Annotated in this window: 52 protein-coding genes and 1 tRNA gene (2 of these 53 cut by a window edge); 27 read left to right on the top strand and 26 right to left on the bottom strand. The window is 63.3% G+C overall.

Annotated elements, in window-relative coordinates; genetic code table 11:
* On the bottom strand, positions 1–589 hold the 5' portion of the coding sequence (locus tag AC1DSJ_RS21880; RefSeq protein ID WP_342067545.1) for an aldo/keto reductase. The gene continues 458 nt to the left of window position 1, outside the view; the window shows 589 of its 1,047 coding nt (coding positions 1–589); its start codon is at positions 587–589; the stop codon falls past the left edge of the window.
* Positions 590–908: 319 nt separating this feature from the next.
* Between AC1DSJ_RS21880 and AC1DSJ_RS21875 the strand changes: the two genes are divergently transcribed.
* The 6 genes from AC1DSJ_RS21875 to AC1DSJ_RS21850 all read left to right on the top strand — a co-directional run bounded on the left by AC1DSJ_RS21875 (position 909) and on the right by AC1DSJ_RS21850 (position 5,834).
* A complete protein-coding gene (locus tag AC1DSJ_RS21875) occupies positions 909–1,874 on the top strand; it encodes an AraC family transcriptional regulator (RefSeq protein ID WP_175171488.1) in 966 nt (321 codons plus the stop codon).
* A 97-nt stretch (positions 1,875–1,971) separates the two neighbouring features.
* Positions 1,972–2,943, top strand: coding sequence for a LysR substrate-binding domain-containing protein (locus tag AC1DSJ_RS21870; RefSeq protein ID WP_441372133.1), 972 nt, complete (start codon positions 1,972–1,974; stop codon positions 2,941–2,943).
* A gap of 117 nt (positions 2,944–3,060) precedes the next feature.
* Positions 3,061–3,684, top strand: a complete 624-nt coding sequence (gene ycaC, locus AC1DSJ_RS21865) for an isochorismate family cysteine hydrolase YcaC (protein WP_054427918.1) — start codon at positions 3,061–3,063, stop codon at positions 3,682–3,684.
* 140 nt (positions 3,685–3,824) lie between these two features.
* On the top strand, positions 3,825–4,388 hold the full coding sequence (locus tag AC1DSJ_RS21860) for a DUF3455 domain-containing protein (protein ID WP_054427919.1): 564 nt from the start codon (positions 3,825–3,827) through the stop codon (positions 4,386–4,388).
* 154 nt (positions 4,389–4,542) lie between these two features.
* Entirely contained in the window at positions 4,543–5,112 is a 570-nt protein-coding gene (locus AC1DSJ_RS21855; protein ID WP_054427920.1) for a sigma-70 family RNA polymerase sigma factor, read from the top strand.
* Positions 5,109–5,834: an anti-sigma factor gene (locus tag AC1DSJ_RS21850; protein WP_175171486.1), complete on the top strand. Its 726-nt coding sequence runs from the start codon at positions 5,109–5,111 to the stop codon at positions 5,832–5,834. The genes AC1DSJ_RS21855 and AC1DSJ_RS21850 overlap by 4 nt, the downstream gene beginning before the upstream one ends.
* Before the next feature lie 18 nt (positions 5,835–5,852).
* Here AC1DSJ_RS21850 and AC1DSJ_RS21845 read toward each other — a convergent pair whose 3' ends face one another.
* Entirely contained in the window at positions 5,853–7,001 is a 1,149-nt protein-coding gene (locus AC1DSJ_RS21845) for a sterol desaturase family protein (RefSeq protein ID WP_476760392.1), read from the bottom strand.
* Between the two features lie 254 nt (positions 7,002–7,255).
* On the opposite strand from AC1DSJ_RS21845, the gene AC1DSJ_RS21840 reads away from it, so the two are divergent.
* Positions 7,256–7,480, top strand: a complete 225-nt coding sequence (locus AC1DSJ_RS21840; RefSeq protein ID WP_054427923.1) for an HP1242/YdcH family protein — start codon at positions 7,256–7,258, stop codon at positions 7,478–7,480.
* A gap of 15 nt (positions 7,481–7,495) precedes the next feature.
* Here the strand turns inward: AC1DSJ_RS21840 and AC1DSJ_RS21835 are convergent, their stop codons facing one another.
* From AC1DSJ_RS21835 to AC1DSJ_RS21825, 3 genes are all read right to left on the bottom strand, one after another.
* Positions 7,496–8,482 carry a tripartite tricarboxylate transporter substrate binding protein gene (locus AC1DSJ_RS21835; RefSeq protein WP_175171485.1) on the bottom strand — a complete coding sequence of 329 codons (987 nt, stop codon included), beginning with the start codon at positions 8,480–8,482 and terminating at the stop codon, positions 7,496–7,498.
* Between the two features lie 112 nt (positions 8,483–8,594).
* Positions 8,595–9,821, bottom strand: coding sequence for a CaiB/BaiF CoA transferase family protein (locus tag AC1DSJ_RS21830; protein ID WP_441372132.1), 1,227 nt, complete (start codon positions 9,819–9,821; stop codon positions 8,595–8,597).
* A 26-nt stretch (positions 9,822–9,847) separates the two neighbouring features.
* Entirely contained in the window at positions 9,848–10,804 is a 957-nt protein-coding gene (locus AC1DSJ_RS21825; protein WP_441372131.1) for a hydroxymethylglutaryl-CoA lyase, read from the bottom strand.
* 112 nt (positions 10,805–10,916) lie between these two features.
* Between AC1DSJ_RS21825 and AC1DSJ_RS21820 the strand changes: the two genes are divergently transcribed.
* From AC1DSJ_RS21820 to AC1DSJ_RS21805, 4 genes are all read left to right on the top strand, one after another.
* Positions 10,917–11,825, top strand: coding sequence for a LysR family transcriptional regulator (locus AC1DSJ_RS21820; RefSeq protein WP_441372130.1), 909 nt, complete (start codon positions 10,917–10,919; stop codon positions 11,823–11,825).
* A gap of 189 nt (positions 11,826–12,014) precedes the next feature.
* Entirely contained in the window at positions 12,015–12,266 is a 252-nt protein-coding gene (locus tag AC1DSJ_RS21815; protein ID WP_054427928.1) for a hypothetical protein, read from the top strand.
* A gap of 118 nt (positions 12,267–12,384) precedes the next feature.
* Complete coding sequence (locus tag AC1DSJ_RS21810; RefSeq protein WP_054427929.1) at positions 12,385–12,987, top strand: LysE/ArgO family amino acid transporter; 603 nt, start codon at positions 12,385–12,387, stop codon at positions 12,985–12,987.
* A 105-nt stretch (positions 12,988–13,092) separates the two neighbouring features.
* A complete protein-coding gene (locus AC1DSJ_RS21805) occupies positions 13,093–14,001 on the top strand; it encodes a DNA/RNA non-specific endonuclease (RefSeq protein WP_441372129.1) in 909 nt (302 codons plus the stop codon).
* 167 nt (positions 14,002–14,168) lie between these two features.
* Here the strand turns inward: AC1DSJ_RS21805 and AC1DSJ_RS21800 are convergent, their stop codons facing one another.
* Together AC1DSJ_RS21800 and AC1DSJ_RS21795 are read right to left on the bottom strand one after the other, a co-directional pair.
* Positions 14,169–15,131, bottom strand: a complete 963-nt coding sequence (locus AC1DSJ_RS21800; protein ID WP_441372128.1) for a tripartite tricarboxylate transporter substrate binding protein — start codon at positions 15,129–15,131, stop codon at positions 14,169–14,171.
* A gap of 303 nt (positions 15,132–15,434) precedes the next feature.
* On the bottom strand, positions 15,435–16,406 hold the full coding sequence (locus tag AC1DSJ_RS21795; RefSeq protein WP_441372127.1) for a LysR family transcriptional regulator: 972 nt from the start codon (positions 16,404–16,406) through the stop codon (positions 15,435–15,437).
* Between the two features lie 77 nt (positions 16,407–16,483).
* Here AC1DSJ_RS21795 and AC1DSJ_RS21790 point away from each other — a divergent pair, with 77 nt between their 5' ends.
* Both AC1DSJ_RS21790 and AC1DSJ_RS21785 read left to right on the top strand, forming a co-directional pair.
* Positions 16,484–17,020 carry a phosphonopyruvate decarboxylase gene (locus AC1DSJ_RS21790; protein WP_441372126.1) on the top strand — a complete coding sequence of 179 codons (537 nt, stop codon included), beginning with the start codon at positions 16,484–16,486 and terminating at the stop codon, positions 17,018–17,020.
* Positions 17,020–17,619 (top strand): thiamine pyrophosphate-dependent enzyme, encoded by a 600-nt coding sequence (locus AC1DSJ_RS21785; protein WP_441372125.1) that lies wholly within the window; start codon positions 17,020–17,022, stop codon positions 17,617–17,619. The genes AC1DSJ_RS21790 and AC1DSJ_RS21785 overlap by 1 nt, the downstream gene beginning before the upstream one ends.
* A gap of 98 nt (positions 17,620–17,717) precedes the next feature.
* Here AC1DSJ_RS21785 and AC1DSJ_RS21780 read toward each other — a convergent pair.
* The 6 genes from AC1DSJ_RS21780 to ppk1 all read right to left on the bottom strand — a co-directional run bounded on the left by AC1DSJ_RS21780 (position 17,718) and on the right by ppk1 (position 24,166).
* Positions 17,718–17,794 (bottom strand) — tRNA-Pro (locus AC1DSJ_RS21780).
* Between the two features lie 131 nt (positions 17,795–17,925).
* Positions 17,926–18,702, bottom strand: coding sequence for a phosphate ABC transporter ATP-binding protein PstB (gene pstB / locus AC1DSJ_RS21775; RefSeq protein WP_006221056.1), 777 nt, complete (start codon positions 18,700–18,702; stop codon positions 17,926–17,928).
* 48 nt (positions 18,703–18,750) lie between these two features.
* A complete protein-coding gene (gene pstA, locus AC1DSJ_RS21770) occupies positions 18,751–19,605 on the bottom strand; it encodes a phosphate ABC transporter permease PstA (protein ID WP_082387318.1) in 855 nt (284 codons plus the stop codon).
* 26 nt (positions 19,606–19,631) lie between these two features.
* Positions 19,632–20,648, bottom strand: a complete 1,017-nt coding sequence (gene pstC / locus AC1DSJ_RS21765; RefSeq protein ID WP_035212374.1) for a phosphate ABC transporter permease subunit PstC — start codon at positions 20,646–20,648, stop codon at positions 19,632–19,634.
* Positions 20,649–20,805: 157 nt separating this feature from the next.
* Positions 20,806–21,846, bottom strand: coding sequence for a phosphate ABC transporter substrate-binding protein PstS (gene pstS / locus AC1DSJ_RS21760; RefSeq protein ID WP_054427934.1), 1,041 nt, complete (start codon positions 21,844–21,846; stop codon positions 20,806–20,808).
* A 244-nt stretch (positions 21,847–22,090) separates the two neighbouring features.
* Positions 22,091–24,166 (bottom strand): polyphosphate kinase 1, encoded by a 2,076-nt coding sequence (gene ppk1 / locus AC1DSJ_RS21755; protein ID WP_054427935.1) that lies wholly within the window; start codon positions 24,164–24,166, stop codon positions 22,091–22,093.
* 222 nt (positions 24,167–24,388) lie between these two features.
* Between ppk1 and ppx the strand changes: the two genes are divergently transcribed.
* Positions 24,389–25,876, top strand: coding sequence for an exopolyphosphatase (gene ppx / locus AC1DSJ_RS21750; RefSeq protein WP_441372124.1), 1,488 nt, complete (start codon positions 24,389–24,391; stop codon positions 25,874–25,876).
* Positions 25,877–26,080: 204 nt separating this feature from the next.
* Here ppx and AC1DSJ_RS21745 read toward each other — a convergent pair whose 3' ends face one another.
* The 5 genes from AC1DSJ_RS21745 to AC1DSJ_RS21725 all read right to left on the bottom strand — a co-directional run bounded on the left by AC1DSJ_RS21745 (position 26,081) and on the right by AC1DSJ_RS21725 (position 32,046).
* On the bottom strand, positions 26,081–26,887 hold the full coding sequence (locus tag AC1DSJ_RS21745; protein WP_054427937.1) for a GNAT family N-acetyltransferase: 807 nt from the start codon (positions 26,885–26,887) through the stop codon (positions 26,081–26,083).
* 215 nt (positions 26,888–27,102) lie between these two features.
* On the bottom strand, positions 27,103–28,446 hold the full coding sequence (gene glmM, locus AC1DSJ_RS21740; RefSeq protein WP_054427938.1) for a phosphoglucosamine mutase: 1,344 nt from the start codon (positions 28,444–28,446) through the stop codon (positions 27,103–27,105).
* Positions 28,443–29,288: a dihydropteroate synthase gene (gene folP, locus AC1DSJ_RS21735; protein ID WP_441372123.1), complete on the bottom strand. Its 846-nt coding sequence runs from the start codon at positions 29,286–29,288 to the stop codon at positions 28,443–28,445. The genes glmM and folP overlap by 4 nt, the downstream gene beginning before the upstream one ends.
* Before the next feature lie 18 nt (positions 29,289–29,306).
* On the bottom strand, positions 29,307–31,196 hold the full coding sequence (ftsH, locus tag AC1DSJ_RS21730; protein WP_054427940.1) for an ATP-dependent zinc metalloprotease FtsH: 1,890 nt from the start codon (positions 31,194–31,196) through the stop codon (positions 29,307–29,309).
* A 217-nt stretch (positions 31,197–31,413) separates the two neighbouring features.
* Positions 31,414–32,046 (bottom strand): RlmE family RNA methyltransferase, encoded by a 633-nt coding sequence (locus tag AC1DSJ_RS21725; protein ID WP_006222881.1) that lies wholly within the window; start codon positions 32,044–32,046, stop codon positions 31,414–31,416.
* Between the two features lie 18 nt (positions 32,047–32,064).
* On the opposite strand from AC1DSJ_RS21725, the gene AC1DSJ_RS21720 reads away from it, so the two are divergent.
* Positions 32,065–32,667 carry a YhbY family RNA-binding protein gene (locus AC1DSJ_RS21720; RefSeq protein ID WP_054427941.1) on the top strand — a complete coding sequence of 201 codons (603 nt, stop codon included), beginning with the start codon at positions 32,065–32,067 and terminating at the stop codon, positions 32,665–32,667.
* Positions 32,668–32,796: 129 nt separating this feature from the next.
* Here AC1DSJ_RS21720 and greA read toward each other — a convergent pair whose 3' ends face one another.
* Positions 32,797–33,273, bottom strand: a complete 477-nt coding sequence (greA, locus tag AC1DSJ_RS21715) for a transcription elongation factor GreA (protein WP_054427942.1) — start codon at positions 33,271–33,273, stop codon at positions 32,797–32,799.
* Between the two features lie 636 nt (positions 33,274–33,909).
* Between greA and AC1DSJ_RS21710 the strand changes: the two genes are divergently transcribed.
* Entirely contained in the window at positions 33,910–35,538 is a 1,629-nt protein-coding gene (locus AC1DSJ_RS21710) for a methyl-accepting chemotaxis protein (RefSeq protein WP_441372122.1), read from the top strand.
* A 49-nt stretch (positions 35,539–35,587) separates the two neighbouring features.
* Here AC1DSJ_RS21710 and AC1DSJ_RS21705 read toward each other — a convergent pair whose 3' ends face one another.
* Entirely contained in the window at positions 35,588–36,910 is a 1,323-nt protein-coding gene (locus AC1DSJ_RS21705) for a solute carrier family 23 protein (RefSeq protein ID WP_054427944.1), read from the bottom strand.
* A 136-nt stretch (positions 36,911–37,046) separates the two neighbouring features.
* On the opposite strand from AC1DSJ_RS21705, the gene AC1DSJ_RS21700 reads away from it, so the two are divergent.
* The 6 genes from AC1DSJ_RS21700 (at position 37,047) to AC1DSJ_RS21675 (ending at position 43,454) form a co-directional block, all read left to right on the top strand.
* Entirely contained in the window at positions 37,047–37,457 is a 411-nt protein-coding gene (locus AC1DSJ_RS21700) for a FlxA-like family protein (RefSeq protein WP_175171477.1), read from the top strand.
* Between the two features lie 202 nt (positions 37,458–37,659).
* On the top strand, positions 37,660–38,985 hold the full coding sequence (locus AC1DSJ_RS21695) for an ABC transporter substrate-binding protein (RefSeq protein ID WP_054427946.1): 1,326 nt from the start codon (positions 37,660–37,662) through the stop codon (positions 38,983–38,985).
* A gap of 88 nt (positions 38,986–39,073) precedes the next feature.
* On the top strand, positions 39,074–40,786 hold the full coding sequence (locus AC1DSJ_RS21690) for an ABC transporter permease (RefSeq protein ID WP_346553389.1): 1,713 nt from the start codon (positions 39,074–39,076) through the stop codon (positions 40,784–40,786).
* Positions 40,783–41,868 (top strand): ABC transporter ATP-binding protein, encoded by a 1,086-nt coding sequence (locus tag AC1DSJ_RS21685; RefSeq protein ID WP_054427948.1) that lies wholly within the window; start codon positions 40,783–40,785, stop codon positions 41,866–41,868. Before AC1DSJ_RS21690 ends, AC1DSJ_RS21685 begins: the two co-directional genes overlap by 4 nt.
* A 10-nt stretch (positions 41,869–41,878) precedes the next feature.
* Complete coding sequence (locus tag AC1DSJ_RS21680) at positions 41,879–42,787, top strand: LysR family transcriptional regulator (protein ID WP_054427949.1); 909 nt, start codon at positions 41,879–41,881, stop codon at positions 42,785–42,787.
* 22 nt (positions 42,788–42,809) lie between these two features.
* Entirely contained in the window at positions 42,810–43,454 is a 645-nt protein-coding gene (locus tag AC1DSJ_RS21675) for a histidine phosphatase family protein (RefSeq protein ID WP_054427950.1), read from the top strand.
* 110 nt (positions 43,455–43,564) lie between these two features.
* On the opposite strand, the gene AC1DSJ_RS21670 is transcribed toward AC1DSJ_RS21675, so the two are convergent.
* The 3 genes from AC1DSJ_RS21670 to carA form a co-directional block, all read right to left on the bottom strand.
* A complete protein-coding gene (locus AC1DSJ_RS21670) occupies positions 43,565–44,329 on the bottom strand; it encodes an SDR family oxidoreductase (RefSeq protein ID WP_441372121.1) in 765 nt (254 codons plus the stop codon).
* Positions 44,330–44,435: 106 nt separating this feature from the next.
* On the bottom strand, positions 44,436–47,681 hold the full coding sequence (carB, locus tag AC1DSJ_RS21665) for a carbamoyl-phosphate synthase large subunit (RefSeq protein ID WP_476760391.1): 3,246 nt from the start codon (positions 47,679–47,681) through the stop codon (positions 44,436–44,438).
* Positions 47,682–47,691: 10 nt separating this feature from the next.
* Positions 47,692–48,846: a glutamine-hydrolyzing carbamoyl-phosphate synthase small subunit gene (carA, locus tag AC1DSJ_RS21660; protein ID WP_054427953.1), complete on the bottom strand. Its 1,155-nt coding sequence runs from the start codon at positions 48,844–48,846 to the stop codon at positions 47,692–47,694.
* A 217-nt stretch (positions 48,847–49,063) separates the two neighbouring features.
* On the opposite strand from carA, the gene tal reads away from it, so the two are divergent.
* Positions 49,064–50,017 (top strand): transaldolase, encoded by a 954-nt coding sequence (tal, locus tag AC1DSJ_RS21655; RefSeq protein ID WP_054427954.1) that lies wholly within the window; start codon positions 49,064–49,066, stop codon positions 50,015–50,017.
* A 75-nt stretch (positions 50,018–50,092) separates the two neighbouring features.
* Here the strand turns inward: tal and AC1DSJ_RS21650 are convergent, their stop codons facing one another.
* Positions 50,093–50,620: a carboxymuconolactone decarboxylase family protein gene (locus AC1DSJ_RS21650; protein ID WP_175171473.1), complete on the bottom strand. Its 528-nt coding sequence runs from the start codon at positions 50,618–50,620 to the stop codon at positions 50,093–50,095.
* A gap of 99 nt (positions 50,621–50,719) precedes the next feature.
* On the opposite strand from AC1DSJ_RS21650, the gene AC1DSJ_RS21645 reads away from it, so the two are divergent.
* Genes AC1DSJ_RS21645 through AC1DSJ_RS21630 form a run of 4 tightly spaced genes read left to right on the top strand, consistent with a single transcriptional unit; the run spans position 50,720 to position 54,546 of the window.
* Positions 50,720–52,909, top strand: coding sequence for an ATP-binding protein (locus AC1DSJ_RS21645; RefSeq protein ID WP_441372119.1), 2,190 nt, complete (start codon positions 50,720–50,722; stop codon positions 52,907–52,909).
* A gap of 18 nt (positions 52,910–52,927) precedes the next feature.
* Positions 52,928–53,293, top strand: a complete 366-nt coding sequence (locus tag AC1DSJ_RS21640) for a response regulator (protein WP_054427957.1) — start codon at positions 52,928–52,930, stop codon at positions 53,291–53,293.
* Entirely contained in the window at positions 53,290–53,961 is a 672-nt protein-coding gene (locus AC1DSJ_RS21635) for a hypothetical protein (protein WP_175171471.1), read from the top strand. Before AC1DSJ_RS21640 ends, AC1DSJ_RS21635 begins: the two co-directional genes overlap by 4 nt.
* 9 nt (positions 53,962–53,970) lie before the next feature.
* Positions 53,971–54,546 (top strand): biliverdin-producing heme oxygenase, encoded by a 576-nt coding sequence (locus AC1DSJ_RS21630; RefSeq protein ID WP_441372118.1) that lies wholly within the window; start codon positions 53,971–53,973, stop codon positions 54,544–54,546.
* Positions 54,547–54,594: 48 nt separating this feature from the next.
* Here AC1DSJ_RS21630 and AC1DSJ_RS21625 read toward each other — a convergent pair whose 3' ends face one another.
* Both AC1DSJ_RS21625 and AC1DSJ_RS21620 read right to left on the bottom strand, forming a co-directional pair.
* A complete protein-coding gene (locus tag AC1DSJ_RS21625) occupies positions 54,595–55,389 on the bottom strand; it encodes an ABC transporter permease (protein ID WP_006222859.1) in 795 nt (264 codons plus the stop codon).
* Between the two features lie 3 nt (positions 55,390–55,392).
* Positions 55,393–55,648, bottom strand: the 3' portion of a protein-coding gene (locus AC1DSJ_RS21620; protein WP_054427960.1) for an ABC transporter ATP-binding protein. The gene runs 554 nt beyond the window's last position; only the last 256 of its 810 coding nucleotides appear in the window; the start codon falls outside the window, past its right edge; its stop codon occupies positions 55,393–55,395.

The following is a 55,648-nucleotide window of genomic DNA, read 5'->3' as shown; positions in this document are numbered from 1 at the left end:
GGTCGCGGCCGGCGATCGTGTAGTAGGCCTGTAGCGATTCAAATCGCGCCAGCCCTAAGCGTTCGGCAATACCCAGCGCCTTCATGATTTGCCACGCCGCCCAATTCGATACGCCCACATAACGCACATGGCCATGCTGCACCAGATTGTCCAGCGCGCGCACGGTTTCTTCGACAGGCGTCGCGGGGTCGAAGCCATGGATCTGATACAGGTCGATATGGTCCAGCTGCAAGCGCGACAAGCTCTTCTTCACGCTATCCAGAATATGAAAGCGCGAGTTGCCGCGCGCGTTCACCCCGGCGCCGGTCTGGCCGAACACCTTGGTGGCGATGACCACATCGTCGCGCGCCACCTTCAAGTCGCGCAGCGCCTGGCCCGTGATGATTTCCGAGCGGCCTTCGGAATACACATCCGCCGTGTCGATGAAGTTGACGCCCGCATCCAGGGCGCGTCCGACCAGGCGGTTGGCGTCCTCTTGTTGCAGGTTGCCGATCTTGCTCCACAGCTCGCCTTCGCCGCCAAAGGTCATGGTGCCCAGGCACAGTTCCGAGACGAACAGACCGGTACTGCCAAATTTCTTGTATCGCATGATGGGACTCCTTCAGGGGCGTCGCCGGGCCGCGCGCCCCGGGATGGGACGCCGGGCGCCTGCTTGCCGGGGTGCTGACAGTATGCGTCGCCGCCCATCCGATTGCGCTGCTTGATCCTGCCCTTTTTTTGCCTGATTCTCTGGCAGCCGCCGTGCAGGATCAGGCATGCGCCCGATCCTCCAAACTTTTTGCCCATTTCTCCACACCCGGAAAAAGGCGCTGTGCAGCGCGTTCCGGCCGCGCATACACTGGAGCGCACCCACCCCCCTGTTGCGCCGCCGGCCCGCCCGCGCGGGCGACTCGCCCTTCGGAGCCCACATGCCTATTACTACCGAACGACCGGGAGACTCCGTCAGCGCCGCCGCCCTGGACATCGCCGTCGAACCGGCCCGCCGGGAACTGTTGTGCACGTTGGACCGGATGACGGGCCACTTGGAAGGTTCATTGGATACGCCTATCGAGGGCTTGTATCTGCACCGCCTGTCGCAGCCGACGGGCGCCAAGCCCGGCTTGCAGAAAGCCGCGTTGGCAGTCATTGCCCAGGGGTCCAAGCGCCTGCTGATCGGCGACGAGAGCTTTGAGTACGACCCCTTCCACTATCTGATCTCGTCGGTGGACCTGCCCGTGGTGGCCAAGGTGTCTGTCGCCAGCCCGACCCTGCCCTACCTGGGATTGCGGCTGGATCTGAACCCCGAAGAGATCGCCGAACTGATCAGCGACGAAAACCTGCCGCCGCTGGTGCCCGCCGAAGCGGCGCGGGCGCTGTGCGTGAACCCGCTGGGCGGCTGCCTGCTGGACGTGGTGCTGCGCCTGCTGCGCTTGCTGGACACCCCGCGCGACATCCCCATCCTGGCGCCCATGATCAAGCGCGAGCTGTTGTACCGCCTGCTGATGAACGGCCAGGGCGTGGTGCTGCGCCAGTCGGTGTTGCAAGACAGCCAGTTGAACCGCGTGGCCAAGGCCATTCGCATCCTGCGCGACAACTATGCGCAGCCGCTGCGGGTGGAAGAGATTGCGCGCGACGTGCACATGAGCGTGTCGTCTCTGCATCACCATTTCAAGCAGGCCACCGCCATGAGCCCGCTGCAATACCAGAAGCATCTGCGGCTTCAGGAAGCGCGCCGGCTGATGCTGAGCGATGACGCCGGCGTGGCGCTGGCCGCGCACGCAGTGGGCTACGAGAGCTCATCGCAATTCAGCCGCGAATACAGCCGCTTGTTCGGCACCCCGCCGCTGCGCGACAAGCAGCGCTGGAAGGAAGAGTCAGCCGGCGCAGCCGCCTAGGCCCGTTCGGACCCCTAGCCCCGCCGCTTTCCGCCCGAAGACGCGGGGGCGTTATATGCTCCCCGCTACGTCTTAATTCGGAAACTGCGGGAAGCTCATGCACGACTTGAATGATCTCTACTACTTTGTCCAGGTCGTGAAACATGGGGGCTTTGCCCCCGCCGGCCGCGCGCTGGATATTCCGAAATCCCGCCTTAGCCGCCGCATCGCCCTGTTGGAAGAACGCCTGGGCGTGCGCCTGATCCAGCGGTCCACCCGCACCTTCGCCGTGACCGAGCTGGGGCAGGAATATTTCGACCAGTGCCTGTCGATGCTGGCGGGCGCCGAAGCCGCGCAGGATGTCATCGACCGCACGCACGCCGAACCGCAAGGCACCATCCGCATGAGCGCCCCGCCCGCGCTGATCTATTACTTTCTGGGTGACGTGGTGGCGCGCTTCATGGAAAAGTGCCCCAAGGTGCATGTGTATCTGAAGAGTTTTTCGCGCTCGGTCGACGTGCTGCGCGAAGGCTTTGACCTGGCTGTGCGCGTGCGTTTCGGCCCCATTGAAAGCAGCGACCTGGTAATGAAACATCTGGGCATGAGCTGCCAGAGCCTGGTCGCCAGCCCGGCTCTTGCGGGCACCTTGCCCCCCAACGCCGACCCCGCGCAGATCAGCCAGTTGCCGACGCTGGCGCTGGGTACCGAGCAGCGCGAATGCCTGTGGCGGCTGGATGGCCCTGATGGCCAGCGGCAGAACGTGCCGTTCACGCCCCGGCTTGTCACCGACGACATGCTGGCGTTAAAGCAGGCCACGCTGCGCGGTGTGGGGGCGGCGGCCTTGCCCCTGATGATGATCCATGAAGAACTGGACGCCGGCACGCTCGTGCCGGTGGGCGCGCCCTGGCACCCCGAGCCCGGGGCCGTCCATGCCGTTTTCCCGTCGCGGCGGGGTTTGTTACCTGCGGTGCGCGAACTACTGGATTTCATGAGCGCGGAGTATCGTGAAAACGCCCGGCGCGAAACGCAAACGCAACTGCGCCACGGCATTTCATCCCCCAAGGGAGTGCCCCCATCGTCCGATTTATAGAACGCTGAGACACGATTTCACCCTCTACCGGGGCCATTGGCTTGTATTTAGAATTCTGTTCATGCACTCACCGCGCAACACCGCGCACCAAAACCTGAAGACATAACGGAGCAAACCATGACCAAGCCCTACGTGAAACTGGACAAGAACGAAGCCGCCGTCCTGCTGGTTGACCACCAAGCCGGCCTGCTTTCCCTGGTGCGTGATTTCCAACCGGACCAATTCAAGAACAACGTGCTGGCGCTGGCCGATCTGGCCGAATACTTCAAGCTGCCCACCATCCTGACCACCAGCTTCGAAGACGGCCCCAACGGCCCGCTGGTTCAAGAACTGAAAGACAAATTCCCTGCCGCCCCCTACATCGCCCGCCCCGGCAACATCAACGCCTGGGACAACGAAGACTTCGTGAAGGCCGTCAAGGCCACCGGCAAGAAGCAGCTGATCATCGCTGGCGTGGTCACCGAAGTGTGCGTCGCCTTCCCCGCCCTGTCGGCCCTGGAAGAAGGCTTTGACGTGTTCGTCGTGACGGATGCCTCGGGCACGTTCAACGAAGTCACCCGCAACGCCGCCTGGAGCCGCATGGAGCAGGCCGGCGCCCAGCTGATGTCGTGGTTCGGCGTGGCGTGCGAACTGCATCGCGACTGGCGCAATGACGTGGAAGGCCTGGGTACGCTGTTCGCCAACCACATTCCCGACTACCGCAACCTGATGGCGTCGTACTCGACCAAGGCCGCGAAGTAAGCGGATCTCCCCCCCTACAGGCCGGATGCAAAAATATTTGCATCCGGCCTGCATCCGTTTCGGCCTCCCGCGTGTAGTACCTGTACCGGCGCGCATCGTGCGCGTCGTCTACAGACCTTTCACGTCGCTGGAGACCGCTCATGAAGACCCAACGTTCGAATCGCCTTCCCACCGTTGCCGGCCTGTTCGCCGTGTCGCTCCTTGCCGCTTGCGGCACGATGAGCTCGAAGTCCATGGCTTATTCGCAGGCCAGCCTGCCCGCCAGCGTTCAAGTGCCAGCCGGCAACAAGGTCGCCTGGGAAACCGTGGGCGTGGGCGAGATCACCTACGAATGCCGCGCCAAAGCCGACATGAAGAGCCAGACGGAATGGGTCTTTGCCGGCCCCAAGGCCGTGCTGAATGACCGCCAGGGCAAACAAGTGGGCACGTACTACGGCCCGCCCGCCACGTGGGAGGCCATGGACGGCTCCAAGCTGACCGGCACGCAAGTGGCCGTGGCCCCGGCCGGCGATGGCAACCTGCCCTATCAATTGGTGAAGGCCAACCCCGCCATGGGCGCGGGCGCGCTGACGGGCGTGACCTATATCCAGCGCGTGGCGCTCAAGGGCGGCGTGGCGCCGAAAACGCCCTGCACGCCGGCGACCGTCGGCCAGAAAAGCCAGGTGCCGTACCAGGCCGACTACATTTTCTGGAAGGCGAACTAAGGCGGGGCTGCGCACCCAGATGTCTCTGGCCGCCGGTCAGCCGATCGTATCGGCGGGCCGGCGGCGGGAAAGAGTCCGGTAAGATGGCGCGATTCCTTGCCGCGCGTGCGTCATGCGCGCGGCCGCCTCCTACTGACCTTTCCCTTGCTATCGCATGCCGAATCGCCAGACCCAGGATTTTGATTACGACGCGGCTATCAAGGCGTGCGCGGCCGGCCATCGGCCCGCACTGGAAACCTTGTACCGGCAAGAAGGCCCACGCCTGCTGGGGGTGGCCCAACGACTGCTGCGCGATCGCGCTTGGGCAGAGGACATCGTGCATGACGCCTTCGTCAAGATCTGGAACCAGGCAGGCAGCTTCGACGCATCGCGCGGCTCGGGGCGCGGCTGGCTCTACAGCATCACCCGCAACCTGGCGCTGAACGCGCTGCGCGACACCGCACGCGAAACCGATGTCGACGACGACACCGCTGCGGCGCTTGACGCCCGCGACGCCATCGACGCCTGGCAAGACACCCGCGACGCCTTCGACTGGCGCGCCAGCGCCGGCCAGATCGGCCCTTGCCTGGAACAACTGGAACCCGTGCGCCGCAATTGCGTGCTGCACGCCTATGTGGAAGGGCTGTCGCATAGCGAAATCGCGCAGCGCCTGGGCGCGCCGCTGGGCACCGTCAAGGCCTGGATCAAGCGCAGCCTGCAAGCGCTCAAGGAGTGCCTGGCATGAGCGCCCCGCAAGATTTTCAAGATGACCGCGACGAACTTGCCGGCGAGTATGTGCTGGGCACCTTGTCCGCGGCGCAGCGCCGCGACGTGCAAGCCCGTCTGATGCACGACGCCGCGTTGCGCGAGGCCGTCGCCCGCTGGGAAGACAGGCTGCTGCCCTTGACCAACTTGTCCGAACCCGTTGAGCCTTCCAGCCGCTTGTGGCCGCGCATCCTTCGTACCCTGGACGCGTCCCAAGCCGCCGCGCGCCCCGCCGCGCCGCGCGCGGCCGGACTATGGAACAGCTTGAACTTCTGGCGCAGTCTGGCGGCCGGAGGACTTGCCGCCGTCTTGGTTCTGGGCAGCACCTTGGCGTTGCGCCCCGCCGCCATTCCCGGTGCGCCGCAGTATGTGGTGGTGCTGGTTGCGCCGCAATCGCAGGCGCCCGGCTGGGTGGTGCAAGCGCAGGCTGGCCAGAGCGCGGTGCAACTGGTGCCGATCGCGGCAACCGAAGTGCCGCCTGATCGTGCGCTGGAATTCTGGACGAAGGCAGACGGCTGGGCCGGCCCCGTGTCRCTCGGCCTGATCAAGCCGGGTGAACCGGTCATCATCCCGCTGGATAAGCTGCCGCCGCTGGAACCCAACCAGCTTTTCGAGCTGACGCTTGAGCCCAAGACCGGTTCGCCTATCGGCAAGCCGACGGGTCCGATCCAGTTCATCGGACGCGCGGTGAAGATGCTGTAGGGAATGAGGGGGGGCGCCCTACTTCTTGCGCGCGAACGGATACGCCTGTTGCGCCAGGAACGTGCCCGGCATGTCGTTGTCCAGAATGCCGTAGTTCTCGGGCAAGCGCTTGCCCACGCCGAGCACGGCGGTGCCGAACAGGTAGTCGATGAACGAGAAATGCGCGGCGTAATTCTTGTCGATGGCTTCGGTGTCCGACGAGTGATKCCAGTGATGGAAGTCCGGCGTCACGATGATGTAGCGCAGCCAGCCCCACGGCAGTTTCACGTTGGAGTGAATCAGCACCGCCTGGAAGCCGACGATGATGATGTAGGCGTCCAGCACCGCTTTCGAAAAGCCCAGCACGAACAGCACGCCCAGCACGGCCACGCGCGTGATCAGCAGCTCGACGATATGCAGACGCGAACCCGCCAGCCAATCCAGGGTGCGCGTGCTGTGGTGCACGGCATGAAAGCGCCACATGAACGGCACCTCGTGATAAATCCGGTGCGCCGCGTACTGCGCCAGGTCCGCCACCAGCACGGCGACGAACAGTTCCAGCAAGTACGGCATCGACTGAATGGCGGCTTGAAGCGGCTCGTACGCCGCCCACGAGAACAGCCGGTGAATGAAGAAGTTGATGCACAGCAGCACCGCCCCCACCGACAGGTGGTTGAACAGGAAGTGCTTCATGTCCACCTGCCACTCGCCCCGGAACACCGGTTGCCCCGGATACAGCGGCGTCAGCTTTTCGAAGATGATGAAGACCGTGCTGGAAGCCAGCAAGTCCAGAATGAACCAGTCCAGGCCCAGATAAGGATGGTTGCCCGTGTTCGTCGTGGTCACCACAACCTGGCTGCCGCCTGCCGCAACCGCGCAGCAGACCAGCACGAAGGCGGAAATGTTCAGCCAGCGCTGGCGGCCCAGAATGGTGTTGGCCAGCGCGATGGAACCGGACACCAGCAGCGCGGTGAACAGCAGCGTGCGCATGGCTTCGACGGAATAGAAGCTGCGCAATTCCGGCGTGGTCAGGTAGGCCGGGAAGTGAAATGCCAATACGCCCAGCACGGAAAGTATGGCCAGAAACAGCGCTATCACGCCGCTCATCATGCCGGTGCCAGCGTGAATACGCCCGTCTTGCCTGAAAAGTTCAAAGACTTGCCGATGAATAGGCGCGCGCTGTTTCATATCACTTCTATGGCTAACCACGGGGAAGCGAGTGTATCGCCAGGAAAAATTGGCCTTGTAATGAAACGTGAGCATAAGAGACAGAGTTGCGGGCGCCGCGCGGGCCCTTGCGCGGCGTCAATTTCTGTCACTTGACGCGCCCGGCGCTTGGTTGACAACGCGCAGGCGTTGGCGTGTCATGGAAATGACGCTGACGCGTGCGCTACCCGACGCGCCGTCGGTCCCGTCAATCAGTTCACTTAAGAGAGGCCCCAATGTTCCCTGAATATCGCCAACTCATTACTCAACTGAAATCCGAGAACGCGCATTTTTCCGCGCTGTTCCAACGGCATAACGATCTGGACCAGGAAATTCAAAATATGGAAGACGGCATCGTGCCGACTTCGGGCGTGAACATTGAAGTGCTGAAGAAGGAAAAGCTGCACTTGAAAGACAAGCTGTATGGCTTGCTGAAAGCGGCGGACCAGAACGGAGGCTGACCCGCCCCGCGCGGTTTACATCAGCTCCAAGCCCGCGCCTTTGACGACCGCCGCGTACTTCGCCATTTCGGAGCGGAAGTACGCCACCGTCTGATCCGGTGGCATCAACAGGATCTTGTTGTTCTGCGTCGCCATCGCCTGCTTGACCTCTGGCGTGTTGAAAGCCCGCCCCAGTGCATCGTAGATGCGGCGCACTTCGGCGGGCGGCAACTTCGCCGGGCCCGCCGCGGCAAACCATCCCCCAATCTCGTAGTCCGCCAAACCCTGCTCGCGCACCGTGGGCAGATCCGGCAGCGCCGCCATGCGCTCACCGCCACAGGCGCCTAGCGCCTTGAGCGCGCCGCTTTTCAATTGCGGCAACACCGACGGCAGCGACAACACCCCAAAATCCACCTGCCCGCCGATCAGGTCCGCCATCATCGGACCCACGCCCTTGTAAGGGATATGCCGCGCTTTGACCCCCGCCTGCTGCACATACATTTCAGCGGCCAGATGCAAAATCGTGCCATTGCCCGATGACGCGTAGTTGTACCGCCCCGGCTGCGCGGCCAGCAACGCGGTCAGCTCTTTGATATTGCGGGCAGGAATGTTCTTCGGATTCGCCACCAGCAGGAACGGCGTCATGCCAATCATGCTGATCGGCGTAATGTCATTCAGCGGATCAAACGGCAACGACTTGTACACGCTGGGAAAGATCACATGATTGTTCGACAGCATGCTTAGCGTGTAGCCGTCTGGCGTTGAGCGAACCAGCGCCGACGTGCCAACGATGCCGCCCGCCCCGGGCTGGTTTTCAACCACGACCGTATGCCCCAGCGCGGTAGTCAATGCCGGCCCCGCCGCGCGGGTAATCGTGTCCACGCCCGACCCTACGCCCACGGGCAGAATGAATTTCACCGGGCGCGCGTCCTGCGCCCACGTCATGGCAGGCGCGGCCAGCATCGCGGCGCCCAGCGCTCCCAGCATCTGACGGCGGCTCCAGCCAGCGCGTTGATGGTTCATGTTTGTCTCCTATCGGTTTTCGTATCGGCCGACTGGCGCGGCCGTTTCCATACAGCAACTTCAATCTTGCATCGCGCGCCCTACTGCAACCCCGCGCGTCGGGCTGCCTGCCTTATGCCGCGGCGCCCTGCTCGCGCATCGCCGCAATCTGACCCGCGTCATAGCCCAAGCCCGACAACAACGCATCCGTATCGGCGCCCAACACAGGCGGGTGTTGCCTGACGCCCAGGCGTTGCCCGTCCATCATCAGCGGAAACAGCGCCGCGCCCGCCATCTGGCCGGCGCGCTCGCCGTCGGGTAAACGGATGTCGGCCAGGCCGCCCGTCGCGCGCAGGTGGGGGTCGTCATACAGTTCTTCGGGCTTCACGATGGGTGCGAACGGCAGGCCGATGCGTTCGAACACCTGCGCCAATTCCGCCGCCCGATAACCGCCCAAGCGCTGGCGCAGATCCGCCAGCAAGGTGTGGCGCATGCGCACGCGATCGTTGTTGGTGGCCAAGGCGGGATCGCGCTTCAGGTCATCAAAACCGAAGGCGTCGCAAAAGGTGATCCACTGCGCATCGCTCACCGCCGCCAGGAAAATCTGCTCGCCGTCTTTCACGGTAAACACGTCGTACAGCGCCCAGGCGGAGACGCGGTCGGGCATCGGCGCAGACGGCTGGCCGGTGATCGCGTACTGCAACATGTGCTGGCCCACCAGGAACACATTGTTCTCGAACAACGCCGACTGCACCTCTTGCCCGCGCCCCGTAATGCCGCGCTGGATCAACGCCGCCATCGCGCCGATGGCGCCGAACATGCCGCCCATGATGTCGTTCACGCTGGTGCCCGCGCGCACCGGGTCACCCGGGCGGCCGGTCATGTAGGCCAGCCCGCCCATCATCTGCACCACCTCGTCCAGCGCGGTGCGCATGGCGTAAGGCCCGGGCAGAAACCCCTTGTGGCTGACATAGATCAGGCGGGGGTTGTCCTTCGCCAGCGACGCGTAGTCGAGCCCGTACTTCGCCATGGTTCCTGGCCGGAAGTTCTCGGCCACCACGTCGGCGCTGGCCGCGAGCTTGCGCGCAGCCGCTGCCCCCGCCGGGCTCTGGATATCCAGCGCGATGCTCTTCTTATTGCGGTTGAACATGGGGAAAAAGCCCGCCCCCACGCCCAACAGATGACGCGTGCGGTCGCCTTGCACCGGTTCAACCTTGATGACCTCGGCGCCCAGGTCGGCCAGCACCATGCCGCATGTGGGGCCCATCACCATGTGCGTGAATTCCACGACGCGCAGGCCGGCCAGCGGCAAGGTGCGAGCGGGTGTGGAAACGGGGGGGTCTTCAATGGCGTGTGACATGGGCAAACTCAGTGTGGCGGGCGCGTTCAAACTGCGCCCGCGTAGGAAGGAAAGGTCTTGGGCAGGCCAGCGCGCCACAGCGCGCCATGCAGGGGCTGATCCGGTAACCAGCGGCCCGCAGCCTCGCGCAGTGCGAGCAAGCGGCTGATGTCCACGCCCGTTGCGATGCCCATGCTTTCCAGCATGAACACCAGGTCTTCGGTACTGACGTTGCCGCTGGCGCCCGGCGCATGCGGGCACCCGCCGATGCCCGCCAGACAGGCATCAAAACGCGACACCCCGGTCTCAAGCGCGGCCAGCACATTGGCCAGCCCCAGCCCGCGCGTGTCATGAAAATGCGCGCAACACAGGCGGTCGCCCACGATACGGCGCGCCTGTTCAAACAGACGCCGCACTGACGCCGGGTCCGCATAGCCGACGGTATCGGCCAGGCTGACGCGATCAGCGCCGGCATCCAGCAGCGCCTGCATCAGCCGCAAGACCTCGTCCGCCCGGACTTCGCCCTGCAACGTGCAACCAAACGCCGTGCCGACGCCGCCCTCAATCAGCATCGCCGACCCGGCCGCATCGCGCGCCGCGCGGATTTCACCGACCATGGCCACCACGTCTTCGGGCGTCTTGCGCAAGTTGGCCAGGCTGTGCGCATGGCTGGCCGACAGCGGCACCAGCATCAAGTCCGCGCCGCTGGCGATCGCGCGTTCCGCGCCTTTCAAGTTGGGCACCAGTACCGACACCAACAGGTCCGGCCGCTGCTTGGCGTAGGACACCAGCGCATCGGTATCCGCCAGTTGCGGCAGCAACTTGGCCGGCACAAACGAGCCCACCTCGATTTCGCGCTGACCGGCGGCATAGGCGGCGTCGATCCATTCGAATTTGGTCTGCGTGGGCAGCACAATCGGCAGACTTTGCAGCCCATCACGCAGGCCCACTTCGCGCACGGTTGCGGAAGTCGGAAGACAGGAGGACGTGGAAAGGGTTGTCATTGCAGCCGGAACCAGATCAAGGAACTGCCAGTTTAGATATTCTGGTTTCGCTCACCAGCGCTATTTAGGAACGTCTAATATTCCGTATCGGAACTTCACAAGGCAGCGCGCGATGCGTGACCTGGACATCACCACCTTGAGGCTCTTCATCTCGGTCTGCGAGACGGGCAACATCGCGCGCGCCGGCCAGCACGCCAACATCGTGGGCTCGGCCATCAGCAAACGGCTGGCGCAATTGGAAGACACCGTCGGCGCCAAGTTGTTGACGCGCAAGCGGCGGGGCGTTGAACCCACCGAAGCCGGCGAGACGCTGCTGGAACACGCGCGCGCCATTCTGGCGAGCTCGGAGCGCATCGAACGCGATATGTCGGCCTATGCCAGCGGCGTCAAAGGCCAGGTCCGCATTCTGGCCACCGCATCGGTGCTGGCCGAGTCGCTGGCCGAAGACATTGCCACCTTTCTTCAGGCCGCCCCCCATCGCAACATTCGCGTCGACATGGAAGAGCGCGTCAGCCAGGACGTCGTGCGCGACGTCAAAGGCGGCATCGCCAGTCTGGGCATCTGCTGGGACGCCGCCGATTTCCACGGTTTGGCCACCCGCCCTTACCGGGGCGACCGGCTGGCCGTGGTCACCGCGCCCGGCCACCCCCTGGCCCAACGCGACACCGTCTGGTTTGAAGAGGCGCTGGCGTACGAACACGTCAACATGCCGGCAGCCGGCGCCGTATTGCGCATGCTGCAAACGGCCGCCAGCCAAAGCGGCCACGTCCTGCGGCACCGGGTGACCGTCAGCAACTTCGACTCGGCCTTTCGCGTGGTGTTGGCCGGCCTGGCGATCAGCGTGGCGCCCATTGAAGTGGCCACGCCCTACGCCATGGCCCATGGCCTGCGGGTGCTGCCGCTGAACGACGCCTGGAGCCACCGCCGCTTCGCCATCTGCATGCGCGACGAAAACGCCTTGTCGGCCGCAGCCAGTTTGTTGCTGGACCATCTGGTGGAGGCCGGGCGTCAGAGGGACTGAAATGTCTGACTGAAATACTGGGCTGAAATCCGGAGCGGAAATGCTGGGCTGAAAAACTGGGCGGAAATGCCGGGCTGAAATCCGGCGCTGAAACTCAGCCAGACACTCCGCCGATTGCTTACATTTTGCTGAACAACTAGAATCGCCACCGCCCGGAACCTTGTCCGGGTGAACACCAGAGGCGTCAACATGTTGGACAGAGATTTCAAGGAAGGCGAACCGGTGTTGCCGGTCACGGGGTGGGCCATGATGCCCATCGCGGAATACGATTCCTTGCTGGTTCGGCTGGATTTCATTACCGAGGCCACGCAAACGCCCGACGAAGCCAAGCGCGGCCGCGTCTACGCGCTGACGTCCGAGCAGATTCAGATGCTGCTGCAATCGCTACAACAGCAACTGCAAAACCTGACCGCAACGCCGCCCGGCAAGCAGCGGCATTGAACGCCGCACGTCCGACGAATTCCATCTATTTAGGAAAACTAAACAAGCTTTAGGCTATTTAGTTTTTCTAACGACGCAACACCGGCTAGTCTGTCGCCCTTTGAATTCAGGGTTCGCCATGACAACCGCCTTCATTCCCGGCTTTCTGCTCAGCCTTGGCCTGATCCTGGCGATCGGCGCGCAAAATGCCTTTGTCTTGCGCCAGGGTCTGCGCCAGGAATACGTGTTCGCCGTCTGCCTGACGTGTGCGCTGTCCGACGCCATCCTGATTGCCGCAGGCGTAGCCGGATTCGGATTCGCCGCTGACACCCTCCCCTGGCTGGAACCCGCCATGCGATATGGCGGCGCGCTGTTCCTGTTCGTCTATGCCGCCCGCAGCCTGCGTTCCGCCCTGCGCACCCAGCACGACAGCCTGTCGCCGTCAGCCAAACAAACCGCCGGGCTCGCCGCGACGCTAGCGGCCTGCCTCGCATTCACCTGGCTCAACCCGCACGTGTATCTGGACACCGTGGTGTTGCTGGGGTCGATCTCCAGCCAGTACGAAGGGCAAAAAGTGGCCTTTGCGCTGGGCGCGATGTCGGCGTCGTTCGTGTTTTTCTTCACGTTGGGATTTGGCGCGCGACTACTGCGCCCATGGTTCGCCAGCCCCAAAGCGTGGCGCGTGCTTGACGCGTGTGTGGGCGTTGCAATGTTCGCCATCGGATTAAAGCTGGTGCTGTAACGCGGGTCGCAGCCCGCCTCTTGCGGGTGCCCGCAGTCATCTACAATCCGATGGCATCGGCCACCCGCTCGACCACCAGGCGCCGGCCCGCAACACACAGGCAGCATGACGCGCGCGAAGAAATCAGCACCCACCAAGAGACGCCCCGCCAGCCGGGCCAACACAAAAACCGCAAGCCGCGGCTTTCGCTTTCTTAGAGCGCTACTGCTGTCGTCGCTCGCCAGCTTTGGCGCCGCCACTTACGTCCTACAGCCCAAATGGCCCGTGCAACTTTCGCCCGACGCCATCCTGGCGCGGTTGGGATGGCCGGCCCAAGAAACGTACGCGCCCGCCGCCGTTCCCAACGGATCGCAGACCCACACCCGGTTCGCGGAATGCCCGCAGTTCTTCCCCAAGGGCAACATGCCCGTCGTGCCGACAAAGCAGGCGCTGCGAGAGCTATGCTTCTCGGGCTTTGCCATCTTGCACAACGGCCAGACGAAGACGCCCGTATTCGTGGCAGAACGGCTGAACAGAAAGCTGCTGACGCAGGCCCAAGGCTTGCAGCGCACCGACAAGTTCTTCCCTGAAGCCCGCCTGCCCAGCGGCGAACGCGCCGCCCTGGACGACTACAAAGGCTCGGGATACTCGCGCGGCCACATGGCGCCTGCCGGCGACATGTATTCCAAAGAGACGATGGCGCAGAGCTTCTCGCTGGCCAACATGGTGCCGCAGGACCAGACGCATAACGCAGGCCCCTGGAGCCGCATCGAACAAGACACCCGCAAATACGTGATGCGCGCCGCAGGCGATGTGTACGTGTACACCGGGCCTTATTACGACGACAAACCCAGGTCGATCGGCTTCGGCGTCGCCGTGCCCAGCCACATTTTCAAAGTGGTCTACGACGCCACAACCGGGCGTTCCTGGGTGCACTGGCAGGCCAACAGCGCCAGCACGAAAGAAAGCGCACCGATCAGCTATGACGAGTTCGTGAGAAGAACGGGGATGCAGTTGTTGCCGGCGGGGGGATGACAGGGAGCAATGACTGACGGCAGGGGGTGCATGTGGAGGGTGTCAGGAACGCACATATGTGCTGCGATGCACAGCGACGAACCTGGAAAGTCGGGAAAGGCGGCCTGCAATCCCCAACTGATCCCACCGACAATTCCGAAGAAAAGCCGGCAAGATCAGTTGCCCCGCTACTTTGCTAAGGGAGCCTCGTCGGCCTTGAACATCAGCGTTTGACGGTCCAGGCTTTCCTTCCATTGCTCGCCCGGCTGAAATGCAAGCACCGCCGCGTCGCGACCGGACGCGGCCAGGAAGGCGGGGTCATTCAACGTGTCTTGAAGTGCCCGCTCCAGCTTGTCCCGGATCGGGGCGGGCAGATTCGCCGGCCCGCCCATGCCCCGTTCTGACGAGTATCGCAACGCAATGCCGGCCTCTGCGGCGGTGGGAATGGTTCCGTTGTGGCGCTTGTCGCTGGTGATGGCGATGGCCGCGAAGGGACCGTTCGGATCGTTCAGCTCCGGCACCTCGCTGACCGTGATCAGGCCGTAGTCGATGTGATTGCCCAGCACGCCCAAGCGGATGTCACCGCCGCCCTTGAACGGAACGCTGTTGCCTCGCACGCCCTGACTGCGCTCCAGGTCCATTAGCGCCAGGTGCCCCGTCGTGCCGTCGCCGCTGTGCCCGAAGGACAGCGATTCAGACGATTGCTTCAGCTTTTGCACCAAGCCCGGCAGATCGTCCGGCGCGATGGAGCCACGGCGCTTGATGAACAGCAGCGGATCGTCGACCAGGCGGGCGATAAGGCGGATATCTTCGGGCTTGTACTTCGCGCCCTTGCGCAGGGGCAGGTACACGAAGCCCGGAGCGTTGATCATGCCCAGCGTGTAGCCGTCCGGCTTTGCCGCCGCGACGTAGCGCACCGCGATCTCCCCGCCTGCGCCGGGCTTGTTGATGACGATGATCCGCGCATTCGTGCCCAGGCGCTTCTCCAAGTGCTGCGCCACCAACCGGGCCATGACGTCCGTGCCCCCGCCGGGCGCAAACCCTACCACTAGCTCGATCGGGCGATCATCCGGCCAGGCGGCGCAGGCTGTGTTGGCAACCAACGCCAGCGCTCCGGCCGCGAAAAACCGCGTCAAGGTAAGTGCTTTCATGCTGTCTCCCCCACCGGCTGCTGTGCGCCGTGGAGTCCTTCGCCGCCCCAAATGAGCGGGCGATACCGGTCCGGCTTGTGGACCCAGAGCGCGGGTGCCAGGGCGCCGAACGCCCAAAGCCTGATGGGAAAGCGCATGTTTGTCTCCTTGGTAGCCCCTCCCTCTTGCTCGTTGGCGTGTCGGGGAGGTGTGTGGATGAACCGCGATGAATCGGGTTGACCCAGATTAATCCGTTATGAAAATGCCTAATAAATAGAATTTCGTGATGGATATGATCACAGCGGGAGATGGCGCGGCGACGGGCTATTTGGCGAGCCATTGCGCGGAAGGCCAGCGATCCTGCCGGACCGCGTCGCGCGCGCACTGGATCAGTTCGTTCATGACGCAGTGCACAGAATTCGCCACTGCCCGCGTGGCGGGCTGCGCCAGCACAATGCGACGTACCAGAAGCGGGTCGACGACCGGAGCCGCCGCCAGGATTCTCCGGTCCACATCGTCCGCCACCGCAATCGAGGGCAGGATGGTGTAGCCATGGCCGTCCAGCACCAGACGTTTCTGCACGCTCATCGCGTTGGTCTCCGCCACGATATGCAGATCCGTTTCCTGCGCGCGCGCGGCCTGCTCCACAAGCGAGCGCAGGCCATGCGGCGCGCTCGGCAGCACCAGCGGACGCCCGATGATGTCGGCCATGCGCACGGGGTTGTGCTTGTCCAGCCCGCTTGCCGGCGGGCCCACGAACCACAGGCTTTCTTCCAGCAATGGCCGGAACTTCAAGGCAGGGTTTGGCTTGGAGTCGTAGAGCAGCGCAAAGTCCACGTCGCCGGTTTCCAGCCAGGATTGCAGGTGCCCGGCATAGCCGGCCGTCAGCCGCAGGCGAATGCCCGGGTAGTGGGCCGTCACCGCGCTTAGCAACGCGCTGGACAGCATGTCCGCAGTGCTGGGCAACAGGCCGACGGTAACGATGCCTCCCACGGTCCCGCTGGACGGCCGGATCTCGGCCCGCGCCCGATCCAGCTCGTTCAAGGCGCGGCGGGCGTAGTCCTCGAGCGTCTTGCCGGCATCCGTCAGCTCCATCCCAAGGCGGCCGCGAGTAAAGAGCGGCGCGCCGATGTCATCTTCCAGCAGCTTCAACTGGCGCGAGACCGCCGGCTGCACGATGTTCAGCAGACGCGCGGCGCTGGTCACGCTGCCGGTCTCCGCCACCGTCACGAACGCCTTCAATTGCTTCAGGTCCATCAATGCCTCCGGGGTATGCAGATGGGTGATGAGATCCATCAAATAATTCTATTTAGTTGGCAATTCTATAGCGATATAAGATGGATTGAAGTACTCAGCCCCTGGGAATAGAGACCATGACTTCGACCACTACCGAGGCGCCGGCTTGGCAGCAAGCCGTGTTTGACGCCTTGAAATCCGGCGGTATCCGCCAGATCGCTTATGTGCCGGACGCCGGCCATGCCTACGCCATTCGGCAGGCTCAGTTGGACCCTGACATCAACGACGTTGTTCTGACGACGGAAGAAGAGGGCGTGGCGGTGGTCAGCGGCGCGTGGCTTGGCGGCCAGCGCGCCGCGCTGCTGATGCAAAGCAGCGGCGTGGGCAATTGCGTGAACATGTTTTCGTTGCTGCGCAGTTGCAACTTTCCCTTCCTGACGCTGGTGACCATGCGCGGTGAGTATGCCGAGTTCAATCCGTGGCAGGGGCCGATGGGCAAGACGACCCAGCAGGCGCTGGAATTGATGGGCATCACGGTGCTGCGGGCTTCGAAACCCGAAGAGGTCGGCGAGATCGTCAGCGCCGCGCTCGATTCCGCCTTCCTGGCGGGCGAACAGGTGGCCGTACTGCTTTCGCAGACGTTGATCGGACGCAAGAAATGGGAGCGCAACTGATGTCGAGCAACGTAAACGCATCCGGCGCCGTCGAGCGCCGCGCCTTCGTGTCGCAACTGATCGCCGCTGCTCCTGATGCGTTGGTCATTTCCGGCCTGGGGTCGCCTTCCTATGACGTCTTTGCCGCCGGCGACCGGGACCACAACTTCTATCTCTGGGGCGCCATGGGCGGCGCCGCGGCAATGGGACTTGGGCTGGCGCTGGCGCAGCCCCAGCGCTCGGTCGTCGTGATAACGGGGGATGGCGAACAATTGATGGGTGTCGGCACCCTGGGCACCATCAGCGCAAAACAGCCGAAGAACCTGACGATCGTGGTGCTGGACAACGGCCACTTCGGCGAAACCGGCATGCAGCGCAGCCACACCAGCCTGGGCACCGACCTGGTGGCGGTGGCGCGGGGGTTCGGCATCAAGGATGCCTTCAGCGTCCGCGAAACGGATCAGGCGAGCGAGGTCGCAGAACGGGTGAAGGCCCGGCGCGGCGTGGCATTCGCGCAGGTGTTCATCCTGCCCGACGAACCGGCGCGTGCGCTGCCACCGCGCGATGGCGTCCACGTCAAGAACCGGTTTCGGGCCGCCCTGGACTTGCCGACATTCTGAGACACGACGGCGCGTCGATGGTACCTATAGGGGTACCCATGGCGCCGCAGAAATGAACAAGGGCTTACGCTTTAAAAGCGTAAGCCCTTGAATTTTTTTGGTCGGGGCGGTGGGATTCGAACTCACGACCCTCTGCTCCCAAAGCAGATGCGCTACCAGGCTGCGCTACGCCCCGAAGGGTGCAGACTATACCAGAATCCCACCCGCTGCGGGAGCCGCACCGGGCGCCACGCCCACCGTGCAGCGCTCCTGACCACCAAAAAAAAACGCGCCGATGTGGCGCGCTTTTTGCATGGATGCTGGCAATCAGCCGAAACGGCCCGTGATGTAGTCTTCGGTTTCCTTGCGCGACGGCTTCACGAAGATCTGGTCGGTCTGGCCGAATTCCATCAGCTCGCCCAGGTACATATAGGCGGTGTAGTCCGAGCAACGTGCGGCTTGCTGCATGTTGTGCGTCACGATCACGACTGTGTAGTCGTTCTTCAGTTCGGCGATCAGCTCTTCGATCTTGGCGGTGGAAATGGGGTCCAGCGCCGAGCAGGGCTCGTCCAGCAGCAGCACTTCCGGCTTGATGGCCACGCCGCGCGCAATGCACAGACGCTGTTGCTGGCCGCCCGACAGGCTGTTGCCGCTTTGGTGCAGCTTGTCCTTCACTTCGTTCCACAGGGCCGCCTTGCTCAGGGCCCATTCCACGCGCTCGTCCATCTCGCCTTTGGACAGGCGTTCGAACAGGCGCACGCCAAACGCGATGTTGTCGTAGATGCTCATCGGGAACGGCGTCGGCTTCTGGAACACCATGCCGACTTTCGCGCGGATCAGCGAAATATCGGTCTTGGCCGTCAGCAGGTTCTCACCGTCCAGGATGATTTCGCCTTCGGCGCGCTGACCCGGATACAGCTCAAACATGCGGTTGAACGTGCGCAACAAGGTCGATTTGCCGCAGCCCGACGGGCCGATGAAGGCCGTGACCTTCTTCTCCTGGATCGACATGTTCACATTGCGGATCGCATGGAACTTGCCGTAGTAGAAGTTCAGGTTCTTGACCTCGATCTTGTTCTTGACGGCGGTAGCGGTGTTTTCCATTTTTTTTCCCTTGGCTCCGGCGCGCCACGCGCGCCGGCAAAGCGATCTTTACTTGCGGAACATGTTGCGGGCAATGATGTTGATGCCCAGCACCAGCAACGTAATCAGCGTAGCCCCGGCCCAGGCCAGGTCGTTCCAGTCCTTGAAGGGGCTGGCGGCGTATTGGTAGATGACGACTGGCAGGTTGGCCATCGGCGCGTTCATGTTGAACGACATGAACTGGTTGGACAGCGCGGTGAACAGCAGCGGCGCGGTCTCGCCCGAGATCCGGGCAATGGCCAGCAGCACGCCGGTGATGATGCCGGTCTTGGCGGCGCGATAGCACACCAGCGTGATCATGCGCCACTTGGGGCAACCCAGCGCCGCAGCCGCTTCACGCAAGCTGTTGGGCACCAGCAGCAGCATGTTGTCGGTCGTGCGCACCACCACCGGTATCACCAGGATGGACAGCGCCAGCGCGCCCGCCCAGCCCGAGTAATGGCCCACCTGCGCCACGTACACGGCGTAGATGAACAGGCCGATGATGATGGACGGTGCGGACAGCAACACATCGTTCAGGAAGCGCGTGGCCGGCGCCAGCCAGCCGCGCTGGCCATATTCAGCCAGGTAGGTGCCAGCCAGAATACCGACCGGCGTGCCGATCAGCGTGCCCACGCCCGCCATCACCACGCTGCCGAAAATTGCGTTGATCAGGCCGCCGGTTTGACCCGGGGGCGGCGTGATCTCGGTGAACAGCGTGTAGGACAGCGCGGGCGCGCCCTTGGTCAGCAGGGTCAGGATGATCCAGAACAGCCAGAACAAGCCGAACGCCAGCGTGCCCAGCGACACCGTCAGCATGATGCGGTTGAGGATGCGGCGGCGGCGGTAAACGCCATTCTGCATATTGAGTACGGAGACAGCCATGATCTTTTCCTTGTGCTCGCGGCGCGTCAGGTCTTCTTGCCTTCGCCAGCAGACAGGCGAACCAGCAGCACTTTGGCCAGCGCCAGCACGATCGTCGTGATCAGGAACAGGATCAACCCCAGCTCCAGCAACGCCGACTTCTGAATGCCGCCCGCTTCATTGAATTCGTTGGCCAGCGCCGAGGCGATCGAGTTGCCCGGCGAGAACAGCGAACCGGACCACTTGAAGGCGTTGCCGATCACGAAGGTGACTGCCATCGTCTCGCCCAGGGCGCGCCCCAGGCCCAGCATGATGCCGCCGATGACGCCAGACTTCGTGAAGGGCAGCACCACGCGCCACATCACTTCCCAGGTCGTGCTGCCCAGGCCGTAGGCCGATTCCTTCAGCATCGCCGGCACCAGTTCGAACACGTCGCGCATCACTGCGGCGATGAACGGGATGATCATGATCGACAGGATCAGGCCGGCCGTGAAGATGCCGATGCCGAACGGCGGACCCGCGAAGATGCCGCCAATGACAGGCACGCTGCCCAAGGTGGCGATCAGGAACGGTTGCACATACTGCTGGAACACCGGCACGAAGACGAACAGGCCCCACATGCCGTAGATGATGGACGGAATGGCGGCCAGCATTTCAACGGCCGTGCCCAACGGGCGGCGCAGCCAGGTCGGCGACAGCTCGGTCAGGAAGATGGCGATGCCGAACGAGACGGGCACGGCGATGATGAGGGCGATGGCCGACGTCAGCAGGGTGCCAATGATGGGCACCACCGCGCCGTAGTTCTGATTGACCGGGTCCCAGTCGTTCAGCCACAGGAACGACAAGCCGTATTTGGCCAGCGACTCGCGGCTGCCGTAGATCAGGGATACCAGAATCGCCGCCAGCAAAATGAACACCAGGAAGGCGAACAGGCGGGTCAGATTCTTGAATAGCGCATCCATCAGCGCGTTTTTATTTTGCTTCATAGGCGAAGGCGTGCCGGTAGTCACGGAGTCCGCCACGCTGGGCGAAAGCGGCACACTATTATCCATTACCGCGCTCATGGATGGACTTTCCTTAGAGAACCTGGGGGAAAACATCGAGGGTCTTGCAGCGCACCGCCCCTGTCCTTCCGTTCGCGGAATTCAAGGGGCGGTGGCTTGATGGGTTGGGCGCGCGGGGTTTCTGCATACCTGCCAGGCCCCAGCGCGCCACACCCCTTTACTTCCAGACGGCCTTGCCGTCGGCAGCCTTCACTTCGCCCCAAGCAGCGCGAATTTCCTTGGTGACGGCTTCCGGCAACGGCACGTAGTCCATCGCTTCAGCCGACTTGGCGCCGTTCTTGAACGCCCAGTCAAAGAACTCCAGCACAGCCTTGCCCTGAGCCGGCTTGTCTTGCGACTTGTGGATCAGGATGAAGGTGGCGGCGGTGACGGGCCACGAATCGGCGCCCGGCTCGTCGGTCAGGACCACGCCCATACCCGGCGCGCTCTTCCAGTCGGCGTTGGCAGCGGCAGCAGCGAAGGCCTTTTGTTCCGGCTGAACAAACTTGCCTTCCTTGTTCTTCAGCTGCGTCCAGGCCAGCTTGTTTTGCTTGGCGTAGGCGTATTCCACGTAGCCGATGGAGTTCTTCAGCTGGCCAACGTAGGCGGCGACGCCTTCGTTGCCCTTGCCGCCTTGACCCACGGGCCACTTGACGGCCTTGCCTTCACCCACTTGCGACTTCCAGTCAGCCGACACCTTGGACAGGTAGTTGGTCCAGCCGAAGGTGGTGCCCGAGCCGTCCGAACGGTGCACGACGATGATGTCGGCAGACGGCAGCTTGACGTCGGGGTTCAGCGCCTTGATGGCGTTGTCGTCCCACTTCTTGATCTTGCCCAGGAAGATGTCGGCCAGCACGGGGCCCGACAGCTTCAGCTTGCCCGGCTCGACGCCGTCAACGTTAACGACGGCCACGGTGCCACCGATAACAGCCGGGAATTGCAGCAGACCGTTCTTTTCCAGGTCAGCGGCCTTCATGGGATCGTCCGAGGCGCCGAAATCGACGGTCTTGGCGATGATTTGTTGCTGGCCGCCGCCCGAACCGATCGACTGGTAGTTGACCGCGTTGTTGGTGGCTGCCTTGTAGTCCGACGCCCACTTGGCGTAGACCGGGTACGGGAACGATGCGCCGGCGCCGGTCACATCGGCGGCCTGGACGGCAAACACGGCGGCGCTCAGCGCGACGCCCAGGGAAACTTGTTTGAAGACACGTTTGAACATCAGGGTTCCTTCTGTGCTCGTTGGAGGAGTCTAGTCAGGCTTTTTCTAGTGCCTGTCTTTCAGCGACCCTCGCATCTTAGAAGCCCAACGTGACAAGATAGTGACAGTCACATACGCTTCATACGACACCGTTTCCGCCCTGCACTTCCCCTGAAAACACCGCGGCCGCCCTGGAAAACCAGGGCGGCCGCGAAATTCGGGGACGCGTCGTTGTGTGACAGACCGCGTGTGACCACCGCCGCCGTTACACGCCCAGCTTCTCCATCAGGTACAGATGCACGTTGAATGGCTCGCGACGGCTTTTGACGCGGGCGTAATCGCCATCGGGTTGCTGCTGCCATGCCAGTTGGTTATCACGCAGGGCGTAGGTGAACGCCTCGTCGATGACACGCTTTTTCAACGTCTTGTCGTAGATGGGGAAGGCAATTTCCACGCGGCGGAAGAAGTTGCGGTCCATCCAGTCAGCCGACGACAAGTACACGGTTTCCTCGCCCTCGGCGAAGAAATAGAAGACGCGCGAATGTTCCAGGAAGCGGCCCACGATGGAGCGCACCCGGATGTTCTCGGACAGGCCCGGCACGCCCGCGCGCAACGCACATACGCCGCGCACGATCAGGTCGATCTTCACGCCCGCCTGGCTGGCTTTGTAGAGCTCTTCGATGACCTGCTCTTCCAGCAACGAATTCATCTTGGCCATGATGCGCGAGCGCTTGCCCGCCTTGGCCGCGCGCGCTTCGGCACGGATCAGCGCCACCATGCCGTCATGCATGGTGAAGGGCGACTGCATCAACGCTTTCAGCGAACGGCGCGCACCCAGCCCGGTCAGCTGCGCAAACACCTTGTCCATGTCTTCGCACAACTTCGGGTCAGCGGTCAGCAAACCAAAGTCGGTGTAAAGCCGTGCGGTACGCGGGTGGTAATTGCCCGTGCCCAAGTGGGCATAGCGGCGCAGACGGCCTTTTTCACGGCGCAGCACCACCGCCATCTTGGCGTGCGTCTTGTGCGCCACGACGCCGTACACCACATGCGCCCCCACCTCTTCCAGCTTGGATGCCCAGTTGATGTTGGTCTGCTCGTCAAAGCGCGCCATCAGCTCCACCACCACCGTGACTTCCTTGCCGGCGCGGGCTGCGGCCAGCAAGATTTTCATCAGCTCGGAATCTTCGCCGGTGCGGTAGATGGTCTGCTTGATGGCCATCACATCGGGGTCGAGCGCGGCCGCGGTCAGGAAATCGATGACGGGCTGAAACGACTGGTACGGATGGTGCAGCAGACGGTCTTGCTGGGCGACGGCTTCGAACAACTCATGCGGCTTGTCGCCGATGCGGTCAAACGGCGCCGGCACGGGCGCGCGATAGTCCGGGAACAGCAGATCGGGCCGCAAATCGGAATTGCACAGCTGCATCAGGCGCGACAGGTTTACCGGCCCTGGCACGCGGTACGTGTCCTCGGCCTTCAGCGAGAACTCGCGCTGCAAGAAGGTTTCCAGTTCGACGGGCGTGAGCTTGTCGATCTCCAAGCGCACCGCCGCACCGAAGTTGCGTTGCGACAACTCGCCTTGCAGCGCGTGACGCAGATTGGTGACTTCTTCCTCGTCCACGAACAGATCGCTGTTGCGCGTGACGCGCCACTGGTAGCACCCCAGCATCTCCAGCCCCGGGAACAGCTCGCCCACAAAGGCGCGCAAGAGTGAGGTCAGCAGGATGAAGCCTTCGGGATGGCCGGACAGTTCCGGCGGCATCTTGATCAGGCGGGGCAAGGCGCGCGGCGCCTGCACCACGGCGATCGACGCCTGCCGGCCAAAGGCGTCGGCCCCGGCCAGCGACACAATGAAATTCAGGCTCTTGTTGTAGACGCGGGGAAACGGGTGCGCCGGGTCCAGCCCGATGGGCGTCAGCAGCGGCATCACATCGCGGTTGAAGACATCACGCGCCCACTCTTGCTGCTCGGCGTTCCATTCCGATGCGTGATGCAGGGTGATGCCCTCGGTCTGCATGGCCGGCAGAATTTCGTCATTCAGCAGGTTGTACTGGCGGGCGACCAGCGCATGCACCGCCTGCTGAACGTTTTCAAACGCCTGGTCCGGCGTCATCCCGTCGGGGCCGACCAGGTTCGGCGACTGGCGCTGCTGCTCTTTCAGGCTGGAGATCCGGATTTCAAAAAATTCATCCAGGTTCGAGCTCACAATGCACACGTAACGCAGCCGCTCCAGCAGGGGCGTCTTCGGATTTTCCGCCATCGCCAGCACACGATCGTTGAACTTAAGCAGCGACAACTCGCGATTCATGAGCAAGGGCTCGCCAGGCGGGCGTGTGGGCATACCGGATTCCATACGTAGGGAGGGAGCGTGGAGTTTTACTGCAAAAGAGTGACGGTTCTATGACACCGCGCCAAAACCATAGCGTACGCCTAAATCGGGACATATGGCGCACCCGCGATATGCCGCCAAGCCCCTGTTCCATAAGCGAAAACCCGTAGCTGGGGGCACTGTCATATGGGGTCTCTATAATCAGGCCACCTCTAAGCCAATATCACGAGCCGCATGGATCAACTTCTGGCCGCGGTGGACCTCGGGTCCAACAGCTTCCGCCTCTCCATCGGACGCATCGTTCAACAGGACGGTACGCCCCAGATCTATCAGATTGATCGTCTCAAGGAAACCGTCCGGCTTGCCGCCGGCCTGGACGCCGAGAAACGCCTTGGCGATGACGCCATCGAGCGCGCCATCGCCGTCCTGGAGCGCTTTGGCGACCGCCTGCGCAGCTTCCACCCCAACCGGGTTCGCGCGGTCGCCACCAACACGTTCCGGGTCGCCCGCAACACGAAAGACTTTCTGCCGCGCGCCGAAGCCGCGTTGGGCTTTCCCATTGAAGTCATCGCCGGCCGCGAAGAAGCCCGCCTGATCTTCTCGGGCGTGGTCCATACCCTGCCCCCGTCGCCGAACAAGCGGCTGGTGATCGACATCGGCGGCGGGTCCACCGAAGTCATCATCGGCAAGGGCCACGAGCCCGGGCTGATGTCGTCGCTGTACATGGGTTGCGTCAGCTACAGCCGCCAGTTCTTCTCGGGCGGCGTTGTGGATGCGCACCAGATGAAGCAGGCCGAACTGGCCGCGCGCCGCGAAATCGAAGTCATCGCCAAGCAGTACCGCAAGATGGGCTGGAAGGAAGCCTACGGCTCGTCCGGCACCGCCAAGGCGTTGTTTGCGATTCTGACCGAAAGCCGGTTCTCGGACCGCGGCATCACGCGCGCTGGCCTGGCCAAGCTGAAAGACCGCATCGTGCGTTCGGGCCGCGTCATTCCGTCCGAGCTGCCCGGCATCAAAATCGAACGCTCCGACGTGCTGCCCGGCGGGCTCGCCATCATGAGCGCGTTGTTCGATGAGTTGGGCATTGAAGTCATGCACACCGGCGACGGCGCGTTGCGCCTGGGCGTGCTGTACGACCTGCTGGGCCGCGACGACGAACACGACAAGCGCGACGAATCGGTACGCCAGTTCATGAAGCGCTATCACGTCGACCTGAACCAGGCTCGCCGCGTGCGCCACGCCGCGCTGACGTTGTTTGACGCCATGTTCCCCGAAGGCCCCGAACGCGCCGAACTCCGCCCCGCGCTGGGCTGGGCGGCCGACCTGCACGAAGTGGGTTTGTCGATTGCCCACAACGCGTATCACAAGCACACGGCCTACGTGCTGGAAAACGCCGACATGCCGGGCTTCTCGCGGGCCGACCAGCAACTGCTGGCCCTGCTGGCGCTGGGCCACCAAGGCAAGCTGACCAAGCTGGAACCCCTGATCCGCACGCGTCCGCAATGGAAGGCCATCCTGAGCCTGCGTCTGGCGGTGCTGCTGTTCCGCCGCCGCGGTGAAATCGAACCGCTGCCGTTGACGGCATCCGTGCGCGATAACTCCATCGTCGTGCGCGTCAACCGCGAATGGCTGGCGCAACATCCGCTTAGCGACTTCACGCTGCGCGCGGAAGAAGCGGAATGGAACAAGGTAGGTTTCTCGTTCGAACTGCTTGAGTACTGACGCCAGCGCGCGGATGAGCGCGCGCGGACGAAAAAACGGGCGATGGCAGCAATGCCATCGCCCGTTTTACTGTGCCAGCAGAATCGACTCAGAACGGCGACAAATCTGTCTCGCGATGGAGCTGCTTGAGCTCCATGCGCAAGGGCCGCGTGGCCCGCCGTATCAATCTGATCTTCATACGGCGGATCAGGCGGCGCATGATGATCAGCGCTGGCCGTTCAAAGCGGCCGGTTGGTCCAGGCCGAAGTGACGGCGGTAGCGCTCGTCCATGCGCTCCATCTTCAGCAGCACCGGGAAGTCAGCGGCGTTGAAATCCGGGTCCCAGGCGGGTTCGCCACACACTTTGGCGCCCAGCTTCAGATAACCCTTGATCAGCGGCGGCACGCGCGCTGGCAGCGTGCTGTTCAGCTTTTCTACCGGATAGCGATGCAGCGGTTTGACCTGGGGCTCGCCGTCTTGCGGCAGCTGCTTGGAGATCGTGCGCCAGACTTCAGCGGCAGTGACGCCATCGTCACGCAGGCTCACGCTGGCGCAGCCCAGCACGTATTCGTAGCCGCCGCGACGCAGGTATTCCGCCAGGCCGGACCACAACAACATGATGACGGCGCCGTTGCGGTAGTCGCTGTGCGTACAAGAGCGGCCGACTTCGACGAGTTCGTCGCGGATTGAACCCAGACCGGAAAGATCGAATTCAGACTGCGAGTAATAGCCGCCGGCTTCCCGCGCCTTTTCAGGGGTCAGGATGCGGTAGGTGCCGACCACGCGGCCGGTGTCCATTTCGCGAACCATCAGATGTTCGCAGAAGGGATCGAAGCGATCGTGTTCGATTCCATCTTGGGCGTTGGGAAAGACCACGCCCATATCTTCAGTGAAGACGTCGTAGCGCAGACGTTGAATCTGCTCGATTTCTTCCGCCGTGCGCGCCAGGCCGACCGCCAGCACCTTCGGGGCGACGCCCGGCCATGGTTCAGCGGGATTACGACTGGGGTTAATGCGTGCTAGTTCCAGCATTGCGCGAAGCTCCTAGAGAGTCCAGTCAGTGTGGACGCCCTGTATGTCAAAGACTTGACAGATATGTTACGTGACTATGAAGTTTAGTTCGGGGGAGATAGATCAACTTTAGGCAAATCTCGACAAAACTTTACAATTAAATACTGCGTCACAATGCAGAAAAGCCACCCACCGCAACGCGGTGAGTGGCTTTCAATTCAAAAGGCCTGGGGTGCTTACGCCAAGCTGGCGGCAAGCTTCTCGGCGCTGGAAACGGCAAGGGCTTCATCTTCCGCTTCGACCATCAGGCGCAGCTTCGGTTCCGTGCCCGAGGCGCGGATCAGAATGCGGCCACGGCCGTTAAGCTCGGCTTCGACGGCCTGGCGCGCGGCGGTCAAACCGGCGTGGGTTTTCCAGTCCTGGCCCGGGGCCAGCGGCACGTTGATCATCTTCTGCGGGTACATGCGCAGGTCGCTGACCCACTCTGCCATCGTCGTGCCGTTGCGGCGCAGGGCCGTCAGCACCTGCAGGGCGGCGATGATGCCATCGCCCGTGGAGTGGCAATCCAGGCACAGCAGGTGGCCGGAGCTTTCGCCGCCATACTGCCAGCCGCGCGATTGCATTTGCTCCAGCACGTAGCGGTCGCCCACGTTGGCGCGCTCAAAGCCGACGCCCAAACGGGTCATTTCACGTTCGAAACCAAAGTTGGTCATCAGCGTGCCGACAACCCCGTCGACCTTGCCGCGCTGCATGCGCTCGCGGACGATGGCGTACAGCAGTTCGTCGCCGTTGTAGATACGGCCGTCGCCATCCACCACTTGCAGGCGGTCGGCGTCGCCGTCCAATGCGATGCCCAGTTGCGCGCCGCGCGCCTTCACTTCCTTGGCCAGCATCTCAGGGTGCAACGCGCCTACACCCTTGTTGATGTTGAAGCCGTCCGGGTGCACGCCGATGGCATGCACTTCGGCGCCCAGCTCGCGGAACACGTGCGGGGCGATGTTGTAGGCCGCGCCGTGCGCCGCATCCACCACGATCGTCATCCCGTTCAGGTCCAGATCGTTGGGGAACGTGCTCTTGCAGAATTCGATGTAGCGGCCTTGCGAGTCCGACATGCGGCGCGCGCGCCCCAGGCCTTCGGAGCTGACGCAGCCCAGCGGTTCGTCCAGGGCGGCCTCGATGTCGGCTTCGATCTCATCGGGCAGCTTCATGCCCTGCGCCGAGAAGAACTTGATGCCGTTGTCCTGATAAGGATTGTGCGAGGCGCTGATGACGATGCCCGCCACCAGGCGCAGTGCGCGCGTCAGGTAGGCGACGGCTGGCGTCGGGATGGGGCCGGCCAGCAACACATCGATGCCCGCCGCCGACAAGCCGGCTTCCAAGGCGGATTCCAACATGTAGCCCGAAATGCGGGTGTCTTTACCGATGACGACTTGCGGGCGGCTGCCACCGCGCGCGGCGTGCTCACGCGCCAGGACGCGGCCCGCCGCATAGCCCAGGCGCAAGGCGAATTCGGCGTTGATCACCGGACCGCCCACTTCGCCACGTACGCCATCGGTACCAAAATACTTGCGTCGAATCATGAACTGATTGCTCCTTGTTCAGCCGCATGCCATACCTTAAGCGCATCCACGGTGGCGGCAACATCGTGCACACGCACGATGGAAGCCCCACGAGACACACAGGCAAGCGCCGCGGCAATGCTGCCGGGCAGCCTGTCGCCAACCGGCCGGCCGGTGGCCTGGCCAATCATGTTCTTGCGCGACAGGCCGATCAGCAATGGATAACCTGTGCTGCGCAGGCTGGACAGCCGGCGCAGTAATTGAAAGTTCTGGTCCGCCGTCTTGCCAAAGCCGAAGCCCGGGTCCAGCACGATACGGCGGGGGTCGACCCAGGCGGCACGCAACTTCTGCGCGCGCGAACCTAGGAAGAGTCCGATTTCACCGAGCAGGTCGGTGTATTCGGGGGGGGAGGCCTGCATGGTGCGAGGCTCGCCCTTCATGTGCATCACGCACAGCCCGCAGCGCGACTGCGCCACCGCTTCGATAGCGCCGGGCTGACGGAAGCCATAAATGTCGTTGATCATGTCCGCGCCCGCATCCAGCGTGGCGCGCATCACTTCGGGTTTGAAAGTGTCGATAGACAGCGGCACACCGCAATCGCGCAGGGCTTCGATCACGGGCAACAGCCGGTCGAGTTCATCGGCCACCGACACCGGATCAGCGCCAGGGCGCGTGGACTCGCCGCCCAGATCCAGAATCTGCGCGCCTTCTGCGATCAGTTGGCGCGCATGCGCCACTGCGGAATCCGTATCGTCGTGCTGGCCACCGTCGGAAAAAGAATCCGGCGTGACATTGACGATACCCATGACAAGCGGGCGCTCGAGATCAAACTCGAAGCGCCCGCAAAGAAAGTTATTTGCCATAACTCAGGACAAAGAACCTCAGACTGCTGCAGCCGTGCTGCCGCCAGCCGCCAAACCCGTGCTGGGCGGCGTGTCCGTCGAATCCGACGGACCTTGCGGCGTTTTCGGGGGACGCGGAGGACGGCCCTCGATGATGTCGTTGATCTGGTCTGCGTCAATGGTTTCCCATTCCAGCAGCGCCGAGGTCATCACTTCGACCTTGTCACGGTTGTCTTCCAGGATCTTGCGCGCGACGCTGTACTGCTCGTCGATGATGCGGCGGATCTCGGTGTCCACCTTTTGCATGGTGGCTTCCGACATGTGAGTCGTCTTGGTGACGCTGCGGCCCAGGAACACTTCGCCTTCGTTCTCGGCGTAGACCATCGGGCCCAGTTCGTCGGTCATGCCGTAGCGCGTGACGATGTCGCGGGCGATGGCTGTGGCGCGTTCGAAGTCATTCGAGGCGCCCGTCGTCATCTGGTCCATGAACAGTTCTTCGGCGATACGGCCACCGAACAGCACGGCGATGGTGGACAGCAAGCGGCCCTTGTCCATGCTGTAGCGGTCGGTTTCAGGCAACTGCATCGTCACGCCCAGCGCACGGCCGCGCGGGATGATGGTGACCTTGTGAACCGGATCGGTCTTGGGCAACAGGCGGGCAACGATCGCGTGGCCGGACTCGTGGTACGCGGTGTTCTTGCGTTCCTCTTCAGGCATGACGATCGAGCGGCGCTCGGCGCCCATGATGATCTTGTCCTTGGCCTTTTCGAAGTCAGACATATCCACCGTGCGGCCATTACGGCGAGCGGCGAACAAAGCGGCCTCGTTGACCAGGTTGGCCAGGTCGGCACCCGAGAAGCCCGGGCAACCGCGCGCGAGGATGGTCGCGTCGACGTTAGGCGACAGCGGAACCTTGCGCATATGGACCTTCAGGATCTGCTCGCGGCCACGGATATCGGGCAGCGGCACAACCACTTGACGGTCGAAACGGCCGGGACGCAGCAGCGCCGGGTCCAGCACGTCGGGGCGGTTGGTTGCGGCGATGACGATAACGCCCTGGCCGGATTCGAAACCGTCCATCTCAACCAGCATCTGGTTCAGCGTTTGTTCGCGTTCGTCGTTGCCGCCACCCAGGCCGGCGCCACGCTGACGGCCCACCGCATCGATTTCGTCGATGAAGATGATGCAGGGAGCGTGCTTCTTGGCGTTCTCGAACATGTCGCGGACGCGCGCAGCGCCCACGCCGACGAACATTTCAACGAAGTCCGAACCGGAAATGCTGAAGAACGGAACCTTGGCTTCGCCGGCGATGGCCTTGGCCAGCAGCGTTTTACCGGTACCGGGCGAGCCCACCATCAGCACGCCACGGGGAATGCGGCCGCCAAGCTTCTGGAACTTGCTGGGGTCGCGCAGGAAGTCGACCAGTTCCTGGACGTCTTCCTTGGCTTCATCGCAGCCGGCAACGTCAGCGAACGTGATCTGATTGGTGTTTTCGTCGAGCATGCGGGCGCGAGATTTGCCGAAGCTGAACGCCCCGCCTCTGCCACCGCCCTGCATCTGTCGCATGAAGAATACCCAGACGCCAATCAGCAGCAGCATGGGGAACCACGACACGAAGATGCTCATCAGCAGCGATTGCTCTTCGCGCGGCTTGCCCGACACCTGCACGCCGTACTTCAGCAGATCGGAGACCATCCAGAGGTCGCCGGGCGAAGTCAGCGTGTAGGCGCGGCCCGCGTCCGGGGTGACGTACAGCACATCGCCCTGAACGTCGACCTTGCGGATACGTCCCGCCTTGGCGTCGTCCATGAACTGCGTGTAGGTCACGCCGTCCTGGGTCTGAGCGCGTCCGTCGAACTGTTTGAAGACGGTGAACAGCACAAGGGCTATCACCATCCAGACAGCGACTTTCGAAAATGAATTATTCAAGGTCGATCTCCTGCTTTCGATTCCGACCGGCGACCGCGCACCCGCATATGGCACAGTCACAAGTATGTCAATAGCCCATTCTACCCTGTTGGACCCGATTGCGTCCTGGGGCCCCTGGGGTCCGTGTAGTTACGTCTGATTCTTCGTTATGGTGGTCGTTGTCTCGGCAAGCAGGTAAGTTCTTCGGGATTCCGGAGCCACATGCCCCGGCCCGGGGTTACTTGAGATCGCGGGCAACCAGAAAGGTTTCAGAGGACTTTGCCCTTGATGCCTTCGGCTTGCGCTCGACCACCCGCTTGAAGTGCTGCTTGAAGCTTTGCACGATCTGCGAAAAACCGCTGCCGTGGAAAGCCTTGACGATCAGCACGCCGTCGGGCTTGAGGTGAGCGCGGGAAAATTCCATCGCCAGGTCACACACATGCTGGATGCGCGCGGCGTCGGCAATACCCACGCCTGACAAGTTGGGGGCCATGTCTGAAATAACAAGGTCCACGGCATGCGATCCGACCATGTCTTCCAATTGTTTCAGAACTTCGTCTTCGCGGAAATCGCCCTGGATGAATTCCACGCCCGCAATGGGTTCCATGGGAAGCATGTCCAACGCAATAATACGTCCGTCCACGATGCCGCCCGGCCCCGTCAGGCGCTCTCGCACCACTTGGGACCAACTGCCGGGCGACGAACCCAGATCGACGACCAGGTCTCCCCGGCGGAGCAACTTTTCGTTGTCCAAAAGCTCGATCAGCTTGAAAGCGCCCCGGGCCCGATAGCCCTTCTGTTGCGCCAGCTTCACATAGGGATCGTTGATGTGCTGGTGAATCCAGTCTTTAGAGAATTTATTCTTGGCCATTACCGTACAATTCCACGCATGCCTATATTAGAACTTACCTCTCGTGAGCGCAGCGACCTTCGCTCCGCCGCTCACCCTCTGCGCCCCGTCGTCCTGATTGGCGACAATGGCCTGACCGAAGCCGTGCTTAAGGAAATTGACCTGGCACTGACTTCGCACGGCTTGATCAAGGTACGCGCCGGCGGCGATGACCGCGAGGCCCGCGAGACCATGTTGTCGACGATTTGCGACACTTTGTCCTGCGCCGCGGTGCATCACCTGGGCAAGACCCTGATTCTTTTCCGCCCGCTGGCTGGCAACGTCAAGCCCGCCGCGCTGGCCGCCATGGAGCCCGAAGCTCCTGCCAAGCGCCGTGCCTCCGAGCCGTACACGCCCAAGAAGATTGCCGCCGAAGGCAAGACGCTTGCCAAGCGCCCCCGCCGCAGCGAGACCGAAGAGCCCAAAGCCGCCAAAACGCGCTTCGTGCCCCAGGACCAGCTGAACAAGAACGGCAAGCCCATGCGTCCCAGCAACAAGCGCGCTACCGTCAGCGGCCACGGCATTCCCCGCCGCGCGGGCAGTGCACTGAGCTTGCGAGCCGGTGCTCGCAGCGGCACCAGCCGCAAGACCACGAAAAAGTAAGGCCAGGCACAAAAACGGGCGCTCTACGCGCCCGGTTCACCATAGCGATCCGCGAATGTACCGCGGAAATCAGACGAACGCAGGGTTCGGGCTATGGCGTTTTGACAATTTACCGCTTGGGCGGATGCGTCAGATGTAACGCACGCCCAGAACTTCATACTCGCGAACGCCTGCCGGGGCCTTGACCTCGACAACATCGCCTTCGCTCTTGCCGATCAGTGCGCGCGCCACAGGGCTGGACACAGAGATCAAGTTGGACTTGATGTCGGCTTCGACGTCGCCAACGATCTGGTAAGTCACGCGGTCGCCGGAATCCAGGTCTTCGATGTCGACGGTGGCGCCAAACACGGCGCGGCCTTCGGCGTCGAGCGACGTCGGGTCGATCAGGTGAGCATTGGAAAGCGTGCCTTCAAGTTCGGCAATCCGGCCTTCGATAAAGCCTTGGCGCTCGCGAGCGGCGTCATATTCGGCGTTTTCCGACAGATCACCCTGCGCACGCGCCTCAGCAATGGCGTTAATCACGGCAGGACGTTCCACGGTTTTCAGCCGTTGGAGCTCTTCTTGCAAGCGCTCGGCCCCGCGCACGGTCAAAGGAATGGCAGACATGTCGTTTCCCAAACAAAAGTAGAAAAACGCCCCGACGGAGCGTTCTCGGTGAAGGTCGTTACCCTGGCGCGCGCATGGCGTCTGGGGCTTTTTTAAAGCGAGACGAGCGGCGCGGACGACCAAAACAAAACCCCGGCTCGGGTCGGAACCGGGGCAATCAAAGTCATATTGTGGGCAAAGTCCACCGGAATTGCAAGCCGCTGGAAAAAACGCGGTTTTCGGCGCAATTCACCGCTGTAACCCGCTAAAACCGGGCATTTCCTCAACAATCCTTAAATTTGCGGGCGATCGCGACCCAACCGCCCCTGCACACGTTGCGCAAAAGATACTTAAGGATAGTTTTTAGCCCTTGATGGCGAAATTTAAAAATTTTGGGCGCAGGAAAATCAACAAAAACGGTATAACCGAAAACAAGCAGGATTAATAACAATTAGATACCAGCCTGTAGTCCCCGGCGTATCTCCTTATTTCAAGTGCGGGCATCGCGGCAGAAGCCGCCGCGATATCGATTGTGCGTGATGTGCATGTTCAGACGAACGCATCGCTGCCATCCGGTCCGACGTTCGTCGCTGCGCGCCGCGTGACGGGCTGCCCTGTCACCGCGTGCAGAGCCGCGTTCTAGACTGAGGAGCTCTCATGCTGGAAAAAATGAAAGTCCGTACAGGCATGCTGCTGGTGCTGGCCTGCTTCGTCGTTGCGCTGGGACTGGCTTGCGGATTGAGCTGGCTGAATGCGGGACACAGCGTCCGCGAAATCGAAGATCTGAACACGGTGGCCGTTCACCAGGTTGACCCGTTGTATGAGGCCAATGGCGCCTTGCTGCGCACTCGGCTGGCGCTGGACGACGCGCTGGCGGGCATGCTGGCCAGCAACGCCGAGCAGACCCGCACGGCCGAGCAGGAGGCCGCCGCCGAACTGGCGCAGGCGCGTGAACGATTCACCCGCTACATGGAGGTGCCCAAGAGCGAACGCGGCCAGGCGCTGGCGCTGACGCTGCAAGACCGCTTCACGGAATACGCCGCGCTGCTGGACACGCTAAGCGCCGCCATCAAGGAACGTTCCGCGGCCAAGTACCAGCAGGATGTGGGCCGGACGCGCCAGGCCGATGTGAACTTCGTGCGTGACATGAAGACGTTCCTGGCCCGCGTGCAGGAGCGCAGCGACGGCGTGCTGGCCAGTTCACAAGCCACTTATTCGAATGCACGAATTTCATCCATCGCCCTGCTGACCGCCGCCCTGTTGTTGACCGCCCTGTGCTGGACCTTCATCCGGCGCGGCGTGCTGCTGCCCTTGCAAGAGGCGGGCCGGCACTTTGACCGTATCGCCGCAGGCGACCTGACCCAACGGGTCGACAGCCGCTCCAACAATGAGATCGGCGCGCTGTTTGCGTCACTCAAGCGGATGCAGGAAGGCCTGACCCGCACGGTGACCACCGTGCGCCAGGGGGTAGAAGAGATCAACGTGGGCGCGGCGGAAATCGCCGCAGGCAACGCCAACCTGTCCACCCGCACCGAGCAGCAGGCCGCCGCTTTGGAAGAAACCGCCGCCACGATGGAAGAGCTGGCCGCCACCGTCAAGCAGAACGCCGAAAACGCCGCGCAAGCAAATCAGATGGCCGCCATCAGCATGGACGTCGCGCAGCGCGGCGGGCACAACGTGGGCCAGGTGGTGTCGACCATGCAGGGCATTTCGGACAGCTCACGCAAAATCGCCGACATCGTCTCGGTGATTGATGGCATCGCCTTCCAGACCAACATCCTGGCGTTGAACGCCGCCGTGGAAGCCGCGCGCGCGGGGGAACAGGGCAAGGGCTTCGCCGTGGTCGCGGGTGAAGTGCGCAATCTGGCGCAGCGCGCCGCGCAGGCCGCCAAAGAGATCAAGACCCTGATTGAAGCGTCGGTGGATACGGTGCAGGCCGGCTCGGCCCAGGTGGCGGCCGCGGGCCAGACCATGCAGGAAATCGTGGCGTCCGTGCAGCGGGTGACGGACATCATGGGCGAGATCTCGGCCGCCTCGGCCCAACAGGCCAGCGGCATCGATCAGGTCAGCCTGGCGGTCTCGCAAATGGATGAGGTAACGCAGCAGAACGCGGCGTTGGTGGAAGAGGCGTCAGCCGCCGCCTCCGCGATGGAGGAGCAGGCGCGCCGCTTGTCCGAGGCGACCGCCGTATTCAAGACACAGTCGGGGCAAGTGATTGACGCCACGCCGGTAGTGGCATCCCCGCTAGCCCACACCAAACCCTCGGCGCGCTTGTCGCGGTCTTGATCGGGCGCCAGCCTGCGCGGGCCGCAAGGCCCTGCGCAGGCTTGTCAGATCAGACGACTGCCGGCGCCCGGCGGCGCAGCAAGGCGTACAGGATGATGGCGCCGAAGGTGGCGGTACCGATGCCGCCCAGCATGAAATCGCCCAGCTTGATCGTGAAGTCGCCCGCGCCCAGCACCAGGGTCACGGCGGCCACGATCAGGTTGCGGTTGTCGCTGAAGTCCACCTGGTTGACCACCCAGATGCGGGCGCCGGCGATCGCGATCAGGCCGAACACCACGACTGACATACCGCCCAGGACCGGACCCGGAATCGTCTGGATCAGCGCGCCGAACTTGGGCGAGAAGCCCAGCACGATGGCGATCAGCGCGGCCACCACGAAGACCAGCGTGGAATAAATGCGGGTAACCGCCATCACGCCGATGTTCTCGGCGTAGGTCGTGACGCCCGTGCCGCCCACCGCACCCGACACCATCGTTGCCACGCCGTCGCCGACGAAGGCGCGGCCCAGATAACGGTCCAGGTCCTGCCCGGTCATGGCGCTGACCGCCTTCACGTGGCCCAGGTTTTCCGCGACCAGGATGATCGCAACCGGCACGATCAGGCCCATGGCTTCCGCCTTGAAGACAGGCGCCGCGAAATGCGGCAGCCCGATCCAGGCGGCGGCCGCCACGCCGGAGAAGTCGATCGGCTTGCCCAGCCCCATGCCGTTAGCCAGCACGGCGTAGATCACGCAGGCCAGGATCAGGCCGACCAGGATCAACAGCCGCTGGACCATGCCCTTCGTATAGACGGCGATGCCGCCCACGCAGACGATGGTGACTAGCGCCATGAAGGTATCGAAGCCCGATGCCCCCATGGCGCCCTTGGCCGCAATCGGCGCCAGGTTCAGCCCGATCACGGCGACGACCGCGCCCGTCACCACGGGCGGCATCAGCGTATCGATCCAGTTGGCCCCGCCGCCCGCGCGCGCATTCACGATCCAGACGATGACGCCGATCAGCGTATAGACCAGGCCGCAGGCGATGATGGCGCCCAGCGCCACCCCGATGTTCGCGTTGGCCCCGCCCCCGGCGTACCCGGTCACGGCAATGACGCCGCCGATGAAGGCAAAGCTGGAGCCCAGATAGCTGGGCACGCGGCCGCCCACGAACAGGAAGAAGATCAGCGTGCCGATCCCCGACATCAGGATGGCGACGTTGGGGTCAAAGCCCATCAGCAGGGGCGCCAGCACGGTCGAGCCGAACATCGCAACCACGTGCTGCGCGCCCATGGCGACGTTCTTGGGCCAGGACAGCCGTTCATCGGGCGCGATGATGACGCCAGGTTCGGCGTCGTCCGCCAGGCGCCAACGCGGGAAATAGGAATTGGACATGGGAATCCCAAAGAAGGTGTTGGGGTGAGCGGGCGCCAGTGTAAAGGGGGCCACGAAAACGGGGCAATGCTTAAGTTCGCAACGAAAATGCCGTAGCTAGGGAAAGCCCCAAGATCAATAACCGAACGGAGCCATCATGGCGACCAATCCCATCAGCGGCGTTTCCCGAATCAACTCGATGGCCGACCTGTGGGCCGAACGAATTCAGGCCAACAAAGAAGCCAAGTCGGCCGCCGGCGGCGAAGCGGTCTCGGTCAGCGCCGAAGGCTCGATCCGCGTCAACACGCCGGGCGCCTCGAAGGTGAATACCGCGAAGGCCACCGAGGAAACCGACAACGACGACGCATACACCCGTCAGATCAAGGCCTTGCAAAAACAGCTCAAGCAGATCATGGACCAGATCGCCAGGGTCAAGGCCAGCGGCATGTCGGACGAAATGAAGGCGCAGCAGATGCTGGCGCTTAATACCCAAGCCGTGCAGATCCAGAACCAGATTTCCCAGGTGTTGGCGCAGCAGGCGCGCGACGCACAACGCAACAGCGCCTAAGCGACGACCTGAGGCCAGCGCGATGACGCGGGCGCCCCGAGAGCGGGCGCCAGCATCGGCGCGTGCGCGCGCATCCGGGCATCGGCACCGGCGCCTGAGCATCGGGCGCCCCCGATGATGATGCGCATCAAAATTTCTGATTGGACGCGTAGCAGACCAGACATTACTGTCTCCGGACAAATTAAAACTACGGAGACAAACCATGCATGCAATGCGCACAGCACTTGCAGGAGCGCTGCTGGCCGTCTGCTCGGCCCCTGCCCTGGCCGGCACCGTCACGGTCATCACGTCGTTCCCCAAGGACCTGACCCAGGCCTACAAGAGCGCCTTCGAGAAGGCCAATCCCGGCATCACGCTGGAAATTCTGAACAAGAACACGGTGTCGGGCATTGCCTACGTGCGCGAAACGCCCGCCGGCCAACGTCCCGAAGTGTTCTGGGCCAGCGCCCCTGACGCCTTCGAAGTGCTGGGCCGCGACAAGCTGCTGGCCAAGTCGTCCGACGTGGCGAATAAAGATGTGCCGGACAAGATCGGCAACTACCCCATCAATGACCCCTCGGGCATGTACCTGGGCCAGGCGCTGGCCGGCTACGGCATTGTCTACAACACGCGCTATATCGCAGCGCACAAGATTCCCGCGCCCGTGGAATGGAAAGACCTGTTGTCGCCGAAATGGTTTGGCCACGTGGGCATTACGTCTCCGTCGCGCTCGGGCACGATGCACCTGACGGTGGAAACCATTCTGCAAGGCGAAGGCTGGGATGACGGCTGGAACACGTTGCTGCGCATGTCGGGCAACAGCAGCGCCGTGACCGAGCGTTCGTTCGGCGTACCGGACGGTGTCAACAACGGCCAGTTCGGCGCGGGCCCGGTCATCGACTTCTTCGGCCTGTCCAGCAAGTACTCCAAGTTCCCGGTGGAATTCGTCTACCCGTCCGAAACCGCCATCGTGCCGGCCAACATCGCGTTGATCGAGGGCGCCAAGAACACGGAAGAAGGCAAGAAGTTCATCGCCTTCACGTTGAGCCAGGCGGGCCAGGAATTGCTGCTGGAACCGAAGATCTCGCGTCTGCCGGTGCTGCCGTACACGGCGCTTGCCGGCAAGATTCCCCCGGGCTACCCGGACCCGGCCGAGATCGCCCGCCGCAGCAAGGTCCAGTTCAATGCCGACCTGTCGCAGACGCGCTACTACGTCGTGCAATCGCTGTATGACCAAACAGTCACCTTCCGCTTGAAGGAATTGCAGGCCGCCACCAAGGCCATCTACGACGCCGAAGCCAAGCTGGGCGACAAGGCCAAGAGCGGCAAAGCCGCCGAGCTGCTGGCCCAGGCGCGCAAGCTCGCGTGGGCGCCGCTGGTCGATGGCAAGCAGGCCGCCGACCCGGCGTTCCTGGCGATCTTCGCCGGCAACAAGAAGGACGCCGCCGTCAACCAGCAGATCACGCAGCTGGAAGGCGAATGGAACGGCAAGTCCAAGGCGAACTACGAAGAAGCCGTGAAGCTGGCCAAGCAGGCCGCGGCACTCTAAGCCGCTACTCCGCGACCGGCGCGACGGCGGACGGACACTTCAGCCCGCCCGCCGCCGCCCTCCCCTGGCAACGATTTCGGGAATCTCGATGAATTCTTCGGGCCACTCACGCCTGCCCGCCGGCCCCGTCATGGTGGCGCTGCTGGTGTTCGGCTTTCTGCTGCTTTTCCTGGCCGTGCCCGTAGGCACGGTCTTCTACAGCGCCTTCGTGAACGCCGACGGCAGTTTCACGATGGGCCACTTCGGCGCATTCTTCAACCAGCCGCTGATGCAGGAAGCGTTTTTCAACAGCCTGTATGTGGCGGGGTGGTCGGCGCTGCTGGCGTCGTTGATCGCCGTGCCGCTGGCGTATTTCACCGTACGCTTTGACTTTCGCGGCGCACTCATCATCCAGACGCTGGGCGTGCTGCCGCTGATCATGCCGCCGTTTGTGGGCGCGGTGGCGATGCAGCTGATCTTCGGACGGTCGGGCAGCGTCAACCTGCTGCTGAACGACTGGTTCGGCTTCACGATTCCCTTCATGGAAGGCCTGAACGGCGTCATCTTTGTGGAAGCGCTGCACTACTTCCCGTTCATCCTGATGAACCTGGTCGTGGCGCTGCGCAACATCGACGGCGCCATGGAAGAAGCCGCATTCAACCTGGGTTCGCGCGGGTTCCGGCTGTTTCGCCGCGTGATCTTTCCGCTGGCGCTGCCGGGCTATGTGGCGGGCGCATCGCTGGTGTTCGTCAAGGTGTTTGACGACCTGGGCACCCCGCTTGTGCTGGGCACCACCAACATGCTGGCGCCGCAAGCGTACTTGCGCATCACGCAGGTGGGGCTGGAAGATCCGCTGGGCTATGTGATCAGCGTGATCATGATTGCGTTCTCGATTCTGGCGTTGTGGCTGTCGGCGCGCGTGCTCAAGGGCCGCGACTACTCCACGCTGCAAAAGGGTGGCAATTCCATCCAGAAGCGCAAGCTGGGGCCGATGGAAAGCGTGCTGGCCTATGGCTGGATCATCCTGGTGCTGCTGCTGGTGCTGTCGCCGCACATGGGCGTGCTGCTGCTGTCCCTGGCCAGCGTCTGGAGCTTTGCGCCGCTGCCTGACGGCTACACGCTGGCGCATTACTCGGCCGTGTTCTCCGAGTCGCAGGGCATGATTGCGAACACGCTGCTCTATTGCGGCCTGGCCGCGGGCGTGGACGTGATCCTCGGCACAGCAATTGCCTACCTGATGCTGCGCACCCGCCTGCCGGCGCGCCAGTGGCTGGACCTCATGGCGTCTGCCGCGCTAGCGATTCCGGGCATCGTGCTGGCGATCGGCTTTCTGCGCACGTTCCGGGGGATCGAACTTCCCGGCACCGGCACGCTACTGACGTCGTCGTGGATCATCATCATGATTGCGTATTCCGTCAGGCGCCTGCCTTACGCGCTGCGGTCGTGCGTGGCGTCGTTGCAGCAGATCAACGTCTCGCTGGAGGAGGCCGCGCAATCGCTTGGCGCCACGCGCATGAGCACGATTCGCCGCGTGGTGGTGCCCTTGATGGCGGGCGGCATGCTGGCCGGTTTTGTGACCAGCTTCGTGACGGCGGCGGTAGAGCTGTCGGCCACCATCATGCTGGTCACGAAAGACAGCCAGGCGCCCATGAGCTACGGCATCTATCTGTATATGCAAAGCGCGGCGGGCCGGGGGCCCGGCGCCGCGCTGGGTGTGCTGGCGGTGGCCGCGGTGGCTATCGGCACGTATGTATCGCACTTGCTGGTAGAGCGCGCGCAGTCGCGCCAGCGTCCGGCACGCACTGAAGGGGAATCCGCATGAAGAAAGTCAGCGTCGAGTGCCGCAACATCCGCCTGTCTTACGGCAAGACGGAAGTGCTGAAGGACGTCAACATCCATATCGAGCCGGGCGAGTTCTTTGCGCTGCTGGGGCCGTCGGGCTCCGGCAAGTCCACGCTGCTGCGGCTGATTGCCGGCTTCAACCGCCATAGCGCGGGGCAGTTGCTGGTGGACGGCAAAGACATCACCGGCACCCCGCCCTGGGATCGCAACATCGGCATGGTGTTCCAGAACTACGCGCTGTGGCCGCACATGACGGTGTGGGACAACGTGGCGTTTGGTCTGGTCGAACGCAAGCTGCCCAAGGCGGAAATCCGCGCCAAGGTGGAAGCCGCGCTGGAACTGGTGGGGCTGTCGCAATACGGCAAGCGCCGTCCGAATCAGTTGTCGGGCGGCCAGCAGCAACGCGTGGCGCTGGCCCGCACCATCGTCATCGAACCGCAGGTGCTGTTGCTGGATGAACCCTTGTCGAACCTGGACAAGAAGCTGCGCGTGCAGATGCGCCAGGACTTGCTCAGCCTGCAACGGCGGCTGGGCATCACCACCATCTTCGTCACGCATGATCAAGAAGAAGCCATGACCACGGCCGACCGGATGGCCGTGCTGGACCACGGCGTGGTGCAGCAGATTGGCGCGCCCAGCACCTTGTTCGACTATCCGGTCAACCGCTTCGTGGCCAACTTCGTGGGCACGATGAACGTGCTGGAAGGCAATGTGCGCGAACGCACCAGCGGCAGCGTCGTGCTGGCGGTGGAAGGCGTGGGCGACTTGCATTTGCCGCTGACGGCCGAGGCTCCCGCCGCCACGCGGCTGGCAGCCAGCTTCCGGCCGCACACAGTGCAGATCGAAATGGCCGATGGCTTGGGCGATGCGCGTTATGTGTGGCTGCCGGGCATTGTGGAAAGCAGCGAGTTCCTGGGCGAGTTCACGCGCTATCAGGTGTTGATTGGCGAGCAGCGGCTGACGGCGGATCAGTCACACCTGGCGGGCCTGTCGCCCTTCCCGCCTGGCGCACCCGTATCAATCGGACTGGAACCGACCCAAGTGCGGCTGCTCGCGGCCTAAACTTGCGGCCATGGAAATCTATCAGATCCGCGCCTTCGTCACGGTTGCCCGGCTGGGCAATCTGACGAAGGCGGCCGAAGCGCTGTCGCTGACTCAGCCCGCCGTCACCGCGCAGATCAAGGCGCTGGAACAGAGCCTGGGCGTCGCGTTGTTCGACCGCAGTGGCGGCCGCCTGGCGCTGGCCAAGGCGGGTGAAGTGCTGTTGCCCACGGCCGAATCGTTGCTGGTGCTGGGGGCGCAGTTGAAGTCCGAAGCGCAGCAGTTGCAGGGCAGCCTGCATGGCGTGGTGGAACTCGGCGTGCCGAGCGAGAAGCCGGATTTCCTGCGCCTGGGCGAATTGGCTTCGGCCGTGACGCAACGCCTGCCGCTCGTGGAATTGAAAACGCAGACCTTGCCAACCGCCACGCTAGCCGAACAGGTCAGCACCGGCCGTCTGCCCGCGGCATTGACCATCGCAGCCAATCCGCCGCGTGGCGTGCTGTGGCTGCCCTTGCGCAGCGTGCGTTACCGCATCGCCATGCCTCGCGAACACGCCGCCGTGCTCAAGCGCGGCGGCTGGCGTGAAGTGGCGCAACTGCCTTGGCTTGACGGCCCCTCGGGCAGCCACACGCACCTGCTGCTGCGCGACATGTTCGAACGCCACGGTTTGTCGCCGCGCATCGTGATGCAGCACGACGACCAGGCGAATCTGGATGCGCTGGTGCGCGCGGGGGCCGGTTGCGCCCTGCTGCGCGAAGAGACCGCGCTGGCGGGTGCCGCGTCGAACGATTTCATCGTGTGGGGCCAGGCACGCGTTGACGCCATGCTAGGCTTCATCCTGCCCTATGAGCGCGCTAGCGAGCCCGCGCTGGTCGCGTTAAGCTCGATCATTCAAACCATCTGGAAGCCGCGCGCGGCCATCACGCCGGCCCAGCTTTAAGCCTATTCCGCATCATCACTCAATGACTGAAATCTGGTTCATCCGCCATGGCGAAACCGACTGGAACCGCCAGCGCCGCCTGCAAGGCTGGAAAGACATTCCCCTGAACGAATTTGGCGTCAACCAAGCCAGCCTGCTGGCCGCGCGCCTGCGCGAAGAGGCCCGCCACACGCCCATCCACGCCATCTACAGCAGCGATCTGCAACGCGCTCACGCCACTGCCGTGCCTGTATCCGAACAACTGGGCCTGCGCGTGCGTGTGGAACCGGGCATCCGCGAACGCGGTTTTGGTGTGCTTGAAGGGCTGGATCACGAACGTATCGACGTGCTGGCGCCGGAAGCTGCCGCCGCCTGGAAAAGCCGCGATCCGCTGCGCCCGCTGGACGGCGGCGAGACGCTGGGCCAGTTCCAGTCGCGCGTGGTTTCCACCGTGGACGACATCGCCAGCCGTCACGACGGCGAACGCATCCTGCTGTTTACGCACGGCGGCGTGCTGGACATCATCTGGCGCCATGCCTCGGGCGTGCCGCTGAATGCACCGCGCGACGCCGCGTTGTTGAATGTCAGCATCAACCGTGTCGGCATCCAAGGCCGCAAATGGGAAGTGCTGGACTGGGGTGATGTGGGCCACATCGCAGATGAGGTTGGCGACGACGTGGTGCCGTAAGACGCTGGCGTGGTCACATGCGGCGGGGCATGCCCGCCGCAGGTTTGCACATCGCCGGTTCTAACGCCGCTGGCGCGATGTGTTCTTTCATCACGCGGCGCGCGCTGCCCTCACCCGGCTTTGCGCGGCTTGCGCGGCGCATCGCGCGCCAGCTTGTCGTACACCGCGTTGGGCAGCAGGCGCATCAGCTTGGCCACCACACCCATCTGCCAGGGAATCACCTTGTACGACGTGCCGCGTGTAATCGCCGCATGCGCGCGCTGCGCAAAGGCGTCCGCTTCCATCAAAAACGGCATCGAGTACGGGTTCTTCGCCGTCATCGCGGTCTTGATGTAGCCGGGCGCGATCGTCACCACCCGGATACCGTCAGCCGCCAGCTCCAGCCGCAGGCTTTCGCAATAGGTCACCACCGCCGATTTGGACGCGCTGTACGCGCCTGCCCCCGGCAGCCCGCGCACGCCCGCCACGCTGGCGATGCCTACCAAACGGCCTGATTCGGCGGCGCGCATGGCGCCGACAAAGGGCTCGAAGGTAGCCACGGTGGCCAGCAGGTTGGTATCGACAATGGCTTTGAAGACGTCGTAGTCCTCACCGTGCTCGGTCAACGTGCCCGCACTGATGCCGGCGCTGGCGATAACCACATCCACCCTGCCCTGGCAAAACGCAATGAAATCGGCCGCCGCCGCATGCAGCGCGGCGCGGTCGCGCACGTCTACCGCATAGCAGCGATGCTCACCGGGCAAGCTGTCGGCCAGTTCACGCAGCGCGTCTTCGCGCCGGCCCAAGAGTCCCAGCGTGGCGCCCGATGCGGCGTACTGCTGCGCCAGGGCGCGGCCCAGGCCACTGCTGGCGCCGGTAATGAAGACTCTGTTCATGGATCGTCGTAGGCGAAGAGGAGACGCAAGAATGGAAAAAGGGCGACCCTTTTTCAAGGGCCGCCCCGGCATCCTACCTCAAGCCCGCGGGCTTGGCGCGATGGCTTTAGCCTTGTCCGCTGAGCGATGCGTGCAGATCCTGCAACGGGTAGACCTGAAGGCCCAGACCCTGGCGCAGATACTGCATGCCTTCGACCGCGGCGCTGGCGCCGGCGATGGTGGTGAAGAACGTGACGCGAGCGGCCAGCGACTGCGTGCGGATGGTGCGCGAGTCAACGATGGCGTTGCGACGTTCTTCGACGGTGTTGATGACCAGCGCGATTTCGCCGTTCTTCACCATGTCGACGATGTGCGGACGGCCTTCCGTGACCTTGTTCACCACTTGCACGGGGATGCCGGCAGCTTCGATCTCGGCGGCGGTGCCACGCGTGGCGACCAGCTTGAAGCCCAGGGCATGCAGGCCGCGCGCCACTTCCACGGCGCGGGGCTTGTCCTGGTTCTTCACGCTGATGAACACCGTGCCGGAATCCGGCAGGCGCACGCCAGCGGCCAGCTGCGACTTCACGAAGGCTTCGCCGAAGCTCATGCCCACGCCCATCACTTCACCGGTCGACTTCATTTCCGGACCCAGAATGGTGTCCACGCCCGGGAACTTCACGAACGGGAACACGGCTTCCTTGACCGAGAAGTAAGGCGGCACGACTTCCTTCGTGATGCCTTGCGCCGCCAGCGTCTGGCCGGCCATGGCGCGCGCGGCGATCTTGGCCAGTTGCAGGCCGGTGGCCTTGGACACGTAAGGCACCGTACGCGACGCGCGCGGGTTCACTTCCAGCACGTAGACGTCGCCGCCCTGGATGGCGAACTGCACGTTCATCAGGCCGCTGACGTTCAAGGCCTTGGCCATCATCGTGGTCTGGCGCTTGATCTCGGCGATGACTTCCGCCGACAGCGAGTACGGGGGCAGGCTGCAAGCCGAGTCGCCCGAGTGCACGCCAGCCTGTTCGATGTGTTCCATGACGCCGCCGATGAAGACGGTTTCGCCATCGGCCAGGCAGTCCACGTCGACTTCGGTGGCGTTGTTCAGGAAGCGGTCCAGCAGCACGGGCGAGTCATTGCTGACCTTCACGGCCTCGCGCATGTAGCGCTCGAGGTCTTGCTGCTCGTGCACGATTTCCATGGCGCGGCCGCCCAGCACGTAGCTGGGGCGAACGACCAGCGGGTAGCCGATTTCGGTGGCGTGGGCCAGGGCCTCGCCTTCGGTGCGCGCGGTGCGGTTGGGCGGCTGACGCAGACCCAGCTTGTTCAGCAGCTTCTGGAAGCGTTCGCGGTCTTCAGCAACGTCGATGGATTCCGGGCTGGTGCCGATGATCGGCACGCCGTTGGCTTCCAGGGCACGCGCCAGCTTCARCGGGGTCTGGCCGCCGTACTGGACGATCAYGCCGACCGGGTTTTCCTTGTGGACGATTTCCAGCACGTCTTCCAAGGTCAGCGGTTCGAAGTACAGGCGATCCGACGTGTCGTAGTCGGTGGACACGGTTTCCGGGTTGCAGTTGACCATGATGGTCTCGTACCCGTCTTCGCGCAGCGCCAGCGCGGCATGCACGCAGCAGTAGTCGAACTCGATGCCCTGGCCGATACGGTTCGGGCCACCGCCCAGCACCACGATCTTCTTGCGATCGGTGGGGGCGGCTTCGCACTCTTCCTCGTACGTGGAGTACATGTAGGCGGTGYKGGTGGCGAAYTCGGCGGCGCAGGTGTCCACGCGCTTGTAGACCGGGCGCACGTTCAGCTGGTGACGCAGCTTGCGGACTTCGGATTCAGCCGAGTCCAGCAGGAACGCCAGGCGGCGGTCGGAGAAACCGCGGCGCTTCAGTTCCCACAGGGTGGCGTAGTCCAGATCGGCCAGCGTCTTTTGTTCCAGCGCCAGTTCGATGTCGACGATTTCCTTGATCTGCGACAGGAACCACGGGTCGATGTGCGTGATGTTGTGCACTTCGTCCAGCGTGAAGCCTTGCGCAAAGGCATCGCCCACGTACCAGATGCGTTCCGGACCGGGCTCGCCCAGTTCGACTTGCAGCTTTTCGCGGTCGGTGGTTTTCTGGTTCAGGCCGTCGACGCCCACTTCCAGACCACGCAGCGCCTTCTGGAACGATTCCTGGAAGGTGCGGCCGATGGCCATGACTTCACCCACGGACTTCATCTGGGTGGTCAGGCGCGCGTCGGCGGTGGGGAATTTTTCGAATGCGAAACGCGGCACCTTGGTGACGACGTAGTCGATCGACGGTTCGAACGAGGCGGGCGTGGCGCCGCCGGTGATTTCGTTCTTGAGCTCGTCCAGCGTATAGCCCACGGCCAGGCGCGCGGCGACCTTGGCGATSGGRAAGCCGGTGGCCTTGGAYGCCAGCGCCGACGAACGCGACACGCGSGGGTTCATCTCGATSACGATCATGCGGCCGTCACGCGGGTTGACCGCGAACTGCACGTTCGAACCACCCGTATCCACACCGATCTCGCGCAACACCGCGATCGATGCGTTACGCATGATCTGGTATTCCTTGTCGGTCAGCGTCTGGGCCGGCGCCACGGTGATCGAGTCACCCGTGTGCACGCCCATCGGGTCCAGGTTTTCGATCGAGCAGACGATGATGCAGTTGTCCGCCTTGTCGCGGACCACTTCCATCTCGAAYTCCTTCCAGCCCAGCAGCGACTCTTCGATCAGCAGTTCGCTGGTCGGCGAGGCTTCCAGACCGCGGCGGCAGATGGTTTCGAACTCTTCGGCGTTGTAGGCGATACCACCGCCCGAGCCACCCATGGTGAAGCTGGGGCGAATGACGGCCGGGAAACCCGAGGTGCCGACTTCGGAAGCGATGCGGCGCTGCACTTCCCAGGCTTCGTCCATGCTGTGGGCCACGCCCGACTTGGCCGATTCCAGGCCGATGTCGGTCATGGCCTGCTTGAACTTCTGGCGGTCTTCGGCCTTTTCGATGGCGTGCTCGTTGGCGCCGATCAGTTCCACGTTGTGCTTTTTCAGCACGCCGTGGTGGGCCAGGTCCAGTGCGCAGTTCAGCGCGGTCTGGCCGCCCATGGTCGGCAGCAGCGCATCGGGCTTTTCGCGCTCGATGATTTTTTCAACGGCTTGCCAGGTGATGGGCTCGATGTAGGTGACGTCGGCCGTTTCCGGGTCCGTCATGATCGTGGCCGGGTTGCTGTTCACCAGGATGGTGCGGTAACCCTCAGCCTTGAGCGCCTTGCACGCCTGTGCGCCGGAATAGTCGAATTCGCAGGCCTGCCCGATGATGATGGGGCCGGCGCCGATGATGAGAATACTTTTTAGGTCTGTACGCTTGGGCATGATGCAATCTTTACTTTTGGCCGGACATCAGGGCGATGAACTTGTCGAACAGTTCAAGGATGTCGTGCGGACCCGGGCTGGCTTCGGGGTGACCCTGGAAGCAGAAGGCCGGGCGGTCGGTGAGCTCGAAGCCCTGCAAGGTGCCGTCGAACAGCGACACGTGCGTCACGCGCGCATTGGCCGGCAGGCTGGCCGCGTCAACCGCGAAGCCATGGTTCTGGCTCGTGATGAACACGCGCTTGGACTGCAGGTCCTGCACAGGGTGGTTCGCGCCATGGTGGCCGGTCTTCATCTTGAGCGTCTTGCCGCCCACGGCCAGGCCCATGATCTGGTGGCCCAGGCAGATGCCGAATACCGGCAGCTTCTTGTCCAGGAACACGCGCGTGGCGTCGATGGCGTAGTCGCAAGGCTCGGGGTCGCCGGGGCCGTTGGACAGGAACACGCCGTCGGGATTGAGCTTCAGGACGTCTTCAGCGCTGGTTTGCGCCGGCACCAAGGTCAGGCGGCAACCGCGGTCAGCCAAGAGGCGCAAGATGTTGGTCTTGATGCCGAAGTCGTATGCGACGACGTGGAACTTGGACTGGTCAGGCTTGGAAAAGCCTTCGCCCAGTTGCCAGGTGCCTTCGGTCCATTCAGAGCTGCTCTTGACCGAGACAACCTTGGCCAGATCCTGGCCGGCCATGCCGGCAAAGCCTTGAGCCAGTTCAACCGCGCGTTCTGCGTCGGTGCCGACGAAGATGCAGCCGCCTTGGGCGCCTTTTTCACGCAGGATGCGCGTGAGCTTGCGGGTGTCGATGCCAGAAATGGCGACGATGCCCTGCGCGGCCAGATAGTCGGGCAGGGATTGCGTGGAACGGAAGTTCGACACGCGGGCGGGACAGTCGCGGACCACAAGTCCGGCGGCATAGACGCGATTGGCTTCCACGTCTTCGGCGTTGACGCCGGTGTTGCCAATATGCGGATACGTCAGCGTGACGATCTGTCCGCTATAGCTGGGATCGGTGAGAATTTCCTGGTACCCGGTCATCGCGGTGTTGAACACCACTTCGGCAACGGTATGGCCAGGCGCACCGATCGACACGCCTCGAAAAATGGTACCGTCCGCCAGAGCCAGAATTGCAGGAGGGAAGCGGTTGATCCCCTCGGGAAAAAGTTGCGGCAGCACAGTAAACCCCGGTTTTAGAATCGATAATCAAACCTTCGGATTATACCTCGACCGGCCGGCTTTCCCGGCGAACCGCGCCAAATAAGGCCCGGACGGGCGATTCCCCCCGTTTCAGCGCAGGCACGCGGCCTCCTGCTTGTGGGCGGCGGCGGGCAAGCAGCGGCAGTGATACGCTTACAGCACCTTCAACCCTTGCCGTTGTGAGCCGTAACTGTCCATGTCCAGCCAACTTGACGCCCTGCGCAATCACACCACCGTTGTCGCCGACACCGGGGATTTTGAAGCGATGAAGGCGCTGCGTCCCACCGACGCCACCACTAATCCGTCCCTTATTCTGAAAGCCGTGCAGCAGGATGCGTACCGCCCGCTGCTGGAAAAAACCGCACGCGATCACGGCGGCGCCTCCACGCCCGAACTCGTTGACCGCCTGCTGGTGTCGTTTGGCCGGGCCATTTTGAATATTGTGCCGGGACGCGTGTCGACGGAAGTCGACGCCCGCCTGTCGTTCGACACCCGCGCCACCATCGAACGCGCCCGCGGCCTGATCGCCCTGTATGAAGCCGCCGGCGTGCCGCGCGAGCGCGTGCTGATCAAGATTGCGTCTACGTGGGAAGGCATCCAGGCCGCCCGCGTGCTGCAAGCCGAAGGCGTGCGCTGCAACCTGACGCTGCTGTTTTCGCTGCCGCAGGCCGTGGCTTGCGCCGATGCCAAGGTGCAGCTGATTTCGCCCTTTGTCGGCCGCATCTACGACTGGTACAAGAAGTCCGCCGGCGCCGCCTGGGTCGAAGCCGACAACGCAGGCGCACGCGACCCGGGCGTGCTGTCCGTGACGCGCATTTACCGTTATTACAAACAGCACGGAATTCCTACCGAAATCATGGGCGCCAGCTTCCGCAACGCCGGCCAGATTCTGGCGCTGTCCGGCTGCGACCTGCTGACGATCAGCCCTGATCTTCTGAAGCAGTTGTCCACCACCGAAGGCGACGCGCCGGCGCAATTGCGCGCTGACGACACCGGTGAAGCCATCGCCCGCATCGGCGCGGATGAAATCACCTTCCGCACCTTGCTCAATGACGACGCGATGGCCTCCGAAAAGCTGTCGGAAGGCATCCGCCTGTTCGTGGCGGACGCCGTCAAGCTGGATGCGCTGATCGAGGCGCAACGCGGGTAATCGCGCCGCATCTGCCACCCCATCGGCGCGCGCCGACGTTTGGGCACGGCGCTTGCTGATGAGGTGGCGGCAGGTTTACCGGTGATCGTGCGAATGCACCTGCAACGCTTCCAGGAAGCGCGACACCATGTTGTAGGCGGCCACCGTCGCAGTCAGTTCAACGATTAATTTTTCCGAACCCATTGCGGCGCGCGCAGCTTGAAAGACCGGTTCCGGCACTTGAACGTGGCGTGTCATGGCGTCGGTGTAGGCCAGCACCGCCTTTTCGCGTTCGCTGAACAGGCTTGAGCTTTCCCAGGTATCCAGTGCATCCAGTTGCGCCTGCGTGACGCCTTCTTTCAGGGCAATCGGCGCGTGCTGGTCGGCTTCGTAGGGCGCGCCGTTAATGGCCGCCACCCGCATGATGACGAGTTCCCGCAGGTCACCCGGCAAGGTGCTGAGCTGCCGGATTGAGGTCAGATAGTTCAGCCAGCCACCCGCCACGGCGGGGCTGTGCAGCAGCATTTGGTACAGGTGCAGCACACTGCCGCGCTCGGCGACGATGCGGTCCACAAGGGGCCGTGCTTCGGGATGAGTCAGATCGGCGTAGGGTAGACGAGCCATGAAATCTCCAAATAGATGACTGCGCTGCAGATGCACACATTCGTACAATTTCTTTGACATAATGACAGCATATTGCGCGCCCAGGACCCCCCGCCCAGAATGAATGCGCCTCCCCAATCCCATCCGCCAGTCACGCTCGCCAACTGCGATAGCGAACCGATACATGTACCGGGCGCCATCCAGCCGTTGGGCGCGCTGCTGGCGTTTGATGCGGAGGGAATGCTGCAATTCGCCAGCGAAAATGCGCCTGACTTGCTGGGCGCGCCGCTCACGCTGGGGCAAGCCTGCACACCCGGCGCGCTGCCGCCCAGCCTGACGCATTATCTGTCGGTCTGGCTGCGCAGTGCAGACCCGATTTTCGACCCGCTGACCATCGTGCTCAACGATGCCACGTTCGACGTGATTGGCCATCGAAACGTGGACGGCCTGACCGTCATTGAACTGGAACGCCGCCCCGACGATGTGGGCGTGGCCGACCCCGCTCACATTTATCGCAGCATAGAACGGGTGCGCCGGCAGCCTGATGTAGCCGGGCTGCTCGACAGCGCGGTGCGCGAAGTGCATCGCGCGACCGGTTTTGACCGCGTCATGGCCTACCGATTTCACCCCGACGACAGCGGCGAAATCGTCACGGAGCGGCACCACGAATCGTTGGATGACTGGGTGGGCAGGCGCTACCCTGCGGGCGACATTCCGGCCCAGGCGCGCCGCTTGTACACCGTCAACACGCTGCGTCAGATTGCGGATGCGCGCTACACGCCCGTGCGCGTGCTGGGTGCGCCGTGCGCAGACCCGAAGCCGCTGGACATGAGCTTTTCATCACTACGCAGCGTGTCGCCGATTCACCTGGAGTACATGGCCAACATGGGCGTAGAGGCGTCGATGAGCCTGTCGATCGTGATCGGCGGCCGGCTCTGGGGCATGATCGCCTGCCACCACCATTCACCGCACCCCCTCCCCTACCCCGCGCGACTGGCTTGCGAAGCGCTGGCGCAAGTGCTGTCCGCCGCGCTGGCCAACATCGAAGGCGCCGCGCGCGCAGAGCAATCGCGGCGCAATGCCGAGCTGGTCAGCGAACTGACCGAACGCGCATCCGCCTCGGAAAACCTGCATCTGGCCTTGTCAGGCGGCGCGGAAACGCCAGCCTCGCTGGTTCCGAATGACGCGGCACTGTGTTTGTGGGGCAATAGCGTCACGGTGTTTGGCGGCATCGCCCCACGCGGCGAACTCGTCGGCATTCTGTGCGCGCTGGATCAAAGCGGCCAGCGCCTGGTGCACACCGACAACATCGCGCGCGACTACCCTGGCCTGCAAACGGACCTTGTGCCGTACGCGGGCCTGCTTGCCTGCAAGTTCGACCCGATGAACAACGGCTGGCTGATCTGGCTGCGCAAAGAGCAGATCGAAACGCTGGTGTGGGGCGGCAAACCCGAAAAGCAATATGCCGTGGGCAGCCAGGGCCCGCGCCTGACGCCGCGTGGTTCATTCGAAGCGTGGCGCGAAGTGGTGCGTGGCACGAGCACGCCGTGGCTGGCGACGGAACTGGAAGCGGCTGACAACCTGCGCGACGAGCTATCCCATATTGCGACCAGCCGCGCCGCTGATGTCGACCGCGCCCGCACCGCGCTGCTGGCCATGCTGGGCCATGACTTGCGCGACCCGCTGCAATCCATTTCCATGGCGGCCACGCTGTTGTCGAAGACGGATTCCGGCGCCCGCATGGGCGAGCGCATCCGCTATTCCAGCGGCCGCATGCAACGCCTGATCTCGCAGGTGCTGGACCTGTCGCGGCTGCAAGGCGGCATGGGGCTGGGCATCCAGAAGCGGCTGTGCAATCTGACTGAACTGATGAATGGGCTGATCGCCGAAAAGCGTCAGGCCTATCCCGGCCTGCTGATCGAACCGGACGTTGATCCTGGCCTGGAGCTGATGGCCGACACCGACCGCATCGCCCAGGTCATCACCAACCTGATGAGCAACGCGCGCCAACACGGCGCCCCGCGCCAGCCCATCGTGGTTCAGGCGCATCAGGTGGATGACGATATTGAATTGCGCGTCATCAACCATGGCGCGCCCATTGCAGAAGACGTGCTGACGCACTTGTTTTCGCCTTTCAAGCCCGAATCGCTGGGCCATTCGCGCAATCGCAATGGCTTGGGGCTGGGCCTGTACATTGCTGACCAGGTCGTGCGCGACCATGAAGGCGAGATCTCGGTAGCGTGCCGCGACGGCCTGGTCATATTCACGGTGATGTTGCCGCGCGGAGAGTGCGGCGCAAGCACCCCTTGATAAATTTGGAGACTTCTTTTGGATGAAGTACGCGCGGTTCGCGTCCTGCTGGTTGACGACAATGAAATGGGCTCGGAGCTGCTGGCCGAATTCCTGACGCTTTCGGGGCTGGAGGCGCGTTGCGCAGCCACCGGTGAAGCAGCGCTGGAACTGGTTGACAGCTTCGGCCCCGAAGCCGTTCTCGTCGACATCCTGCTGCCCGATATGGACGGCTACGAACTGGCCACGCGCCTGCGCGCCCGCAAGACGCCGGCGCGCATTTACGCGCTAAGCGGCCTTGCACGCCATGAACGCCGCGGCGACGCCGAAGACATGTTCAATGGCTGGATCGAAAAACCCGCCGACCCGGACGCGCTGCTTGCCGTGCTGCGCCAAGCCGAATGACGCCGCCTGCCGTGCCGATCAGCCCGTCGCTGCTTGCCCTGGCGGCGCATGGCGTGCGCCTGAAGGTGCTGGCGCAGATATTTCCGGTGCTGCGCCACGATGTCGTGGGCCCGCTGTCCAATGCATCGCTTGCAGCGGCAATGCTGCGCCAGTCGCCCGAAGGCGCTGACGCCAACGCCTTGCAGCAGCGCTGCCAGCGTCTGGCGGGCGACCTCACCGGCATGCTGGACGATGGCGTAGCCGTAGTGCGGGAACTGGACCAATGGCTGGCCGACAACGGCGCGCGCACGAGCACCGAGACACTGCTTCGCGAATGCCGCAAGCTGATGTTCTCGCAACTGCTCTTGTCGCGGCAAAGCGTGGTCTGGCCCGAAGATGTCGCCGATGAGGAACTGCCGCAATTCACCTCACGGTATCTGCTGCTGGCCTGGCTGCTCAGCCTGCTGCAAGCGATGCCCGCCGACGTCGTCTTGACGTTGGACCTCTCGCAAACTCACGCCTGGCACGCCCATTTTTCCTCCGAGTTTGGCGACGACGACGTTGCCGCGCCGGCAACGGCGATCACTCCGCAGGATGTAGAGTTGCTTGCGGCCGCGTCGGGCTGGCGTCTGGAGCGGCAAGCGCAGTGCTGGTCGCTGCACCTGCCCGCCCCCACCCCAGACAAGTGAGCGGACCCCATGATTTCACCCGTCCATCAGGTCCTTAGAGAAGGCACGCGCGAGCAGCACGAAACGCTGGACCAGGGCCTGGCCCTGACCGGCGGCGACATTGATCGCGGTGACTATCTGAACTACCTGCGCGCCCTGCTGGGCTGGCTGGAACCGCTGGAGCAACAGCTCTGGCGGCTGGACTGGCCGGGCAGCCTGCAAGCGCCGGTGCGCGCGGGCAAAAGCGATTGGCTGCGCGCCGACCTGGCCGATGCCGGTGACTTGAGCCCCGTGCCGCAATGCACCGACGCGCCACAGCTGCACACGGCCGACGCGTACGCATTGGGCGTGGCGTATGTGGTCGAAGGTTCGCAATTGGGCGGCCGTTTTCTGGCCAAGCATCTGGCGGACGTTACCCCCGCTTTGCCGCTGCGCTATTTGCGCGGTTACGGCGAACAGGTCGGGCCGATGTGGAAAGTATTTCTACAATTTCTGGACAGCGAAGCCGGCGCCCGGGGACGCGAAGCGCACGCGCTGCATGGCGCGCGCGACGCGTTCGACAGCCTGACGATCTGGCTGCGCAGCCAGCGCGCGCTACGGGCCTGAAAGCCCGTAACGCGGTGGCGTTGTCGTGTCGTGATCTGGCGTGACGCGCTACAGCTTTTCGGTTTCGCCTGACTTGGGCTGCCACTTCATCAGGCGCTTTTCACCAATGCCGACGATGTAGTCCAACACCAGCGCAAACGCCGTCAGCACGACGATGCCCGCGAACACCGTGTTCACGTCGAACGTGCCTTCCGCTTGCAGGATCAGGTAGCCCACGCCGCTTGCCGAACCCAGGTATTCGCCCACCACCGCCCCCACGAAGGCCAGGCCCACGGACGTGTGCAAGCTGGAAAACACCCAGCTGGTGGCCGACGGCAGGTACACGTGGCGCAGCAATTGGCGCTTGCGTGCGCCCAGCATGCGAGCGTTATCCAGCAAGGTCGGGCTGACTTCGCGCACGCCCTGGTAGACGTTGAAGAACACGATGAAGAACACCAGCGTGACTGCCAGCGCCACCTTCGACCAGATACCCAACCCGAACCACATGCCGAAAATAGGCGCGAGAATCACGCGCGGCATCGAGTTGGCGGCTTTGATGTAGGGGTCGAGAATGGCGCTTGCTCGGGGCGACAAGCCCAGCCACAAGCCGAAGCCCAGGCCGGCGATGGTGCCGATGAAGAACGCCAGCACGGTTTCGGTCAGCGTCACCCACAAGTGCGTGTAGATGTCGGCGTTGGTGACGAACCAGGCCCAGATGCGGCCCCAGACCTTCAGCGGTTCACCGAAGAAGAACGCCACTTTGGAATCACGCGATGCGAAATGCCAGACGCCCAGGATGACAACCAAGAGCAGCAGTTGCCAGAAGCGCAGGCTGGCGGAACCGGATTTGAATGACTTCGACATACCTCAGGCTCGCTTCTGTTGGGCATAGCCCTTGAGCACTTCTTCGCGCAGCACGGCCCAGATGGCGGAGTGCAGCTCGACGAAACGCGGATGGGCGCGCACTTCAGCCACGTCGCGCGGACGCGGCAGGTCGATTGTGAATTCGCCGATCGGATGCGTGCCAGGCCCGGCCGACAGCACGATCACGCGGTCGCTCATGGCGATGGCTTCGTCCAGGTCGTGCGTGATGAAGAGCACAGCCTTGCGCTTGGCCATCCAC

Source organism: Achromobacter sp. 01N37 (assembly GCF_056399725.1).
The sequence above is the reverse complement of the archived record's forward strand: the minus strand, read 5'-3'. Positions and strand labels throughout refer to the sequence as shown.

Excerpts from the sequence above, each read along its gene's own strand:
- AC1DSJ_RS21875 (WP_175171488.1), top strand. The coding sequence starts at position 909 with ATGCCTATTACTACCGAACGACCGGGAGACTCCGTCAGCGCCGCCGCC.
- AC1DSJ_RS21870 (WP_441372133.1), top strand. The coding sequence starts at position 1,972 with ATGCACGACTTGAATGATCTCTACTACTTTGTCCAGGTCGTGAAACAT.
- ycaC (WP_054427918.1), top strand. The coding sequence starts at position 3,061 with ATGACCAAGCCCTACGTGAAACTGGACAAGAACGAAGCCGCCGTCCTG.
- AC1DSJ_RS21860 (WP_054427919.1), top strand. The coding sequence starts at position 3,825 with ATGAAGACCCAACGTTCGAATCGCCTTCCCACCGTTGCCGGCCTGTTC.
- AC1DSJ_RS21855 (WP_054427920.1), top strand. The coding sequence starts at position 4,543 with ATGCCGAATCGCCAGACCCAGGATTTTGATTACGACGCGGCTATCAAG.
- AC1DSJ_RS21840 (WP_054427923.1), top strand. The coding sequence starts at position 7,256 with ATGTTCCCTGAATATCGCCAACTCATTACTCAACTGAAATCCGAGAAC.
- AC1DSJ_RS21835 (WP_175171485.1), bottom strand. The coding sequence starts at position 8,482 with ATGAACCATCAACGCGCTGGCTGGAGCCGCCGTCAGATGCTGGGAGCG.
- AC1DSJ_RS21830 (WP_441372132.1), bottom strand. The coding sequence starts at position 9,821 with ATGTCACACGCCATTGAAGACCCCCCCGTTTCCACACCCGCTCGCACC.
- AC1DSJ_RS21825 (WP_441372131.1), bottom strand. The coding sequence starts at position 10,804 with ATGACAACCCTTTCCACGTCCTCCTGTCTTCCGACTTCCGCAACCGTG.
- AC1DSJ_RS21820 (WP_441372130.1), top strand. The coding sequence starts at position 10,917 with ATGCGTGACCTGGACATCACCACCTTGAGGCTCTTCATCTCGGTCTGC.
- AC1DSJ_RS21815 (WP_054427928.1), top strand. The coding sequence starts at position 12,015 with ATGTTGGACAGAGATTTCAAGGAAGGCGAACCGGTGTTGCCGGTCACG.
- AC1DSJ_RS21810 (WP_054427929.1), top strand. The coding sequence starts at position 12,385 with ATGACAACCGCCTTCATTCCCGGCTTTCTGCTCAGCCTTGGCCTGATC.
- AC1DSJ_RS21805 (WP_441372129.1), top strand. The coding sequence starts at position 13,093 with ATGACGCGCGCGAAGAAATCAGCACCCACCAAGAGACGCCCCGCCAGC.
- AC1DSJ_RS21800 (WP_441372128.1), bottom strand. The coding sequence starts at position 15,131 with ATGAAAGCACTTACCTTGACGCGGTTTTTCGCGGCCGGAGCGCTGGCG.
- AC1DSJ_RS21795 (WP_441372127.1), bottom strand. The coding sequence starts at position 16,406 with ATGGATCTCATCACCCATCTGCATACCCCGGAGGCATTGATGGACCTG.
- AC1DSJ_RS21790 (WP_441372126.1), top strand. The coding sequence starts at position 16,484 with ATGACTTCGACCACTACCGAGGCGCCGGCTTGGCAGCAAGCCGTGTTT.
- AC1DSJ_RS21785 (WP_441372125.1), top strand. The coding sequence starts at position 17,020 with ATGTCGAGCAACGTAAACGCATCCGGCGCCGTCGAGCGCCGCGCCTTC.
- pstB (WP_006221056.1), bottom strand. The coding sequence starts at position 18,702 with ATGGAAAACACCGCTACCGCCGTCAAGAACAAGATCGAGGTCAAGAAC.
- pstA (WP_082387318.1), bottom strand. The coding sequence starts at position 19,605 with ATGGCTGTCTCCGTACTCAATATGCAGAATGGCGTTTACCGCCGCCGC.
- pstC (WP_035212374.1), bottom strand. The coding sequence starts at position 20,648 with ATGAGCGCGGTAATGGATAATAGTGTGCCGCTTTCGCCCAGCGTGGCG.
- pstS (WP_054427934.1), bottom strand. The coding sequence starts at position 21,846 with ATGTTCAAACGTGTCTTCAAACAAGTTTCCCTGGGCGTCGCGCTGAGC.
- ppk1 (WP_054427935.1), bottom strand. The coding sequence starts at position 24,166 with ATGCCCACACGCCCGCCTGGCGAGCCCTTGCTCATGAATCGCGAGTTG.
- ppx (WP_441372124.1), top strand. The coding sequence starts at position 24,389 with ATGGATCAACTTCTGGCCGCGGTGGACCTCGGGTCCAACAGCTTCCGC.
- AC1DSJ_RS21745 (WP_054427937.1), bottom strand. The coding sequence starts at position 26,887 with ATGCTGGAACTAGCACGCATTAACCCCAGTCGTAATCCCGCTGAACCA.
- glmM (WP_054427938.1), bottom strand. The coding sequence starts at position 28,446 with ATGATTCGACGCAAGTATTTTGGTACCGATGGCGTACGTGGCGAAGTG.
- folP (WP_441372123.1), bottom strand. The coding sequence starts at position 29,288 with ATGGCAAATAACTTTCTTTGCGGGCGCTTCGAGTTTGATCTCGAGCGC.
- AC1DSJ_RS21725 (WP_006222881.1), bottom strand. The coding sequence starts at position 32,046 with ATGGCCAAGAATAAATTCTCTAAAGACTGGATTCACCAGCACATCAAC.
- AC1DSJ_RS21720 (WP_054427941.1), top strand. The coding sequence starts at position 32,065 with ATGCCTATATTAGAACTTACCTCTCGTGAGCGCAGCGACCTTCGCTCC.
- greA (WP_054427942.1), bottom strand. The coding sequence starts at position 33,273 with ATGTCTGCCATTCCTTTGACCGTGCGCGGGGCCGAGCGCTTGCAAGAA.
- AC1DSJ_RS21710 (WP_441372122.1), top strand. The coding sequence starts at position 33,910 with ATGCTGGAAAAAATGAAAGTCCGTACAGGCATGCTGCTGGTGCTGGCC.
- AC1DSJ_RS21705 (WP_054427944.1), bottom strand. The coding sequence starts at position 36,910 with ATGTCCAATTCCTATTTCCCGCGTTGGCGCCTGGCGGACGACGCCGAA.
- AC1DSJ_RS21700 (WP_175171477.1), top strand. The coding sequence starts at position 37,047 with ATGGCGACCAATCCCATCAGCGGCGTTTCCCGAATCAACTCGATGGCC.
- AC1DSJ_RS21695 (WP_054427946.1), top strand. The coding sequence starts at position 37,660 with ATGCATGCAATGCGCACAGCACTTGCAGGAGCGCTGCTGGCCGTCTGC.
- AC1DSJ_RS21690 (WP_346553389.1), top strand. The coding sequence starts at position 39,074 with ATGAATTCTTCGGGCCACTCACGCCTGCCCGCCGGCCCCGTCATGGTG.
- AC1DSJ_RS21685 (WP_054427948.1), top strand. The coding sequence starts at position 40,783 with ATGAAGAAAGTCAGCGTCGAGTGCCGCAACATCCGCCTGTCTTACGGC.
- AC1DSJ_RS21680 (WP_054427949.1), top strand. The coding sequence starts at position 41,879 with ATGGAAATCTATCAGATCCGCGCCTTCGTCACGGTTGCCCGGCTGGGC.
- AC1DSJ_RS21675 (WP_054427950.1), top strand. The coding sequence starts at position 42,810 with ATGACTGAAATCTGGTTCATCCGCCATGGCGAAACCGACTGGAACCGC.
- AC1DSJ_RS21670 (WP_441372121.1), bottom strand. The coding sequence starts at position 44,329 with ATGAACAGAGTCTTCATTACCGGCGCCAGCAGTGGCCTGGGCCGCGCC.
- tal (WP_054427954.1), top strand. The coding sequence starts at position 49,064 with ATGTCCAGCCAACTTGACGCCCTGCGCAATCACACCACCGTTGTCGCC.
- AC1DSJ_RS21650 (WP_175171473.1), bottom strand. The coding sequence starts at position 50,620 with ATGGCTCGTCTACCCTACGCCGATCTGACTCATCCCGAAGCACGGCCC.
- AC1DSJ_RS21645 (WP_441372119.1), top strand. The coding sequence starts at position 50,720 with ATGAATGCGCCTCCCCAATCCCATCCGCCAGTCACGCTCGCCAACTGC.
- AC1DSJ_RS21635 (WP_175171471.1), top strand. The coding sequence starts at position 53,290 with ATGACGCCGCCTGCCGTGCCGATCAGCCCGTCGCTGCTTGCCCTGGCG.
- AC1DSJ_RS21630 (WP_441372118.1), top strand. The coding sequence starts at position 53,971 with ATGATTTCACCCGTCCATCAGGTCCTTAGAGAAGGCACGCGCGAGCAG.
- AC1DSJ_RS21625 (WP_006222859.1), bottom strand. The coding sequence starts at position 55,389 with ATGTCGAAGTCATTCAAATCCGGTTCCGCCAGCCTGCGCTTCTGGCAA.